The 53,562-nt window shown below is 68.9% G+C and carries 63 protein-coding genes and 1 pseudogene (2 of these 64 cut by a window edge); 45 read left to right on the forward strand and 19 right to left on the reverse strand.

What is annotated here, in order from left to right:
- The 3 genes from AB0M24_RS25540 to AB0M24_RS25550 all read right to left on the reverse strand — a co-directional run.
- A protein-coding gene (locus AB0M24_RS25540) for a hypothetical protein (RefSeq protein WP_363772628.1) crosses the window boundary here: on the reverse strand, nucleotides 1-323 show its 5' portion. Its footprint begins 49 nt before the window's first position; the window shows 323 of its 372 coding nt (coding positions 1-323); its start codon is at nucleotides 321-323; the stop codon falls past the left edge of the window.
- A complete protein-coding gene (locus tag AB0M24_RS25545; RefSeq protein WP_363772631.1) occupies nucleotides 320-850 on the reverse strand; it encodes a sigma-70 family RNA polymerase sigma factor in 531 nt (176 codons plus the stop codon). Before AB0M24_RS25545 ends, AB0M24_RS25540 begins: the two co-directional genes overlap by 4 nt.
- Nucleotides 851-946: 96 nt before the next feature.
- A complete protein-coding gene (locus AB0M24_RS25550; protein WP_363772634.1) occupies nucleotides 947-2,110 on the reverse strand; it encodes a pyridoxal phosphate-dependent aminotransferase in 1,164 nt (387 codons plus the stop codon).
- Nucleotides 2,111-2,190: 80 nt separating this feature from the next.
- Here AB0M24_RS25550 and AB0M24_RS25555 point away from each other — a divergent pair, with 80 nt between their 5' ends.
- Nucleotides 2,191-3,387: a DUF445 domain-containing protein gene (locus AB0M24_RS25555; RefSeq protein WP_363772831.1), complete on the forward strand. Its 1,197-nt coding sequence runs from the start codon at nucleotides 2,191-2,193 to the stop codon at nucleotides 3,385-3,387.
- Here AB0M24_RS25555 and AB0M24_RS25560 read toward each other — a convergent pair.
- Entirely contained in the window at nucleotides 3,360-3,848 is a 489-nt protein-coding gene (locus tag AB0M24_RS25560; protein WP_363772637.1) for a CGNR zinc finger domain-containing protein, read from the reverse strand. The two genes, AB0M24_RS25555 and AB0M24_RS25560, sit on opposite strands and share 28 nt — an antisense overlap.
- Nucleotides 3,849-3,934: 86 nt before the next feature.
- Between AB0M24_RS25560 and AB0M24_RS25565 the strand changes: the two genes are divergently transcribed.
- From AB0M24_RS25565 to AB0M24_RS25575, 3 genes are read left to right on the forward strand one after another with little or no spacing between them, the layout of a single operon-like run.
- Complete coding sequence (locus AB0M24_RS25565; protein WP_363772640.1) at nucleotides 3,935-4,459, forward strand: PadR family transcriptional regulator; 525 nt, start codon at nucleotides 3,935-3,937, stop codon at nucleotides 4,457-4,459.
- Nucleotides 4,456-5,130 carry an ABC transporter ATP-binding protein gene (locus tag AB0M24_RS25570; protein ID WP_363772643.1) on the forward strand — a complete coding sequence of 225 codons (675 nt, stop codon included), beginning with the start codon at nucleotides 4,456-4,458 and terminating at the stop codon, nucleotides 5,128-5,130. The genes AB0M24_RS25565 and AB0M24_RS25570 overlap by 4 nt, the downstream gene beginning before the upstream one ends.
- Nucleotides 5,127-7,364, forward strand: a complete 2,238-nt coding sequence (locus AB0M24_RS25575) for an FtsX-like permease family protein (RefSeq protein WP_363772646.1) — start codon at nucleotides 5,127-5,129, stop codon at nucleotides 7,362-7,364. Before AB0M24_RS25570 ends, AB0M24_RS25575 begins: the two co-directional genes overlap by 4 nt.
- On the opposite strand, the gene AB0M24_RS25580 is transcribed toward AB0M24_RS25575, so the two are convergent.
- Both AB0M24_RS25580 and AB0M24_RS25585 read right to left on the reverse strand, forming a co-directional pair.
- Entirely contained in the window at nucleotides 7,300-9,315 is a 2,016-nt protein-coding gene (locus AB0M24_RS25580; RefSeq protein ID WP_363772649.1) for an NACHT domain-containing protein, read from the reverse strand. The two genes, AB0M24_RS25575 and AB0M24_RS25580, sit on opposite strands and share 65 nt — an antisense overlap.
- A 72-nt stretch (nucleotides 9,316-9,387) precedes the next feature.
- Nucleotides 9,388-10,455 (reverse strand): methyltransferase domain-containing protein, encoded by a 1,068-nt coding sequence (locus AB0M24_RS25585; RefSeq protein ID WP_363772834.1) that lies wholly within the window; start codon nucleotides 10,453-10,455, stop codon nucleotides 9,388-9,390.
- 118 nt (nucleotides 10,456-10,573) lie between these two features.
- Between AB0M24_RS25585 and AB0M24_RS25590 the strand changes: the two genes are divergently transcribed.
- The 5 genes and pseudogenes from AB0M24_RS25590 to AB0M24_RS25610 all read left to right on the forward strand — a co-directional run bounded on the left by AB0M24_RS25590 (nucleotide 10,574) and on the right by AB0M24_RS25610 (nucleotide 13,096).
- On the forward strand, nucleotides 10,574-10,951 hold the full coding sequence (locus AB0M24_RS25590; RefSeq protein ID WP_363772652.1) for a helix-turn-helix transcriptional regulator: 378 nt from the start codon (nucleotides 10,574-10,576) through the stop codon (nucleotides 10,949-10,951).
- Between the two features lie 5 nt (nucleotides 10,952-10,956).
- The gene (locus tag AB0M24_RS25595) at nucleotides 10,957-11,622 is read left to right on the forward strand and encodes a hypothetical protein (protein WP_363772655.1); all 666 of its coding nucleotides are present in this window, start codon (nucleotides 10,957-10,959) and stop codon (nucleotides 11,620-11,622) included.
- A 124-nt stretch (nucleotides 11,623-11,746) separates the two neighbouring features.
- Nucleotides 11,747-12,022, forward strand: a complete 276-nt coding sequence (locus AB0M24_RS25600) for a DUF2516 family protein (RefSeq protein WP_363772837.1) — start codon at nucleotides 11,747-11,749, stop codon at nucleotides 12,020-12,022.
- 29 nt (nucleotides 12,023-12,051) lie between these two features.
- The gene (locus AB0M24_RS25605) at nucleotides 12,052-12,675 is read left to right on the forward strand and encodes an alpha/beta hydrolase (RefSeq protein ID WP_363772658.1); all 624 of its coding nucleotides are present in this window, start codon (nucleotides 12,052-12,054) and stop codon (nucleotides 12,673-12,675) included.
- A 9-nt stretch (nucleotides 12,676-12,684) separates the two neighbouring features.
- Nucleotides 12,685-13,096, forward strand: a pseudogene (locus AB0M24_RS25610) (DJ-1/PfpI family protein).
- Between the two features lie 28 nt (nucleotides 13,097-13,124).
- Here the strand turns inward: AB0M24_RS25610 and AB0M24_RS25615 are convergent.
- Nucleotides 13,125-13,877: a MerR family transcriptional regulator gene (locus AB0M24_RS25615; protein WP_363772661.1), complete on the reverse strand. Its 753-nt coding sequence runs from the start codon at nucleotides 13,875-13,877 to the stop codon at nucleotides 13,125-13,127.
- Nucleotides 13,878-13,952: 75 nt separating this feature from the next.
- Here AB0M24_RS25615 and AB0M24_RS25620 point away from each other — a divergent pair, with 75 nt between their 5' ends.
- Nucleotides 13,953-14,510 carry a YbaK/EbsC family protein gene (locus tag AB0M24_RS25620; protein WP_363772664.1) on the forward strand — a complete coding sequence of 186 codons (558 nt, stop codon included), beginning with the start codon at nucleotides 13,953-13,955 and terminating at the stop codon, nucleotides 14,508-14,510.
- On the opposite strand, the gene AB0M24_RS25625 is transcribed toward AB0M24_RS25620, so the two are convergent.
- Nucleotides 14,487-15,554, reverse strand: coding sequence for a hypothetical protein (locus AB0M24_RS25625; protein WP_363772667.1), 1,068 nt, complete (start codon nucleotides 15,552-15,554; stop codon nucleotides 14,487-14,489). The two genes, AB0M24_RS25620 and AB0M24_RS25625, sit on opposite strands and share 24 nt — an antisense overlap.
- A 126-nt stretch (nucleotides 15,555-15,680) precedes the next feature.
- Here AB0M24_RS25625 and AB0M24_RS25630 point away from each other — a divergent pair, with 126 nt between their 5' ends.
- The 8 genes from AB0M24_RS25630 (at nucleotide 15,681) to AB0M24_RS25665 (ending at nucleotide 21,109) form a co-directional block, all read left to right on the forward strand.
- Nucleotides 15,681-16,655 (forward strand): aminotransferase class III-fold pyridoxal phosphate-dependent enzyme, encoded by a 975-nt coding sequence (locus AB0M24_RS25630; protein WP_363772669.1) that lies wholly within the window; start codon nucleotides 15,681-15,683, stop codon nucleotides 16,653-16,655.
- Nucleotides 16,656-16,711: 56 nt separating this feature from the next.
- The gene (locus tag AB0M24_RS25635) at nucleotides 16,712-17,137 is read left to right on the forward strand and encodes a hypothetical protein (protein WP_363772672.1); all 426 of its coding nucleotides are present in this window, start codon (nucleotides 16,712-16,714) and stop codon (nucleotides 17,135-17,137) included.
- The gene (locus AB0M24_RS25640; protein WP_363772675.1) at nucleotides 17,134-17,526 is read left to right on the forward strand and encodes a hypothetical protein; all 393 of its coding nucleotides are present in this window, start codon (nucleotides 17,134-17,136) and stop codon (nucleotides 17,524-17,526) included. The genes AB0M24_RS25635 and AB0M24_RS25640 overlap by 4 nt, the downstream gene beginning before the upstream one ends.
- An 83-nt stretch (nucleotides 17,527-17,609) precedes the next feature.
- Nucleotides 17,610-18,128 (forward strand): putative T7SS-secreted protein, encoded by a 519-nt coding sequence (locus tag AB0M24_RS25645; protein WP_363772678.1) that lies wholly within the window; start codon nucleotides 17,610-17,612, stop codon nucleotides 18,126-18,128.
- The gene (locus tag AB0M24_RS25650) at nucleotides 18,125-18,925 is read left to right on the forward strand and encodes a hypothetical protein (protein ID WP_363772681.1); all 801 of its coding nucleotides are present in this window, start codon (nucleotides 18,125-18,127) and stop codon (nucleotides 18,923-18,925) included. Before AB0M24_RS25645 ends, AB0M24_RS25650 begins: the two co-directional genes overlap by 4 nt.
- The gene (locus AB0M24_RS25655) at nucleotides 18,922-20,268 is read left to right on the forward strand and encodes an alpha/beta hydrolase (protein WP_363772684.1); all 1,347 of its coding nucleotides are present in this window, start codon (nucleotides 18,922-18,924) and stop codon (nucleotides 20,266-20,268) included. Before AB0M24_RS25650 ends, AB0M24_RS25655 begins: the two co-directional genes overlap by 4 nt.
- Complete coding sequence (locus tag AB0M24_RS25660; protein WP_363772687.1) at nucleotides 20,265-20,705, forward strand: hypothetical protein; 441 nt, start codon at nucleotides 20,265-20,267, stop codon at nucleotides 20,703-20,705. The genes AB0M24_RS25655 and AB0M24_RS25660 overlap by 4 nt, the downstream gene beginning before the upstream one ends.
- Complete coding sequence (locus AB0M24_RS25665) at nucleotides 20,702-21,109, forward strand: hypothetical protein (protein ID WP_363772690.1); 408 nt, start codon at nucleotides 20,702-20,704, stop codon at nucleotides 21,107-21,109. The genes AB0M24_RS25660 and AB0M24_RS25665 overlap by 4 nt, the downstream gene beginning before the upstream one ends.
- A 1-nt stretch (nucleotide 21,110) precedes the next feature.
- Here the strand turns inward: AB0M24_RS25665 and purU are convergent, their stop codons facing one another.
- Genes purU through AB0M24_RS25685 form a run of 4 tightly spaced genes read right to left on the reverse strand, consistent with a single transcriptional unit; the run spans nucleotide 21,111 to nucleotide 24,009 of the window.
- The gene (gene purU / locus AB0M24_RS25670; protein WP_363772693.1) at nucleotides 21,111-21,986 is read right to left on the reverse strand and encodes a formyltetrahydrofolate deformylase; all 876 of its coding nucleotides are present in this window, start codon (nucleotides 21,984-21,986) and stop codon (nucleotides 21,111-21,113) included.
- A gap of 13 nt (nucleotides 21,987-21,999) precedes the next feature.
- Entirely contained in the window at nucleotides 22,000-22,725 is a 726-nt protein-coding gene (locus AB0M24_RS25675) for a maleylpyruvate isomerase N-terminal domain-containing protein (protein ID WP_363772696.1), read from the reverse strand.
- A 10-nt stretch (nucleotides 22,726-22,735) separates the two neighbouring features.
- The gene (locus tag AB0M24_RS25680; protein ID WP_363772699.1) at nucleotides 22,736-23,542 is read right to left on the reverse strand and encodes a class I SAM-dependent methyltransferase; all 807 of its coding nucleotides are present in this window, start codon (nucleotides 23,540-23,542) and stop codon (nucleotides 22,736-22,738) included.
- Entirely contained in the window at nucleotides 23,521-24,009 is a 489-nt protein-coding gene (locus AB0M24_RS25685; protein ID WP_363772702.1) for a DUF2505 domain-containing protein, read from the reverse strand. The genes AB0M24_RS25680 and AB0M24_RS25685 overlap by 22 nt, the downstream gene beginning before the upstream one ends.
- Here AB0M24_RS25685 and AB0M24_RS25690 point away from each other — a divergent pair.
- The gene (locus tag AB0M24_RS25690; RefSeq protein WP_363772705.1) at nucleotides 24,008-25,108 is read left to right on the forward strand and encodes a UDP-N-acetylmuramate dehydrogenase; all 1,101 of its coding nucleotides are present in this window, start codon (nucleotides 24,008-24,010) and stop codon (nucleotides 25,106-25,108) included. The two genes, AB0M24_RS25685 and AB0M24_RS25690, sit on opposite strands and share 2 nt — an antisense overlap.
- Nucleotides 25,109-25,186: 78 nt before the next feature.
- Nucleotides 25,187-26,200: a hypothetical protein gene (locus AB0M24_RS25695; RefSeq protein ID WP_363772708.1), complete on the forward strand. Its 1,014-nt coding sequence runs from the start codon at nucleotides 25,187-25,189 to the stop codon at nucleotides 26,198-26,200.
- Here AB0M24_RS25695 and AB0M24_RS25700 read toward each other — a convergent pair.
- Entirely contained in the window at nucleotides 26,154-26,885 is a 732-nt protein-coding gene (locus AB0M24_RS25700) for an SDR family NAD(P)-dependent oxidoreductase (RefSeq protein WP_363772711.1), read from the reverse strand. The genes AB0M24_RS25695 and AB0M24_RS25700 overlap by 47 nt on opposite strands.
- Nucleotides 26,886-26,978: 93 nt before the next feature.
- Between AB0M24_RS25700 and AB0M24_RS25705 the strand changes: the two genes are divergently transcribed.
- The 8 genes from AB0M24_RS25705 (at nucleotide 26,979) to AB0M24_RS25740 (ending at nucleotide 34,192) form a co-directional block, all read left to right on the forward strand.
- On the forward strand, nucleotides 26,979-28,118 hold the full coding sequence (locus AB0M24_RS25705; RefSeq protein WP_363772714.1) for an Ig-like domain-containing protein: 1,140 nt from the start codon (nucleotides 26,979-26,981) through the stop codon (nucleotides 28,116-28,118).
- A gap of 43 nt (nucleotides 28,119-28,161) precedes the next feature.
- Complete coding sequence (locus AB0M24_RS25710) at nucleotides 28,162-28,926, forward strand: alpha/beta hydrolase (RefSeq protein ID WP_363772717.1); 765 nt, start codon at nucleotides 28,162-28,164, stop codon at nucleotides 28,924-28,926.
- The gene (mshA, locus tag AB0M24_RS25715; RefSeq protein WP_363772720.1) at nucleotides 28,923-30,170 is read left to right on the forward strand and encodes a D-inositol-3-phosphate glycosyltransferase; all 1,248 of its coding nucleotides are present in this window, start codon (nucleotides 28,923-28,925) and stop codon (nucleotides 30,168-30,170) included. The genes AB0M24_RS25710 and mshA overlap by 4 nt, the downstream gene beginning before the upstream one ends.
- On the forward strand, nucleotides 30,167-30,646 hold the full coding sequence (locus AB0M24_RS25720) for a YbjN domain-containing protein (protein WP_363772723.1): 480 nt from the start codon (nucleotides 30,167-30,169) through the stop codon (nucleotides 30,644-30,646). Before mshA ends, AB0M24_RS25720 begins: the two co-directional genes overlap by 4 nt.
- A gap of 49 nt (nucleotides 30,647-30,695) precedes the next feature.
- On the forward strand, nucleotides 30,696-31,556 hold the full coding sequence (locus tag AB0M24_RS25725; protein WP_363772726.1) for a DUF4349 domain-containing protein: 861 nt from the start codon (nucleotides 30,696-30,698) through the stop codon (nucleotides 31,554-31,556).
- Between the two features lie 399 nt (nucleotides 31,557-31,955).
- Nucleotides 31,956-33,521: an AMP-binding protein gene (locus tag AB0M24_RS25730; protein WP_363772729.1), complete on the forward strand. Its 1,566-nt coding sequence runs from the start codon at nucleotides 31,956-31,958 to the stop codon at nucleotides 33,519-33,521.
- A 63-nt stretch (nucleotides 33,522-33,584) separates the two neighbouring features.
- Nucleotides 33,585-33,791 carry a hypothetical protein gene (locus AB0M24_RS25735; RefSeq protein ID WP_363772732.1) on the forward strand — a complete coding sequence of 69 codons (207 nt, stop codon included), beginning with the start codon at nucleotides 33,585-33,587 and terminating at the stop codon, nucleotides 33,789-33,791.
- Nucleotides 33,792-33,946: 155 nt separating this feature from the next.
- Nucleotides 33,947-34,192, forward strand: a complete 246-nt coding sequence (locus AB0M24_RS25740) for a hypothetical protein (RefSeq protein WP_363772735.1) — start codon at nucleotides 33,947-33,949, stop codon at nucleotides 34,190-34,192.
- On the opposite strand, the gene AB0M24_RS25745 is transcribed toward AB0M24_RS25740, so the two are convergent.
- A complete protein-coding gene (locus tag AB0M24_RS25745) occupies nucleotides 34,176-34,814 on the reverse strand; it encodes a helix-turn-helix domain-containing protein (protein WP_363772737.1) in 639 nt (212 codons plus the stop codon). The genes AB0M24_RS25740 and AB0M24_RS25745 overlap by 17 nt on opposite strands.
- Nucleotides 34,815-34,873: 59 nt before the next feature.
- Here AB0M24_RS25745 and AB0M24_RS25750 point away from each other — a divergent pair, with 59 nt between their 5' ends.
- From AB0M24_RS25750 to proC, 10 genes are all read left to right on the forward strand, one after another.
- A complete protein-coding gene (locus AB0M24_RS25750; protein ID WP_363772740.1) occupies nucleotides 34,874-35,317 on the forward strand; it encodes a VOC family protein in 444 nt (147 codons plus the stop codon).
- 5 nt (nucleotides 35,318-35,322) lie between these two features.
- Complete coding sequence (locus tag AB0M24_RS25755; protein WP_363772743.1) at nucleotides 35,323-36,069, forward strand: phosphoglyceromutase; 747 nt, start codon at nucleotides 35,323-35,325, stop codon at nucleotides 36,067-36,069.
- 178 nt (nucleotides 36,070-36,247) lie between these two features.
- Nucleotides 36,248-37,417 carry an ATP-binding protein gene (locus AB0M24_RS25760; RefSeq protein ID WP_363772746.1) on the forward strand — a complete coding sequence of 390 codons (1,170 nt, stop codon included), beginning with the start codon at nucleotides 36,248-36,250 and terminating at the stop codon, nucleotides 37,415-37,417.
- On the forward strand, nucleotides 37,414-38,094 hold the full coding sequence (locus AB0M24_RS25765; RefSeq protein ID WP_053737067.1) for a response regulator transcription factor: 681 nt from the start codon (nucleotides 37,414-37,416) through the stop codon (nucleotides 38,092-38,094). Before AB0M24_RS25760 ends, AB0M24_RS25765 begins: the two co-directional genes overlap by 4 nt.
- Before the next feature lie 27 nt (nucleotides 38,095-38,121).
- Nucleotides 38,122-39,102 carry a Ppx/GppA phosphatase family protein gene (locus AB0M24_RS25770; protein ID WP_363772749.1) on the forward strand — a complete coding sequence of 327 codons (981 nt, stop codon included), beginning with the start codon at nucleotides 38,122-38,124 and terminating at the stop codon, nucleotides 39,100-39,102.
- Nucleotides 39,102-40,445 carry a hypothetical protein gene (locus AB0M24_RS25775; RefSeq protein ID WP_363772752.1) on the forward strand — a complete coding sequence of 448 codons (1,344 nt, stop codon included), beginning with the start codon at nucleotides 39,102-39,104 and terminating at the stop codon, nucleotides 40,443-40,445. The genes AB0M24_RS25770 and AB0M24_RS25775 overlap by 1 nt, the downstream gene beginning before the upstream one ends.
- Nucleotides 40,442-41,287, forward strand: a complete 846-nt coding sequence (locus tag AB0M24_RS25780) for a sugar phosphate isomerase/epimerase family protein (protein WP_363772755.1) — start codon at nucleotides 40,442-40,444, stop codon at nucleotides 41,285-41,287. The genes AB0M24_RS25775 and AB0M24_RS25780 overlap by 4 nt, the downstream gene beginning before the upstream one ends.
- Before the next feature lie 55 nt (nucleotides 41,288-41,342).
- Nucleotides 41,343-42,239 (forward strand): proline dehydrogenase family protein, encoded by an 897-nt coding sequence (locus AB0M24_RS25785; protein WP_363772758.1) that lies wholly within the window; start codon nucleotides 41,343-41,345, stop codon nucleotides 42,237-42,239.
- The gene (locus tag AB0M24_RS25790) at nucleotides 42,236-43,018 is read left to right on the forward strand and encodes a thioesterase family protein (protein ID WP_363772761.1); all 783 of its coding nucleotides are present in this window, start codon (nucleotides 42,236-42,238) and stop codon (nucleotides 43,016-43,018) included. The genes AB0M24_RS25785 and AB0M24_RS25790 overlap by 4 nt, the downstream gene beginning before the upstream one ends.
- Nucleotides 43,019-43,028: 10 nt before the next feature.
- The gene (gene proC, locus AB0M24_RS25795) at nucleotides 43,029-43,838 is read left to right on the forward strand and encodes a pyrroline-5-carboxylate reductase (RefSeq protein WP_363772764.1); all 810 of its coding nucleotides are present in this window, start codon (nucleotides 43,029-43,031) and stop codon (nucleotides 43,836-43,838) included.
- A 63-nt stretch (nucleotides 43,839-43,901) separates the two neighbouring features.
- Here the strand turns inward: proC and AB0M24_RS25800 are convergent, their stop codons facing one another.
- Together AB0M24_RS25800 and AB0M24_RS25805 are read right to left on the reverse strand one after the other, a co-directional pair.
- Nucleotides 43,902-44,669, reverse strand: a complete 768-nt coding sequence (locus AB0M24_RS25800; protein ID WP_363772767.1) for a hypothetical protein — start codon at nucleotides 44,667-44,669, stop codon at nucleotides 43,902-43,904.
- A complete protein-coding gene (locus tag AB0M24_RS25805) occupies nucleotides 44,666-45,163 on the reverse strand; it encodes a SigE family RNA polymerase sigma factor (RefSeq protein WP_363772770.1) in 498 nt (165 codons plus the stop codon). The genes AB0M24_RS25800 and AB0M24_RS25805 overlap by 4 nt, the downstream gene beginning before the upstream one ends.
- Nucleotides 45,164-45,413: 250 nt before the next feature.
- On the opposite strand from AB0M24_RS25805, the gene AB0M24_RS25810 reads away from it, so the two are divergent.
- The 4 genes from AB0M24_RS25810 to AB0M24_RS25825 all read left to right on the forward strand — a co-directional run bounded on the left by AB0M24_RS25810 (nucleotide 45,414) and on the right by AB0M24_RS25825 (nucleotide 48,139).
- On the forward strand, nucleotides 45,414-45,626 hold the full coding sequence (locus AB0M24_RS25810; RefSeq protein WP_030477960.1) for a helix-turn-helix domain-containing protein: 213 nt from the start codon (nucleotides 45,414-45,416) through the stop codon (nucleotides 45,624-45,626).
- 142 nt (nucleotides 45,627-45,768) lie between these two features.
- Complete coding sequence (locus AB0M24_RS25815) at nucleotides 45,769-45,870, forward strand: AURKAIP1/COX24 domain-containing protein (RefSeq protein WP_015105422.1); 102 nt, start codon at nucleotides 45,769-45,771, stop codon at nucleotides 45,868-45,870.
- Between the two features lie 254 nt (nucleotides 45,871-46,124).
- Nucleotides 46,125-47,162 carry an NAD-dependent epimerase/dehydratase family protein gene (locus AB0M24_RS25820; protein ID WP_363772774.1) on the forward strand — a complete coding sequence of 346 codons (1,038 nt, stop codon included), beginning with the start codon at nucleotides 46,125-46,127 and terminating at the stop codon, nucleotides 47,160-47,162.
- A 17-nt stretch (nucleotides 47,163-47,179) separates the two neighbouring features.
- Nucleotides 47,180-48,139 (forward strand): lysophospholipid acyltransferase family protein, encoded by a 960-nt coding sequence (locus AB0M24_RS25825; protein WP_363772777.1) that lies wholly within the window; start codon nucleotides 47,180-47,182, stop codon nucleotides 48,137-48,139.
- On the opposite strand, the gene AB0M24_RS25830 is transcribed toward AB0M24_RS25825, so the two are convergent.
- Complete coding sequence (locus AB0M24_RS25830) at nucleotides 48,136-49,368, reverse strand: isocitrate lyase/phosphoenolpyruvate mutase family protein (protein WP_363772780.1); 1,233 nt, start codon at nucleotides 49,366-49,368, stop codon at nucleotides 48,136-48,138. The two genes, AB0M24_RS25825 and AB0M24_RS25830, sit on opposite strands and share 4 nt — an antisense overlap.
- A 65-nt stretch (nucleotides 49,369-49,433) precedes the next feature.
- On the opposite strand from AB0M24_RS25830, the gene AB0M24_RS25835 reads away from it, so the two are divergent.
- Nucleotides 49,434-50,075 carry a winged helix-turn-helix domain-containing protein gene (locus AB0M24_RS25835; protein ID WP_363772783.1) on the forward strand — a complete coding sequence of 214 codons (642 nt, stop codon included), beginning with the start codon at nucleotides 49,434-49,436 and terminating at the stop codon, nucleotides 50,073-50,075.
- Here the strand turns inward: AB0M24_RS25835 and AB0M24_RS25840 are convergent.
- Nucleotides 50,072-50,308 carry a glutaredoxin family protein gene (locus AB0M24_RS25840; RefSeq protein WP_363772786.1) on the reverse strand — a complete coding sequence of 79 codons (237 nt, stop codon included), beginning with the start codon at nucleotides 50,306-50,308 and terminating at the stop codon, nucleotides 50,072-50,074. The genes AB0M24_RS25835 and AB0M24_RS25840 overlap by 4 nt on opposite strands.
- On the reverse strand, nucleotides 50,308-51,783 hold the full coding sequence (locus AB0M24_RS25845) for an AMP-binding protein (RefSeq protein ID WP_363772789.1): 1,476 nt from the start codon (nucleotides 51,781-51,783) through the stop codon (nucleotides 50,308-50,310). The genes AB0M24_RS25840 and AB0M24_RS25845 overlap by 1 nt, the downstream gene beginning before the upstream one ends.
- Before the next feature lie 211 nt (nucleotides 51,784-51,994).
- Here AB0M24_RS25845 and AB0M24_RS25850 point away from each other — a divergent pair, with 211 nt between their 5' ends.
- Nucleotides 51,995-52,570, forward strand: coding sequence for a sigma-70 family RNA polymerase sigma factor (locus AB0M24_RS25850; protein ID WP_363772792.1), 576 nt, complete (start codon nucleotides 51,995-51,997; stop codon nucleotides 52,568-52,570).
- A 54-nt stretch (nucleotides 52,571-52,624) separates the two neighbouring features.
- Nucleotides 52,625-53,562, forward strand: the 5' portion of a protein-coding gene (locus AB0M24_RS25855) for a DUF5667 domain-containing protein (protein ID WP_363772795.1). It continues 142 nt past the right edge of the window; 938 of the gene's 1,080 nt are visible here — the first part of the coding sequence; its start codon is at nucleotides 52,625-52,627; its stop codon lies beyond the right edge, outside the window.

The raw sequence follows: 53,562 nt of genomic DNA on the forward strand, positions 1-53,562 counted from the left end.
CACACCGGTCCGGGCTGGACGTCGGCCCGGAACCAGCCCTCGGCGTCCGGGCGAAGAGCCTGCACCGACGAAGGTGAGCGGACCTCGACGGACACGCCCTTGTCGTCCAGCACGCCGGTCAGCCGAACGCTGGACGCGCCAGGATCGAGTTGCAGGTACATCCGGCCTACCCCGACGTGGAACATGAGCTGGCGGGACGGTCCGCGCACCGGCTCGTCGACGGGCTCCATCAACGCGAAGCCGGTCGGGCGCGGTGCCAGGGCAGGCGGTGGCACGTCCGAGCTGAACAGCGCGGCGATCTCGGCCAGCAGCGGGTCGCTCATCGGTGGGCCTCCAGCTTCCGGCGCAGCTCAGCCAGGCAGCGGCTGCGCGTCGAGCCAACGCTCCCCACGTTCATCCCCAGGGCGTCGGCGACCTGTGCATAACTCAGCTCCGGGCTGTGGGCAGCTATCCGCAGCAGGCGTTGGCACCGCTCGTTCAGCAACGCCAGGGCTGTCCACAGGCGGCGGTGCCGGTCGTTGGTCACGGCCACCTCGTCGGGCGGAGGAAGCGTCGACTCCGGCTCCCAGAGGTCCAGGGAGACCTCGCGGCCGCGGGTGCGCAGGACGGCGATCGACTGGTGTGTGGCGGTACGGACCAGCCAGGTGCCCAACGACTCGGGTTGGCGGATGCGGGTGAGGTGTTCAGCCAGGCAGAGCCAGGTGCACTGGTAGACGTCAGAGGCGTCGGAGTGGCTCAAGCGGAACGATCTGGGCACCGACCAGACGAGCCGGGAGTAGCGTTCGACCAACGCTTCCCAGCCCGCCAGGCCTGCGCGGGCCGCTGAGACGACTTCGGTGTTCGAGTCCATGCCATTTGGAGTCGAACTCGTGCGTCAAGGCTCCACGTCTCACCCGAAAGTGGGTTGTCCACAGGTGTGGAGGAACTCATCCACACCTGTGGACAACTACAGCTTGTGGAGTCGCTCCACGGCCTCGTCGATCACCGCGTCCTGCTTGCAGAACGCGAACCGGATCAGGTGCTGCCAGTCCGAGGGATGGTCCGTGAACACCTGCACCGGCACGGCCGCGACGCCGATCCTGGCGGGCAGGTCGCGGCACAGCTGCAACCCGTCGGTGTACCCGAGCGGCCGGACGTCGGCGCAGATGAAGTAGGTGCCCTCAGAAGAACGCACCTCGAAACCGGCCGCACGCAGCCCCTCGGCCAGACGCGCGCGCTTCGAGGCCAACGAGTCACGCAGCCCAGTGACCCAGTCCAGCTCGGCGGTCAGCGCGTGCGCGACGGCGGGCTGGAAAGGCGCCCCGCCCACGAACGTCATGAACTGCTTGGCCGCACGAACCGCACCGACCAGCTCGCGAGGCCCGCACACCCAGCCGATCTTCCAGCCCGTGCAGTTGAACGTCTTGCCGGCACCGGAGATCGACAACGTGCGCGAGGCCATCCCGGGCAGCGAAGCCAGCGGAATGTGGGTCAGGCCGTCGAACACCAGGTGCTCGTAGACCTCGTCGGTGATCGCCAGCAGATCGTGCTCGACGCAGAGCGCCGCGATCGCTTGGAGCTCCTCCAAGCGGAACACGGTCCCGGTCGGGTTGTGCGGCGAGTTGACCAGGATCGCCCGAGTCCGCGGCGTGACGGCCGCCCGCAACGCGTCCACGTCGAGTGCCAAGCGGCCAGAAGAGTCCTCGCGCAGACCAACGGTCACCCGAGTAGCCCCGGCCATCGCCACGGAAGCCGCGTAGGAGTCGTAGTACGGCTCGATCAGGATCACTTCGTCGCCGGCCTCGACCAGCGCCAGCAACGAAGCCGCGATCGCCTCGGTGGCCCCGACCGTCACGAGAATCTCGGTGTCCGGGTCGTACGACAGCCCGTACCGCGACCGGTGGGCGGCGACGGCCGCGCGCAACACCGGCATGCCAGGACCCGGCGGGTACTGGTTCACGCCGGAAGCGATCGCCGACTGGGCCGCCGCGAGCATCGACGAGGGACCGTCGGTGTCGGGGAAACCCTGGCCGAGGTTGACGGCGTTGTGCTGCACGGCCAGCGCCGTCATCTCCGCGAAGATGGTCGACGTGAACGGCTGCAAACGAGGGACTAGCGCTGGTACCCGCACAACGCAGGATCTTCACGGACAATGACGGTGTGGAGCAACTGACCGCCGCTGACCAGCAGAAGCGCACCGACCTGCGCAAGATGAAGCTCGTCGCGACGAGCTTCCTGATAGGCGCGACGGTCATCTTCTTCGGCACCCACGCGTTCGAGGGCGCGTGGGTCGGTTACGTCAGGGCGGCAGCCGAAGCGGGCATGGTCGGCGCGCTCGCCGACTGGTTCGCGGTCACGGCACTGTTCAGGAGACCCCTCGGACTGCCGATCCCGCACACCGCGATCATCCCGGAACGCAAGAACATGTTCGGCAAGACGCTGGGCGACTTCGTGGGCGTCAACTTCCTCAGCCCGGAAGTGGTCCAGGACAAGCTCCGCAGAGCGGGCATCGCGGAACGCGCCGGTGCGTGGATCAAGCAGCCCGACAACGCCGAGCGCCTCACCAACGAGCTGGCGAACGTCATCAAGGGCGCCATCACGGTCCTCAAGGACGAAGAGGTCCAGGCCGTCCTGGAGCACGCGATCGTCAAGCGGGTCACGGCGAGACCCTGGGGCCCACCGCTCGGCAAGCTCCTCAACCAGGTGCTCACAGATGGCGCGCACCACAAGCTCGTCGACCTCATGTGCGACCGCGCGTACGAGTGGGTGCGGGACAACTACGACAAGGTCAGCCTGATCGTCACGGACCGCGCGCCCACGTGGTCGCCCAAGTTCGTCGACGCCATGCTCGGCGACAAGGTGTACACCGAGCTGGTCAACTTCGCGTGGGCGGTCAAGACCGACGTCAACCACCCGATGCGGCTCGCGATCGACCAGTTCATGATCGAGTTCTCGGACGACATGCAGACCGACCCGGCCACCATGCAGAAGGCCGAGCAGGTCAAGCAGCAGGTGATCGACCACCCGGACGTCCAGAAGCTGATCAGCAGTGCGTGGGGCACGGCGAAGAAGATGCTCATCGACGCCGCCGAGGACCCGTCCAGCGAACTGAGGAAGCGCGTCACCCAGGGCCTGGTCACCCTCGGCACCAACCTCACGACCGACGAAGATCTGCGCGCCAAGGTCGACGGCTGGCTGGAGCAGGCCGCCGGGTACGTCGTGAGCAACTACCGCGCGGAGATCACCACGCTGATCACGGACACGGTCGAGCGCTGGGACGCCGAGGAGACCTCGCGCAAGATCGAACTGCAGGTCGGCAGGGACCTGCAGTTCATCCGGATCAACGGCACCGTGGTCGGCGCGCTCGCCGGCCTGGTGATCTACACCGTGGCCAACGTGTTGTTCTGAGTAGCTCGGGTTCGTTTTCGGAAAGTGCGGGCCTTCTCCCTGTTGCCGCACACCTGCATCGAGCACCAGGTGCGCGAGCGGTTGCGCGAACGGTCGAAGAACGCACTCATGCAGTCGTCGGCGGGACAGATCTTGAAGCGCTCCCAGGAACCCAGCACCGCGAGCCGAGCGGACGCCGCGAGCACCGCGCCCAGGGCATCGGAGCTGGACAGGACGGGCACGCCGTCGGTCAGCTCGATGTGGACCACACCCGCCGCGGTCTGAGGGCCTGACGAGCCCTCGATCGACGACCGCAATGCCGCCCGCGCGGCGCGCGCCTGTGCGATTTCCCCGCTCCGCCCGAGGCCGCGTTCGGTCACCCAAGCGCGCCAGGAGGCTTCACTGTCCAGTACGTGTCGAGTGTTCAGGAAGTCGAGCAGCAGCTCGACGTCGTGATCCCAGCCGACAGTCAGACCAGTCACCCCACCACTGTAGGCGCCACGGCGGTTGCCCGTCAGGGCATCTGGAGAATGCACCCGGTGTATACATCGTGTGTATAGTGCTTCCCATGTCGATCGGACACGCACTGTTGGGCCTGCTAGAAGGCGGTCCAAGGCATGGTTACGACCTCAAGCGCGCCTATGACGAGCGCTTTGGACAGGACCGGCCGTTGCATTACGGGCAGGTGTACTCGACCCTGTCGCGGCTGCTGAAGAACGGCTTCGTGACCGAGGCCGGCGTCGAGGCGGGTGACGGTCCGGAGCGCAAGCGGTACGCGATCACGGACGCCGGGGTCACTGATGTAGAGCGCTGGCTCAGCACTCCGGAGAAGCCGGAGCCGTACCTGCAGAACACGCTCTACGCGAAGGTGGTGCTGGCCCTGCTGTCGGGCCGCAGCGCAGAGGAGGTGCTCGACACCCAACGTTCGGCGCACCTCACCACGATGCGCGAGCTGACCAGGCGCAAGACCGATGGCGACCTCGCCGACCAGCTCATCTGCGACTTCGCCCTGTTCCACCTCGAAGCCGACCTGCGGTGGCTCGAACTGACGGCCGCACGCATCGACCAGCTGGCAGCGGAGGTCACGCGATGAGCCTGCTCAGGGCCGAAGGCCTGATCAAGTCGTTCGGCAAGACCCACGCGCTCGACGGCGCGGCCATCACGATCCGCGAGGGCGAGGTCGTGGCGGTGATGGGGCCGTCGGGCTCCGGCAAGTCCACCCTGCTGCACTGCCTCGCCGGAATCCTGCCGCCGGACAGCGGCACCGTCCTCTACCGCGACCAGGACCTGACGGCGATGAACGACAGCGCCCGCAGCGAGCTGCGGCGCACCGAGTTCGGGTTCGTCTTCCAGTTCGGCCAGCTCGTGCCGGAGCTGACCTGCCTGGAGAACGTCGCGCTGCCGTTGCGGCTGAGCGGCATGAAGCGCAAGGACGCCGAACGCGCCGCGAAGGACTGGATGGCCAGGCTGGAGGTCGACGGCGTCGCCGACCAGCGTCCCGGCGAGACCTCGGGTGGCCAGGGTCAGCGCGTCGCCGTCGCCCGCGCGCTCGTCACCGGGCCGAAGGTGATCTTCGCCGACGAACCGACCGGCGCGCTCGACTCGCTCAACGGCGAACGAGTCATGCACCTCCTCACGACCGCGGCTCGGGAGACCGGTGCGGCCGTCGTGCTGGTCACGCACGAAGCTCGCGTCGCCGCCTACTCGGACCGCGAGGTCGTGGTGCGCGATGGCCGTTCACGTGACGTGGAGTTCGCCCGGTGAACCGCACCATCAGCGACCTCGCCCTGGGGGTCCGGCTGGCCGTCGGGGGCAGCCGGAAGTCCTGGGTGAGGCTCCTGCTCCAAGGCGTCGGCATCGGCATGTGCGTGGCGTTGCTGCTGCTCGCCGCGTCGATCCCGACCGCGTTCGGCAACCGCGACCAGCGCGCGGACGGCCGGGACGTCGTCACCAAGGGCGCCGGCACCGCGCCGTTGCTGCTGGAGACCTCGTCGGTGGCGTTCCGCTCCGAGTACGTCTCCGGCTCGTACGTCCGCGTCCTCGCGCCCAACGCACCCGTGCCGCCTGGCGTGGAACGGCTGCCGGCGGACGGTGAGGTCGTCGTGTCGCCGAAGCTCGCCGCGTTGCTGGCGAGTCCGGAAGGCGAGCTGCTGCGGCCGAGGTTCCCGCAGAAGATCATCGGCACGTTCGGCCAGGAAGGCCTGACCGGGCCCGCGGACCTGCGGTTCCTCGCGGGCGACGCGAAGATCGAGCCGAACAAGGGCAACCAGGTCTACGCCTTCGGCAGTGCGCGCGCAGGCGGAGGGCTGCCGACGATCCTGTTGATGCTCAGCATCGTCGGCGCGGTGGTGCTGCTGTTCCCCGTGCTGGTGTTCGTCGGCGTCGCGACCAGGCTCGCCGCCGCTCAGCGCGACCGCAGGCTGGCGGCGTTGCGGCTGGTCGGGGCCGGTGCGACGCGGGTGCGGCTGATCGCGTCCGGTGAGGCGCTGGCCGGTGCGCTGGTGGGGCTCGTCATCGGGTTCGGGTTGTTGTTCGCGCTCCGGCCGCTCGCCGACGACATCCCGATCGCCGAGCTCGCCGTGTTCCCGAGCGATCTGACGCCCACGCTGCCGCTGACGCTCGTCGTGGTCGTCAGCGTGCCGGTGCTGGCCGTGCTGACGTCGGTGTTCGCCATGCGTCGGACGATCATCGAACCACTCGGCGTGGTGCGCGAGCAGAAACCGGTGAAGCGCAGGCTGTGGTGGCGGGTCGTGCCCGCGGTGGCCGGCGTGGGGCTGCTGGCGAGCCAGTTCGGCAGGCTCGACGAGACGTCGAAGCCCGCCCAGTGGCCGGTCGTCGGGGGCGTGGTGCTGTTGATGTTCGCCATCCCGGTGCTGTTGCCGTGGCTGGTCGAACGCGTCGTCTACCGGATGCAGGGCGCCACGCCCGCGCTGCAGCTCGCGGTTCGCCGGTTGCAGCTCGACGCGGGCACGGCGGCACGGGTCGTCGGTGGCGTGGCGGTCGTGGTCGCCGGAGTGGTGACGTTGCAGGTGATCCTCGCGGGCGTCGAGAACGAGGTGACGGCCGAGGAGAGGCGGGAGGTGAACTACAACTACCTCTCCATCACCGTGGGCGAACCAGGCATCCTGCCCGACCTGCAGGGCGCGCTGTCCGGGGCCAAGGGCGTGATCGGCGTGAACGAGCTGAAGCGCACGTTCGGGATGTTGCCCTCCAACGAGTACCTCGACATCGGCATCGGGCCGTGCGCCGTGCTTCAGTCGATGGCGCGCATCACGAACTGCGCGGACGGCAAGGCGTACGTCGTGCGGGAAGCCTCCGGCCGGGGCACACCCGCTGCCGGCGACTCGATCAAGGTCGGGGAAGGCAGAACCGCGTGGACGGTTCCCGCGGTGGAGCAGGCGACCGGCGCTCGCCCCGGCCTCTACCTCACGCCCGCCGCGGCCACGGGCTTCACGGTTCCCCAGGGCAGCGGCGAGTTGCAGGCGCAGCTGGACCCGGCTGTTCCGGACGTCGCGGAGCACGTGCGCAACGTCCTCGCGCCGTACTCGTGGCGGCTGTTCACCTACTACGTCGGCCAGGACGACACCGATGAGATCGAGCAGATCTTCTTCGCGGTGCGCCGGGCGTTGTACGCGGCCGCGCTGATCACGTTGCTGCTCGCCGGCGCGTCCTTGCTGGTCGTCGCGCTGGAACAGGTGCGGGAACGCCGCCGGCCGCTCGCGGTGATGGCGGCCAGCGGTGTCCCGCGCGGCACGCTCGCCCGGTCGTTGCTGTGGCAGAACGCGATTCCGCTGGTGATCTCGACCATCGTGTCGGTGGGCACCGGCATCCTGCTCGGCGTGCTCGTCACGCGGGTGTTCGGCAGCGAGGTCGCCTACGACTGGGCGGGCATCGGGATCGTCACCGGCATCTCGGTGGGCCTGGTCGTGCTGGTCACTGCTCTGACGTTGCCTTCGCTGAGAAGGGCGACCGGAGCACTTGGGTTGCGGACCGAGTAGTCACCTCGTGCTCTGCCAGGCGGTCCTGCACCAGTCCGTGCCGGAACTGGTAGCAGGCCCCCGCCCGGCAGAGCACGCCGAGCTTGCGCGAGTCCTCCAGGAACACCATCAGCTCCCACGGCAGCTTTCCGCGCAGTGCCAACCAGATCCGCGCCACCGTGAACCACCACCAGCGCAGGTGCAGCACGGCGAGCGCGAACCCGAGCATCAGCCCGGACGCGAGACCCAGCCCGACCATGCCAGTCTGGCCGGGCCCGAACACCAGTGCCGCGGCACTTCCGAAGACCACTGCCAGCACGAGAGATCCGGTCCACACCGCGATCCGGTCGCGCGCCATCGTCCACTGAGGACTGGAAGCTTGTGAGAGTTCCGAGGCGCTCGACAGCGCGAACCGCAGCGCGACCGCCACGGCGAGTCCGAGACCGACGACGAGTCCGGCGGAAAGTCCGTACAGCGCACCGAAAACGAGTCCCGCGGCCAGGCCGAGCACACCGGGCACGAGCAGCAGACTGCGCCAGATCCCCAGTCGTGGCTTGGCTTTGCGCTCCTGCGACGCGGTGAGTGCGGCCGCACCGACACCGATGCCCGCGACCAGACCGGTGATCGGAGCGAGCGACGGCGTGATCGAGTACGCCATCAGCCACGCGACGCCGAACCCGCCGATCGCGCCCAGCACCAGCGCGCCGAGCACCGCGAGCCACGTGCTGCCGACCGAGCGGCGCAGCTCCCACCACGCCAGCTCGCGGATGTCCCTGTCCCGCATCTCGTGCGCGAGGAACTCCAGCCACCTGCGCGCCCTGTCCCGCGGCCAGACCTGCGTGGTCTTGGCGTGGTGCGCGAACGCCCGGTTGCCGAACGCCCGCGAGACCAGCTCGTCGCAGAGGTGGTCGGAGATGGCGCGTGCATCCGGGAAACGGCCGCGGTCGAGCAGTTCGGTCGGCTCGGCCTCGGTGTCCGCGTAGACCATGCTGGCCAGCCACATCGTCAACGGCGTGGACAACGCGTCGGCGAGGCGGCCGTCCGGTTCCTCGCGCAGCTGGATGAACACCGGCTCCCACCGCGCCGCGCCCACGCTGTCCGCGCTCGCCCGCAGGTAGGCGCAGACCTCCTCCAGGTCGAGCGGCGCCATCTCGACGACGTCCGCGCCGGGCAGCGGGCCCGCGAGGTGCACGGCCTGCTCGTACTCGGCCGTGCGGCAGGTCAGCACCAACGGCCTGTTCCCGAACGCCTTGGCGATCCGGGTGAGGGCGTCCGCGCGTTGGTGGCCGGGGATGTCGTCGAGGCCGTCCAGCACGGGCAGGACCTTGTGCTGCTCCACCAGCAGGTCACCCGCGTAGCTGCCGTACAGCTCGGTGTTGCGCAACGCCGGGTGGTCCTCGTACAGCCTGCGCGTGAGCCACGTGCGGATGTCCTCGACCGCCGGGTTCCACGTCGACAACGGCAGCAGCACCGGAACCATGCCGCCGTCGTAGCGGTCCAGCAACCCGCAGGTCAGCAGCATCGCGACGGTCGTCTTGCCGGTGCCGGCCTCGCCGAGGAGCACCATCCTGCGGTTGATCTGCCGCTCGAACGCGCCCACGACGGCGTCGCTGCGTCCCGGCGGCGCGTCCGGCTCGTCGCTGACGTCCAGCTCAGGGGCGAGCCAGTGCAGGTCGAGCACGTCGGGGTCGGTGAGCCCGCGCGAGCGCACCTCCTCGTTCCACTGCGACTGCAGGCCGATCGCCAGCGCCCGGCACGCCGCGTCGAGGTGCTCGTCGCTGCTCAGCTCGGCGTTGTGCCTGCGGCGGGTCCACGGGTCGAGTAAAGCCAGGAAGCCCAGGAACGCCACCGCGAGGACGATCAGCCACACGTGCGGGTTGATGCCGTGGTCGGTCACGAACAGACCGGCCGCGGTGAGCAACGCGGTCAGCACGCAGCCGGTCAGCAATGCCTGCTGACGGAATCTGGACATGCGTCGCATCATGACGCACCGCATCCGCCTGAGGTCGATTCAGTGACCCGTGTCGTGACGTTCGATTGTTGATCACAGATGCCACCTGAGCTCGCCCAGCGTCAGGAACTGGCCGTCGGCCTCGACCGCGATCCCGAACTCGTGCCGGCGAGGTTTGCCCAGGTCGTGCCACTCGACGACGCCCTGTTCCGCAAGATCCCACAGCCGGCGCGGGCCGCCCTGGTCGACGTGCTCGCCGTGGTGGTGCACCCACGAACCGTCCGGATGGGCGAGCCAGTCGTGGCCCGCGGCGACTCCGGGCAGAGCAATGCCCGCGAAGAACTCGAACGGGCTGGCCGGGTCGACGACGGTGCCCAGCGGCAACGTCGTGGCGCGGCGCTCGAACGCGCCGGCGCCCGCGAGCGACGGTGGGTGGGCGTGCGCGCGCAACGGCATGAAGCGGCCGTCCTCCACGAGCACCGCGCCTTCGCCGGTGCCGTCGCCGTTCGACACGATCCGGACGAGGCCCGCGCCGATCGGGCGGTGCAGCGTGGTGACGACCAGGCCGCCGGGTCGCACCTGCTCCAGCCAGGCGGGTGGGATGGTCGCGACGGAGCAGGTGGCCAGCAAGCGGTCGTACGGTGCGCGCTCCGGATGGCCGAGCGCGCCGTCGCCCGTGACGCAGGTGGGAAAGAAACCGTTGCGACGCAGGCGTTTCCGTGCGCGTTGCGAGATGTTCGGGTCGACGTCGATCGTCGTTGTGCTGCCCGCACCCACGGCGTGGCACAGAAGAGCCGCGTTGTAGCCGGTGCCGGTGCCCACCTCGAGGACCGTCTGTCCGTTGTGGACGTCCAGTGCCTCCAGCATGATCGCCATGATCGTGGGCATGCTCGACGAACAGGTCGGTGTGCCCGCGGTCACCGTGTCGTCGCCGTCGAACTGGGTAACCCACACACGGTCGGCGTAGACGAGTCTCAGCCAGTCCGGGTGCTTTCGGGTGACCCGTTCCCAGTCGCCGCTGTGCAGCTGGCGGTAGAAGCGCGGCAGGAACTCGTGCCGCGGAACTGCCCGGAAAGCCTTGAGCCACTTGGAATCGTGCAGCACGCCGTCGCCGAGCAGGTGGTCCGCCAGCTCGGCGCGCAAGGCCCCGGCGTCGTCCATGTCACCCACAACGGTATCCCTGTGGCGGAGCACACGCACGGATTGCTAGCAGGGTGCTTGCAAGAGTTAGCACCCATCGCTAACGTAGTTGGTGGCACGAGGAACGGGAGCGGGAACAGTGGACAAGTCCATCGACAAAGCAGTCGCGGACCTCGGCCGCAACATCGGTGAGTACATCCGCGAACAACGCAACAGCGCCAAGATCTCCTTGCGGGAACTGGCGAAGCAAGCGGGTGTCTCCAACCCATACCTCAGCCAGATCGAGCGAGGACTGCGCAAGCCATCTGCGGAGATCCTTCAGCAGATCGCCAAAGGGCTGCGCATCTCGGCCGAAGTGCTCTACGTCGAGGCCGGGATCCTCCAGCAGCGCGAAGGCGGTGCGTTGGCGGACGCCATCGTCGCCGCGACCGATCTGACCGAGCGGCAGAAGCAGGTGCTGCTCGATGTTTACGAATCTTTCAGGCGGGAGAACGCCGCCAAACAACAGGAGGAGTGATCTCCATGCCGAAGCTCACCCAGGACGACGTCCGCAAGGCCGCCGAGCAGGGCGCGCACGCCGCGCGTCAGGCCCTTCTCGCTGCCCTCGGCGCCGGTGACCTCGCCGCCAAGGCCGTGGTCGAGGCCCTGAACAAGGCCAAGGAGCGCGCCGAGGAGGCCCGCACCCAGGCTCAGGACCTGCCCACCGAGCTCAAGGACCTGCGCGAGAAGCTGCAGCCGGCCGAGCTGAAGAAGCTCGTCGACGCCTACACCGCCTCCGCGGTGAACCTGTACACGTACCTGGCCGAGACCGGCGAGCAGACGCTGGAGCAGATCAAGGCCCAGCCGCAGGTGAAGCAGGCCGTCGAGCAGGTCGAGCAGGCCGTCGAGGCCGCGCAGAAGCGCGCCGAGTCCGCCGCCGCCGACGCCCGCGAGCTCGCGGACGACGTGCTCGGCAAGGTCACCCGCCGCACCCGTTCGGTCGGCGAGAAGGTCGCCCACGCGGTCGACAAGGGCAGCGAGAAGCTGGCCGAGGAGATCGTCGAGGCCGGTGACGAGGTCGCGCACGAGGTCCGCAGCACCGCCCGCAAGACCGCGAACCGCACCGCGCCCCGCAAGCCGGCGACGACGACCCGCAGCACCACGACCACGGCCGCTGCGAAGAAGACCACGACGAACACCACCAAGTGAGTCGCTGAAGTCTCCTGAGAGGGGAGCACGCCTTCGAGGCGTGCTCCCCTCTCGTCGTGTCGGCACGTAGTCTGGGCGCGTGGTGTTCATCTGGCCGGACTTCAGCTTCTGGAACCTCGACGGCATCGTGTACTTCTTCGCCGACCTGGCGTTCTCGATCGTCGGTCTGTTCGCGTTCTTCCACGCCCTGACCCAGCGCGTCGACGCCTACACGGCGGCCGAGAGAATGACGAAGCCCGCCTGGCTGGGCATCACCGGTGGCGGTGCGGCCGCGATGCTGCTCTTCTTCCCCGCCGGTTTCGGCTCGATCTTCTGGCTGGCTGGCCTGGTCGCGGTGCTCGTGTACATGGTCGACGTGCGCCCGAAGCTGATCGAGGTCCAGCGCGGCCCTCGCTGGTGATCACAACGTCCTACGGCTCCGGTTCGCCGGTGACCCTGGTCGCTCACGGACTCGGCGCCACCGCCGGTGAGGCGCGGATTCCCGCCTCCGGGCTGCCTGGCACGCGAGTCGTCGTGACGCTGCCGTCGCACGGATCCGCGCCGGACGCGCCCGCGGGGTACTGGGACTACGGGCGGATCGCCGCCGATCTCGCGACTGTTCCGGCTGATCACGCCGTTGGTGTCTCGTTGGGCGCCGGCGCGTTGGTGCGGCTGTTGTCACTCGAACCTGATCGTTTTGCACGCGTTGCCCTGCTGCTGCCCGCCGTGCTGGATCAACCACGTCCGGCCTTCACGTTGCAGCAGCTCTCCGACCTGACCGTCGGCCCGCCTGCTTACGTTGCCGAGCGCCGCGCGGCGTTGAGCCGTCTTTCGGACGCCGCTGACCAGTTGCCCGGTCAGGTCGCGGTGGCCGATGCCTCGCTGTTGGCCGCCGTGACGATTCCGGTGCTGGTCATCGGGGCTGTGGGTGATCCGCTGCACCCGGAGGACGTGGCCAAGGCGACGGCGGCGGCGTTCCCCAACGGCTCGTTGTGGCTGGTCGACTCACCCTCGCCGATGATCACGCATCGCGCTGAGGTGCGGCACCGATTGGTCGAGTTCTTCGCCGGGTAGCCGTTGTTCATGGCGGAACAGAAGATCGCATTCCTCGTCAGCGCGGAGGGCATCGAGCAGGTCGAGCTCACCGACCCGTGGACGCACGTCGAGAAGGCCGGCGGAGTGCCGCGCCTGCTCGCACCGAAGCTCGGCGAGGACCCCCGACGCCGTCGAACTGGTGAAAGGTCTGGTGGCGGCCGGCAAACCGATCGCGGCGATCTGCCACGGGCCGTGGTTGCTGGTCGAGGCCAACGTGGTGCGCGGCAAGATGCTGACCTCGTTCCCCAGCCTGCAGACCGACGTCCGCAACGCGGGCGGTGACTGGGCTGACGAGGAGGTCAGGGTGTGCGACCTGAACGGGTGGACGCTCGTGACGTCCCGAAACCCTGATGACCTGCCGGCTTTCAACCGTGAGGCGTTGGAAGCATTTGGTTTGTGAGCGGGGTCTGCAGCCCCCGCTCAGCCTCTTAGAGACGCGTCTGCGCGTAGTGCGTCATCGCGTCGTGCATCCACTGAGCCGTGCCCTCGGCGTGCGCGTCCAGCTGCGGCTTGAACTCGCCCTCCAGGTAGAGGTCGGCCAAGCCCGCGTACGACTCGCTGTTGGGCGTCCAGCTCAGGCAGATCCACGCGTGGTGGCGCTCGATCAGCTCCGTCGCCTCGGGCGCGTCGACCGCGACACCTGCCGTGAACAGCTCCGTCGCCCGCAGCAGCACGTCCTGCCACTCCTGCAGGAACCTGTCCGCGTCGGCCTTGGTGGCACCCTGCCAGCGCTTCTTGCTGCTGGCGATGTGCTCCTTGGCGCCGTCGCCGAAGCGGTCGACCAGCTGCTGCTCGTACTCCTTCTGCTGGGCGGCGTCGAAGCCGTCGAACAGCTCTTCCATCTTCACCTCGTCCCCTCCTTCCAGTTCTTCGATCGTTCGCGCGACGGTGTTGGCGAGCCGGTCCAGCCTGCGTCGTTCGTCCTGCAGCCACCGGTGGTGGTTGCGCAGGACCGTCAGCTGGTCCGTGCCGTTCAACATGTCCGCCACCACGTCGAGGCCCAGGCCCAGGTCGCGCAGCAGCAGGATCTGCTGCAGGCGGTGCACCTGTTCCTTCTCGTAGTAGCGGTAGCCGTTGTCCCCGATCCAGGCCGGCGACAGCAGCCCGATCGAGTCGTAGTGCCGCAGCGTCCTGGACGTCACCTTCGACATCCGGGCCACCTGGGCGATCGACCAGGCCATTTCCGGTTCCCCTTTCGCGCTCTGAGATGAAGGTAAGGGTTGACGTAACGTCAAGGTCAAACCGAGTTTGGCAGGATGGTTCTCGTGTGGACCATCGCTGGATCGTTGGAACCCTTCCCAGTGCTTTCGCGCCTCGACCTGGTGCCTGCACCGGTCGAAGCCGCGCTGAAGAACCTGGACGGTGCTGACCGGGTCGCCGTCGCTGAGATCGACGCGTCGTTGGCGGACACCGCCGAGTTCTGCGCGCACTACGGCTCGCCGCTGGCAGCCTCGGCCAACTGCGTCGTCGTGGCGGGCAAGCGCGGCGGCGAGATCCGTTATGCAGCCTGCATGGTGCTGGCGACCATGCGCGCGGACGTGAACGGTGTGATCCGCAAGCGGCTCGACGCGCGCAAGGCGTCGTTCGCGCCGATGGACGAGGCCGTGGCGTTGACGGGCATGGAGTACGGCGGCATCACGCCCATCGGTGTGCCCGCGGACTGGCCGATCCTGGTGTCGCCGGAGGTGGCCGCCGCCCCCGAACTGGTCGTGGGCAGCGGCATCCGGGGCAGCAAGATCCTCATCCCAGGCGACGTGCTGATGAAGCTGCCTGGAGCTGAAGTGCTGGACCTAGCCCGCGTACTTGACCAGTAGCGCGATCGCCTCGTCGACGTCGTCGGTAACGAGGATCCACTGCTCGGCTTCCCGGCCCGCCGCGAGTTTCTGCACGAGCGGCGCGGCCGGCACCTCGTCGGTCCAGAAGTCCTTGCCCAGGAACACCATGGGCGCGGCCGGGCCGACGCTGCCGTAGTAGTTCTGCGTGAAGTCCTGGAAGACCTCCTGGACCGTGCCCGCCTTGCCCGGCGTGTAGACGATGCCGCCGGTCGCGACGGTGAGCAGGCCCTCTTCGCGCACCGAGTTCGCGAAGTACTTGGCGTGCAGCTCACAGGCCGGGTTGGGCGGCTCGTGGCCGTAGAACCAGGTCGGGATGCCGATCGTGCGCGGCTTGGAGAACCTCGGGATCTCGGGGAACGCCGCGAGCCAGCGGCCGATCGACTCGTCGTCGTGGCCGAACGACGGGGCCTGCGCGAGGGTGGCGAGGACTTCGCGATCCGCCTCGCCGAGCCGGACGCCCAGCGGCACGGCCTCCATCGCACCCGGACCGCCGCCCGTCAGCACGGTGAAGCCCGCCTTGCCCAGCGCGGCGCCGAGCTCCACGGCGTTGCGGTAGCCGTCCGAGCCTCTGGCCAGCGCGTGGCCGCCCATCACTGCGATCGGCCGACCCGTCAGCGTCTCGTCGAGGGCCTCGGTGATCGAGTGGTCGTGCAGGCGTTCGGCCAGCGCGTGCAACGGGTCCGGGTGGTGGCCCTGCTGCTTGCTGTGCTTGTAGATCACCGCGTCCGGGGTGTCGGCGTACGACTTCGGATCCTGGGGGTCGAAGCCCGCGAACAGCTCTTCCGGGGTGTAAAGGGACGACCGGTACACCTCGTACGGCAGGTCCGGGATCACCGGGAAGATCAGTGCTCCCGCGGCCTCTGCCTGGCGTTGCATCCTCTCGCTGAGGGCACATCCGAGCAGCAGTGCGCCGTCCAACGGCACACGCACGTCCTCGCGAGTCAGGTCCAGCCCGATGATGACGGCTTTGCGCAGGTCAGGCTCTGCCCGCAGCTGGTCCAGGTCGGTGATTTCGATCCGCACGAGAAAAAGCCTATGCCTCGGGCGAACCAACGTGCCGTGGAATCCGAATCAGTAGTGGGAACCGAGGTCCGCTCGCCAGTCAGACGAGCGGCCGTGGGCCGCGCTGCCCAGGAAAGGTTCCCCGCAATGGCTACCGAACAGCTGACCGGCTGCGCCGCCCGTGGCGCCCGAGTGGTAGATCCCCACCGCGTCGAGTACCTGGACTGCGGCGGCTACGGAGTCCCGCTGCTAGGCCACGCCCACCCGGCCGTGGTGCAGGCGGTGGTCGGCCAGGTGCGCCGGCCGTCGCTGCTGGACCGCCTGATGCTCGACCTGGTCACCCCAAACGGCCTCGACCACATCCACACCTTCCCGTCGGCCTCCGAAGCCGCGCAGTTCGCCGTGGCCCTCGCCCAAGCCAATGGCCGCCCACGAGTGTTGACGACCGGCGACGTCCCGTACGGCGGCATCGACTCGTTGCGTGCCACTCTGGCCGCCGGACCGCCCGCCTGCGTGCTCGTCGAACCCGTCCGCGGCGTGTCCTTCCCGCCCGACGGCTACCTGCGCGCGATCTCCGAGGTCTGCCGCGAGCAGAACGCGCTGATGATCGTCGACGAGACCCGCACCGGCCTGGGTCGCCTCGGCGTGTGGTGGGGCTCCGACATCGACGGCGTGACCCCGGACATCCTGCTGGTCGGCGAGGGCCTGTCCGGCGGCGTGCTCCCGATCGCCGCCGTCGTCGCCTCCGCGGCCGTCGAGGTCCCGTTGTGGCGCGGCCCGGAAGAGGTCTCGCCCCTCGCCTCCGCCGCCGTCAACGCCTGCCTGCGCGTCACAGCCTCCGAAGGCCTGGTCGAACGAGCCAAGCTGCTCGGCGACGAACTCCTGTACGGCCTGCGAGCAGTCACCGCCGGCAAGGCCCACGCGACCGGCCGCGGCCTGCTGCTCGGCGTCGAACTGCCGGACAAGCGCGCGGCCGACATCTTCACCGGCGAGCTCCTGCGAGCGCGGGTGCTCGCCGACTTCCGCGGCCGGACGGTGAGCTTCACGCCTCCAGCCGTCATGTCGGCCGCGGACGCCGGGTGGCTGGTCGAAGCCGTGGGCAGGGCCGCGGCGAAGATCTAGCCGTTCGCCCGGCACCCACCGCGCATCCCTGCCAAGATCCACGGCGGGGGTGCGCGGTGCTCAGACTTCTACCTGTTCTCTTGCTGCTGACCGGATGCAGCATCTTCGAGAGTTTCAACCCGCAGATCAACGCGATCGGCAAGCAGATCGTCGCGGACTGGAAGCAACGTCCGGACGTGGCCGCGGCGCAGTTCGTGTACCGCCACGGCCTCGACGCGGGCGACAGCCTCGGCCTCGAGGTCATGCTGAAGGCGGAGTCGATCACCGACCCGGTCGTCGACGAGGTCGTGGAGATCGCGCGCAAGGACTGCTGGCTCGGCACCTGGGACTCGTGCAGCGCGACCTACACCGTCTACACGACCGCCGACCCGCCCTACGCCGACAAGCCCGAGTCGGGCAAGCCGGTGCGTTCCGGCAAGGTCGACCTCCCGCCCGAGCTGGAGACCAGCTACGGCCCGCGCCCGACGAGGCCGAGCAAATGAGGCGCCTCGGGTTGGTCCTGCTCGCGTTCCTCCTGGCCGGGTGCGGGACGGGAGACGACACCGTCGAAGACCTGGGCGACCGCATCTCCGCCGACCTCGCGGCCGAGGACGGGGTCAGCGGTGTGGCCGTGGAGTACAAGTCCGATTTGGACTACCGACAACGCCTCACCGTGACCGCCACCGTTCGCGACCAGAGCACTGCCGACAAGGCGCTGGAGATCGTCAAGCGCGACTACTGGACGGGAACCGGTCGCCGGGTCGAGTTCAGCGTGAACTTCGGCGGGTTCGTGCGGAAGAACGAGATCGTGTTCAAGCTCGGCGACGTCGTGGAGATGGAACGCAAGTACGGACCGCGTTCGGAGGCCGGCGAGCTGGATCCCGGCCGCTGAGTAGTTCCGCGCATCTTTCCCGGTCCGCGTGCGAGCTGTCGATCAGTCGTGGTTTGCTCACGCGCGACTGAACGGGGGCTGAGGTGTACGGCAATCCGGACGAGCTGGACCGCATCGCGGGCGAGATCGAGAAGCGCGCCGAGTCGGTCCGCGCACGCGGCACGGAGATGAACGACCGCGCGCGGACCATGCAGTGGAAGTCGGTCGCGGCCGACCGCTGCCGCGACACGGTCGAGGGCGACAAGCGCAAGCTGTTCCAGGCCGCGGAAGGGCTCGACGGCGCGGCCGCCGCACTGCGCCGCCACGCGCAGGAGGTCCGCGAGATGATCGCCGCGATCAAGCGGATCGCGGAGACGGTCACGGGCTGGTTCAACAGCGCGATCGACACGTTCAACCGTGCCGTGGACGCCTTCAACAACGCCGTCAAGGACATCGCGAACGGTGTCGCCGACGCCCTCGGCTTCGGCGGCGGCTCGCCACCGCAGCCGCCTCAGCCGCCGTGGAGTGGCTGGAAGTACGGCCCCGACAACCTGCCGCCGCACGGCGACAAGGCGTGGCTCGAGGTCGGCGACTACATGCGCGGCCAGGGCGTGCCCGCGTGACCCCGGCACCGCACCGGCTGGTGCTCTCCGCTGGCGAGTTCGCTTACCTGGTCGAGAAAACCGGCGTCGACCTGCCACCGGACTGGATGCCCGCCTCCGATGTCCAAATAGGACCCGCCGAAGCCGGTCTCATGAAGAAGCGCGTCGTGACCGGTGTCGGTGACGAGGCCGAGGTCCACCCGTCGGTCGCACGCAACCTCCAAATCCTTGGCGGGCCAACGGTTTTGCTCGACACCATCGCTTCCATCGGCTCCAAGAGCTCGCACAGTGTCCACGCCGTCAACGGCCCGTTGGGCGCCTCGCTGTTCGCTTTGGGCGACGGCGCGGTCGAGCTGTCGATGTTCGCGTCCGTCGACCTCGGCAAGGAACTGATCCGTGCTGTGCCGCAGCCGGAGCCCACCGGCGCGAGCCTCGAATCGCGGTTGGGCGGCACCTCGGACGCTGAGCCGCTCCAAGGCCGTTTGCCGCTGGAGGCCCTGCAAGAGATGGGCGCGGCCAGGCTGTTCCGCGGCGCCGACCCGGACGCACCCGCTGCCGTGGTCGCCGCGCTGAAGCTCTCCGGCGACGAAGCGGCGCTGGCGGAGAACGTCGCCGAGCAGACCGACGGCGCCCTGCGCTGCCTCGTGCTCTGGTCCGGCGGATCGTCCCAGGTCAACTGGGTGCACACAGCGGGAGGCTGGAGCGGCCTCGACCCGGAACCGGACGGCTCCGACCGCCGCATGGTCCGCATCGAACCGGCCGAACGTGAAGACCTGGGCACCTGGGTGGCGCCCGCAGTGGCGGGAGCACTGGCATGACGGTCAAGAACATCCAGGTCGACGGCGGCGCGGGCGGCTTCGAGGCCAAGTACGACGACCTCGCCGCGATGGGCGACCTCACCGCCGACGTCGCCGGCGACACCCTCAAGACCGCGGCCGTCGGCCACAAGTTCCTGGTGGAGCCGGACGTCCTCGCGTCGTCCCTGCTCAACCCCGGCGGCGTGGTGAAGTTCGAGGCCGCGATGGCCGTCGCCCTCGACGGCCCGAACGGGCTCACCGCGACCTCGGCCGGTATCGGGCTGCGTGGCGAGGCGTTGAAGGCCACCCGAATCGCCTACGAGATGGCCGACGAGCTGTCTGCGAAGGGCCTGGACGCCGCCCGCTGGTTCGGTGGACTGGCGGTGGCGGCCAACCCGATCGGTGCCGCGGTGGTCGGAGGCGGCGCGATCGCTGCCGACGTGTACCTGAACTACGACGGCGACTGGCAGAAGTGGCTCGTCGACCACCCCGGCATGGTCGACACGCTGATCGGCATGTCGCCGGGCATGCTCAGCGCCCTCGGCATCCCGGTCGACCTCGCCACGACGCTCGACCTGCTGGCTGCCACCTATGCCGACGGCGAAGCGGTGACCGACCCGGTCGGCGATCCGCACGACTACGGCGCGCCCGACAACCTGAAAGACCTGATGGAAGGTCTTGCTCTGCGCGACGCGGGCAAAGATCCGGGTGACCCCGGGCCGACCAACATCGACGTGAAGATCATCAGGGATGCCGACAACAACATCACGGGCTACATCGTGGACATTCCAGGTACGCAACACTGGAACGCGCCGTGGAAGCCGATGAGCGCCAACGACTCAGGCGTCAACGTGGATGCGATGGCGGGCAACAACACGGTGTTGCAGCAAGGCATCCAAGAGGCGTTGCGCCTGGCGGGCGCGCAAGGCAGCACGGCACCGGTGATGCTCGTCGGCCACAGCCAGGGCGGGATCGTCGCGGCTCAGGCGACCACTGACCTCATCGCCAGTGGGTACAACGTGACGCACGTGGTCACCGCGGGTTCGCCGGTCGGCCGCATCGACGTGCCGTCCAATGTTCAGGTGTTGTCGCTGGAGAACCGCAACGACATCGTTCCGCACCTCGATGCCAGTGACAATCCGGGCAGTCCGAATCGCACCACTGTCACGTTCGAAAACCAGACCGGAACGGTCGGCGGCAACCACTCGATCCCCGGTAACTACACCGAGGCGGCTGGGCAGCTCGACAACGGCTCAGATCCTTCCGTCAACCGGTTCAAGGAAAGCGCCAGCGTTTTCTTTGGCGGCGACGACAGCAAAACGAAGACCCAGAACTACCAGGTCGCGAGGAAGGGCGTCGGGTGATCACTCGAAAGGCGTTGGCTCTGGTCTCTCTCGTTTTCTTGCTGGCCGGGTGCAACATCACCGACCAGTACTACGAGGAGGTCGAAGCGGTCGGCAAGCAGATCGTGGCGGACTCGAAGGAACTGCCTGACGTCAAGGACGCGTTCTACGAGTACGAGCACGGGCTGGACCAGGGGCAACAGCTTCAGGTCTACGTGACTGTGCCGGAGGCGTCCGTTTCCTCTGCTTCCGATCAGCTGGAGGAGATCGCCAGACGTGATTACTGGCGAGGCACCTGGTGGACCGTGTCGTTGAACGTCAACGTCTTTTCCGATGCGAACCCCGCGGTCGAGGGCAAGTGGAACCACGACAAGATCGTGAAGAGCAAGAAGATCGAGTTCGACGATCCGGCCGCGCTGGAGAAGCAGTACGGACCTCGCCCGCAGAAGAAGAAATGAGCAACTCGATGACGCCCGACCAGTGGCTCGCCGACTTCGAGGCCAAGACGGCCGAGCTCCAGCGCAACGCCGCCGCCTTCCGCCGCAACCTCGAATCGTCAGGCACGACCGTGAGCACCGAGGACAAGTCGGTCACCGTGACGGTCGCCCCCAACGGCGCGCTGCTCGACCTCAAGATCGAGGGCAACGCCGAGCTGGCCGGCAAGATCCTCGCGCTCACCAGGTCTGCCAGGGAAGGCGCGGCGACGAACGTGCTGAACGACTTCCGCCAGGTCGTAGGCAGCCATGCGGGCGACCTCGACACCGATGTGTCGGTCCCGGCGCCGCCCGCACCCGAAAAGCCGAAAGCAAAGCCTGAAGAGGACTACAGCGAGAAGACCGTCTACAACAAGGAAAGCTGGTAGCTCAGAAGATCACCGTCTGGTTGCCGTGCACGAGCACCCGGTCCTCCAGGTGCCACCGCAGCCCGCGCGCCAGCACGACCTTCTCGATGTCCCGGCCCTTGCGCACCATGTCCGCCACCGAGTCGCCGTGGTGCACGCGCAGCACGTCCTGCTCGATGATCGGCCCGGCGTCGAGGTCAGCGGTCACGTAGTGGCACGTGGCGCCGACCAGCTTCACTCCGCGCCGGTGCGCCTGGTGGTACGGGCGGGCGCCGATGAACGACGGCAGGAAGCTGTGGTGGATGTTGATCGTGCGGCCGGACCAGGCCGCGCACAGCTCCGGCGGCAGGATCTGCATGAAGCGCGCCAGCACCACGGCGTGCGGGTCGTGCTTCTCGACCAAAACCCGCAGCTGGGCGAAGGCGGCCTGCTTGCCTTCCGGATCATTCGAAGGAAAAGGCACGTGGTGGAACGGGATGCCGTGTGCGCGCGTGATGTCGCCGAGCTCGGGGTGGTTGGCGATGACGGCCGACACCTCGACGTCCAGCTCGCCCGTCGAGACTCGGGCGAGCAGGTCGTAGAGGCAGTGCCCCTCCCGGGAAGCCAGGATCACCACGCGCTTGCGGACGCCCGTGTCGGTCACCGTCCACGTCGACTGCGCGCCCAGCGAGGCGGCCACCTCGGCGAACTGCGCGCGCAGCTCGTCCACGCCGAACGGCAGGGAGTCCGCGCGGACCTCCTGGCGCGTGAAGAACCAGCCCGTCTCGGGGTCGGTGTGGTACGCGGCCTCGACGATCCAGCCGCCGTTGTCCGCGAGGAACGACGAGATCCTCGCGATGATGCCGGTGCGGTCCGGGCAGCCGAAGGTGATCACATAGCGACGCTCAGGCGATGACACCCGTCAAAGGTAGTCACGGTTTGGGCAATGCCGCCAACAGGGACTCATCCCCTGAGACGACCGCGTGGTTCGGGCGGGCGTACAGGGCTCGGTAGATCGCGTCCGCTCCACCGGCCAGAGTGGCGTCGGCGTCCACCGCCGAGTCGTGCAGCGTGGTGACGACGAGCGGCTTGCCCTCGGTCAGTTGGACGTCCCACGTGCGGCCCGCGTCGGCGGCGTGCACGAGCAACCTGCCAGAGGCCGTGACGGAAGCGCCCAGCTCCATCCGGCGGGCGACCAGGACGTTCAGGTACTCGTCGATGCCGTCTGCGGCGAACTCCGGGTCGAACACCAGCGCGGGCAGCTCGTGCCCGGTCGCGACTTCGGCGTCCAGGCGGTGGATCGACGTCTCGTGCGCCTGCCTGCGTGACCAGAAGGCGGCGCGGAAGGACTTGTCGAACGTCCACGCGGGACGGTCGACGGGCGTCGAGCGCAGTCGCTCCAACAACAGCGAAAGCCCGTTGTCCCACCAGGACAACGCCTCGTCGAAGTCTCGCGGCGCACGAGGCCAGTCCGGACGACCGTCCTCAGGCGCGGTGACGACTGCCTGCGCCGCCCACGTGTGCACCTCGGCCATGTGCCGCACCAGCTTCAGCACTGTCCACTCAGGACAAGTCGGAACCGGTGCGTCCGCGCCCGCCTTGAGAGCGGCCGAACGCATCAACGAAGCCTGAGTCTCGATCTGCGCGAGGTAGTCCACAGACCCAACACTAGGGCGCGACGGCCGCCCATTCGAGCGTGATTTCGCCGAGTCGCCAACGACGACGGTCGTCCACGACCGGCCAGCCCCTCGAAGCGAGCAACCGCGCCGACTCCACCCACCGCGCACGCGGCCCGAACGGCGCGAAAGGCGCGGCGGTCGCCCAGCACGCGTCCAGCTCGGCCAGCAGCGCGTGCACCCGCTCGCCCGGCACGTTCTTGTGGATCAACGCCTTGGGCAGCCGCTCGGCGATGTCGCCGGGCGTCTCGATCGCGGACGGCTTGCACGCGAGCGTGAACGTCTGCGGCCCGTCCGCCGACAGCGTCACCCACGTGCAGCGGCGACCGATCTCGTCGCACGTGCCCTCGATCACCAGCCCGCCGGGAGCCATCCGGCCGAGCATCGTGTCCCACGCCTCGAACGACTGCTCCTCGGTGTACTGCCGCAGCACGTTGAACGCGCGCAACAACACCGGCCGCGCCCCGGCCAGCTCGAACCCGCCACGCCGGAAGTCCAGCCAAGGCGGGTCGGCCACGGCCTTGCCCGCGTCCACCCGGTCCTGGTCGATCTCCAGCCCGAGCACGCGCACGTCAGGCCGCACGGCGCGCAGCCGCGAAGCCATCTCGACGGTGGTGATCGGCGACGACCCGTACCCGAGGTCGACCACGAGCGGGTCGGGAACCGAAGCCAGGAAGCCCGACAGCGTCCCCGCCATCCACCGGTCGACCCTGCGCAGGCGGTTCGGGTTGGTGGTGCCGCGCGTCGGCAGGCCGAGCGCGCGGGCCCGGCCGGCCGCTAGCCGCGGTTTGCGAGCCATTCGGACGTGAACTCGCTCTCCTTGTTCAGCAGCACCACGACCTGCTCGGCGATCAGCTTCTCGAGCTTGCCACCCATGAGCGGGATGCTCACCTTGACCTCCCCCACGAGGGTGGTCTTCGAGCCCGCGCCGTTGTCCGTGATGGTGAACGAGCCGTCCAGCCGGCCCGGCACGCCGCCGATCGTCACCTCGACCGTGCCCGCGCCCGCCGCCCAGTTCTCGACGCGCTGGATCACGAGGTCGCCGCCCAGCAGCGACTTGGCCATCGACGGCAGGTGCTCCGCGGGCACACCCTGCTTGAGCTGGTACGACGTGCGATCACCCGAAACCGAGAAGGTCACGAGCTCGGCGTCGTTGCCCCCGATCGACGCCAGCCGGTCCCGCAGATAGGTCTCGTCGACCATCGCGCCGAAGACCTTCTCCGCCGAATGGGGTGACGTGGTGTGGTGCTCGATGCGGCGTGCCATGTCGCGGAGGCTACCGTTGACGCCTGTGACCACCACGCAGTCCGTACCTCTGGCCGAGCGCACCACGCTCCGACTCGGTGGCCCGGCCGCGCGGTTCGTCCACGCCACGACCGCCGCTGAGCTGGTCGAAGCCGTGCGAACAGCCGACGCCGCCTCCGACGAGAAGGTCCTCGTGCTCGGCGGTGGATCGAACCTCGTCATCTCCGACGGCGGCTTCGACGGCACCGTGGTGCACGTCGCCACCAAGGGTTTCCGGCTCGACCCGCTGGGCGGCGGGATCGTCCAGTTCACCGTCGAGGCGGGCGAGGAGTGGGACGCGGTCGTCGCGGAGGCGGTCGCGCAGGGCCTCGGCGGGCTCGAGTGCCTGTCCGGCATCCCCGGCCTCAACGGCGCCACGCCCGTGCAGAACGTCGGCGCGTACGGCGTCGAGATCTCCCAGGTGCTGCAGTCGGTGGATCTTCTCGACCGCCGCAGCGGCAAGGTGCACCAGGTGCCCGCGGCCAAGCTGGGCCTCGACTACCGCACCAGCGTGCTCAAGGGCACGGACAACGCCGTCGTGCTGCGCACCAGGTTCTCGCTGACCGCGGGCGGCATGTCCGCGCCGATCCGCTACGCCGAGCTCGCCCGCGTTCTCGGTGTGCAGCAAGGTGATCGCGTTCCGGCCGACGAGGCGCGCAAGGCCGTGCTGGAGCTGCGCCGCGGCAAGGGCATGGTGCTCGACGCCGCGGACCACGACACGTGGAGCGCCGGCTCGTTCTTCACCAACCCGATCATCGACGACGCGACGTTCACCGGCGTGCTGATCCGCATCGCCGAACGCCTCGGCCACGACGTGAACGTGCCGACCTACCCGGCGGGGCACGGGCAGAAGAAGCTCTCGGCCGCCTGGTTGATCGAACGGGCGGGCTTCCGCAAGGGCCACCAGGGCCCCGGCGGCCGGGTGTCGTTGTCCGGCAAGCACACGCTCGCGCTGACGAACCGCGGCGGCGCCTCGACCGAGGACTTGCTGGACCTGGCGCGCGAGGTGCGCGACGGCGTGCGGGCCGCGTTCGGCGTGGAACTGCACCCGGAACCCGTCTTCGTGGGCGTTGAGCTCTGAGTCTGTTCGGGTGACTCCGTGTGACGTTTCGCTACGCGGCGTGTTTCATTGACACATAGGGGCGGAACGGAGGTCGCCATGAGCTACCTCGACGAAGCCGCGCTGGCGGTCATCAGGCCGGTCAAGCGCATGGTCGAAGACGAGTTCCTCACCCGGCCGGGCGTGATCGGCGTGGACATCGGCGAGAAGATCACCGCCGGACGCCCGACGGGCAAAGCCGCGATCGTGGTCTACGTGTGCGCGAAGGGGCCGCAGCACCCGCAGCAGATCCCCGCGCAGGTCGGCGGTGTCCTGACGGACGTGGTCGCGGAGTCGATCGTGCTGCACCGCGCGCGGATCACGCGCACGAGCGACGAGCAACCCGTTGCGGTGGAACGACATCCGGTGCTGCGCGGCGGCATCAGCATCGGCCCGGCCCGGTCGTTCCGGGTCGTGCCGCCGGAGGTCGAGAAGGCGGGCGAGTTCGTGATCGCGGGCACGCTCGGCGCGTTCGTGATCACGAAGACCGAACCGGGCAAAGTGCTGGGGCTCACCACGTTCCACGTCGGCTGCGTCGACGACTCGTGGGCGGTGGGCGACGAGTTCGTCCATCCGTCCAGAGTGGACGGAGGAGTTCCCGGCGCCGACCAGGTGGCCGTGCTGGATCGGGCAGCGCTGGCGGGATCGGTGAGTGCGGCAGGCCTGAGGATGGGCGCCAGGCCGTTCCGTGCGGAGATCATCGACATCGGCGCGATCACGGGCACGGCGCGAGCTCAGGTCGGTTCGACAGTGCGCAAACGCGGCCGCACGACCGAGCTCACGTACGGCGTGATCGTCTCAACGGACGCGACGCTGCGGCTCGACTTCGGCGACGGCATCGGCATCCGGACGCTGCGCGACCAGATCCGCGTGCACTCGGCGGACCGCTTCGGCGACCACGGCGACTCGGGCGCGGTGCTCGTCGACGCCGACAACCGCGTGGTGGGCCTGTACGTCGCCGGATCGGGCTCGACGGGGTTCGCGAACCCCATCGAGCCCGTCCTGCGTCAGCTGGACGTGGACCTGCTCACCCGCGGTGTGCCCGAGTCGCGGAGGCCTGAGCCCGCGGCTTGAGCACGATCGTGTCGAGGTTCACGTGCGACGGCCGGGTGACCGCGAACGCGATGACGTCCGCCACGTCGTCCGCGACCAGCGGCGTGATGTTCTCGTAGACCTTGGCCGCGCGCTCGGTGTCGCCGCCGAACCGGTTGGCGGAGAAGTCCGTCTCGACCATGCCCGGCTGGATCTCCGTGACCCGCACCGGCTGCCCCAGCAGTTCGCCCCTCAACGTCCTGTGGAGGGCCGACTGGGCGTGCTTGGCGCTCGTGTACCCGGAGCCGTTGTCGTAGGCCTCGTACGCGGCGATAGACGTCACGGAGACGATGTGCCCGTCGCCGGACGCGATCAGCTTCGGGATGAAGGCCTTGGTCACGAGCAGGGTGCCGAGGACGTTCGCCTCCCACATCCAGCGCCACTCCGACGGGTCACCCTCGGCCACGGTCGACAGCCCGCGCGCACCACCCGCGTTGTTCACCAGGACGTGCGCTTCGGGTACCCCGTCCGCGAACGCCGCGACGGAGGCCTCGTCGGTGACGTCCAGCTCCAGGGCCGTCCCGTCGATCTCCTTCGCGATAACGTGGAGACGGTCCAGGCGACGTGCGCCGAGCACGACGTGGAACCCCTCGGCGGCGAGTCTCCGGGCGGTGGCCTCGCCGATGCCCGCGCTGGCTCCGGTCACTACTGCGACAGGTCGATTCACGACTTCGATCGTAGGCGGCCACAGGGTGTGTGACCGACGTCACTCACACCCAGGGGTCCTGCTGCACGTCCACCATGGTGGGAGGTCGAAACCGTGAAGAGAACACTTGTCGCGCTGGTCGCCGGACTGACGCTGCTGACCGGCTGCTCGAGTGTCGAGGCAGGCTCGCCCAAGGCGGACACTTCGCAACCATCCGCGAAGGTCACCCTGTCGCCGGTCGACGGAACCAAGGACGTGCAGGTCACGACCCCGGTCCAGGTCACCGTGGTGGACGGCACGCTCGAGTCCGTCTCGGTGAAGTCGCCCGAGGGCAAGGACGTCAAGGGCACCCTCACCGAGGACAAGTCGGGCTGGACCACCGCCGAGCCGCTGGGCTACGGCAAGACGTACAGCTACTCCGGCAAGGCCGTCGGCAAGGACGGCAGGCCGGTCGAGCTCAAGGGCTCGTTCACGACCGTCGCGCCCGGTTCGCAGACCCGCGCGACGCTCTGGCCGGGTGACGGCCAGACGGTCGGCGTCGCGGCGCCGATCATGGTCAAGTTCGAGGCGCCGGTCCAGGACAAGGCGACCGTCGAGAAGGCCCTCAAGGTCACCAACTCGGCGAACATCACCGGCACCTGGGCCTGGCTGAACGACCAGGAAGTGCACTACCGGCCGGAGAAGTACTGGCCCGCCAACACGACCATCAAGGTCGAGGCCAAGCTCTACGGCGTCAACTACGGCGGCGGCGCGTTCGGCAAGGCCGACGTGACCAGCGACTTCCAGATCGGTCGCAACCAGGTCGTAGTGATCAACAACCCGACGCACCAGCTCGTGGTCATGCGCGACGGCCAGCAGGTCGCCTCGTACCCGGCGTCGTTCGGCAAGGACGCCGACCCAGAGCTGACCACGCCCAACGGCACGTTCGTGGTCATGTCGAAGAACGACACGTTCTCGTTCGACAACCCGCGCTACGGCTACACCAACGTCGTCAAGAAGTGGGCCGTCCGGTTCTCGAACCACGGCGAGTTCATCCACGAGAACAACGACAACGCGGGCAACATCGGCAAGAACAACACCTCGCACGGCTGCGCGAACCTGCTGGAAGCCGACGCCAAGGCGTACTACGACTCGGCGATGATCGGCGACCCGGTCGAGGTCACCGGCTCCATCACGACGCTGCCGGCGCAGTTCGACTGGTACGACTGGCAGATCCCGTGGGAGCAGTGGAAGAGCAAGTCCGCTGTGAAGTAGGACCACCGGGAATGCGTCCCCCGACCTGGTCGTTTGTACATGTGTGCACTTGACACACGTGACGGCGGCCGGCGGGGGACGACTGGCCGTCCGTGAGGCAGGACCGTCAGACGCGCCGCCGGTGGTGCTGATCCACGGCTGGGCGCAGACAGGGGCGGTCTGGGACCTGCCCGACTTCCGGACCTACGCCGTCGACCTGCGAGGACACGGCGAGTCCGACGACTTCGGCGACTACCGCGACTCTTCTCAGTGGGCCGCGGACCTCCACGCCGTTCTGGAATACACCGGGCCCGCGACCGTCGTCGGATGGTCCTACGGCGGGCTCGTCATCACCGACTACCTCCGCCTCCACGGCACCGCGAACATCACCGCGCTGGTGTTCGTGAGCGCTATCACCGAGATCGGCCGAGGACGCCCCGGCGGCGAGACCGGCCCCGTGATGCGTGCCGCACTGCCCGCGGCCATCACGGACGACGAGGTGCTGGCGGAGTTCTGCCGGGCCATGGCACCCGCGCTACCTGCTGAGACGGTCGCCGAACTCACAGCCTCCGCGACCTCGGTGAGCCATAAAGTGCGAGGTGAGCTGTTCCGCAGGGATGTGGGCAGCGCTGACGTGTTGACCGCCGTCGACGTGCCGACCCTCGTGGTGCACGGAACTCAAGACGAGGTGGTCGCCCCTGCCGCCGCCGAGTACTCCGCCGCCCTGATCCCCGGAGCCGAGTTGAGCCTGTACCCCGACACCGCGCACGCGCCCTTCCTGGAGCAGCCCGCCCAGTTCGCCCAAGACCTGAAGCGGGTGGCCCGGTGAAGCGGGTCGCCGTGCTCTCCGTCCACACGTCGCCGCTGGAGCAGCCGGGGACGGGTGACGCGGGCGGCATGAACGTCTACATCGTGCAAACGGCCACGCGGATGGCTCAGCGCGGCGTCGAGGTGGAGATCTTCACCCGCGCCACGTCGTCGGAGCTGCCGCCCGTCGCGGAGCTCGCGCCGGGCGTGCACGTCCGGCACATCGCTGCCGGGCCGTTCGAGGGCCTGGGTAAGGAGGAGCTGCCGGGCCAGCTCTGCGCGTTCTCGGCCGGCGTCCTGCGCGCCGAGGCCCGCCACGAGCCCGGCTACTACGACGCCATCCACTCGCACTACTGGCTGTCCGGGCAGGTCGGCTGGATCGCGCGCGAACGCTGGGGCGTGCCGCTCGTGCACACCGCCCACACGCTGGCCAAGGTCAAGAACCTGGCGCTGGCCGAGGGGGACGCGCCGGAGCCGCGGATGCGCGTGATCGGCGAGGAGCAGGTCGTCACCGAGTCGGATCGGCTCGTCGCCAACACCGACATCGAGGCCAGCGAGCTGATCAAGCTCTACGACGCGGACGCCTCGAAGGTCGCCGTGGTGCCGCCAGGTGTGGACCTCGACCGCTTCACGCCGGGTGATCAGCGCCACGCGCGGCAGCGGTTCGGGATCCCGCAGGACGCGATCGTGCTGGCGTTCGTGGGCCGGATCCAGCCGTTGAAGGCGCCCGACGTGCTGCTGCGCGCGGCCGCCGAGATGCTGGTCCGCGATCCGGGACTGCGGTCGAAGCTGGTCGTGCTGATCGTCGGCGGACCGTCGGGCAGCGGCACGGAACGCCCGAAGGCGCTGGAAGAGCTGGCCGTGCAGCTGGGGATCACGGACGTGGTGCGGTTCCTGCCGCCGCAGCCGGGACCGACGCTGGCCGAGGTCTACCGCGCTGCCGACCTGGTGGCGGTGCCGAGCTACAACGAGTCGTTCGGGCTGGTGGCGCTGGAAGCCCAGGCCTGCGGGACGCCCGTGGTCGCGGCGGCGGTCGGCGGGTTGCCGGTGGCGGTCAACCACGGGGTGTCCGGAGTGCTCGTGCACGGCCACGAGCCGGGCGAGTGGGCAGCGGCGATCGGCGGGCTCGCGTTGCCGCAGAGGGAGCACCTGGCGAGCAACGCCGTGGGGCATGCGCGACGCTTTTCCTGGGACCGCACGACCGACGCCCTGCTGGCGGGGTATCAAGAGGCGGCAGAAGTGTTCCGCCGGGAGGTTTTCGCTTGAGTCTGGACAGCGTGATCAAGTCCTTCTTGGACGAGCGCGAGCTGAAGTACGACCGTCGGGAGCCCGGCAAGTTCTTCGTGACGCTGCCGGGCACCAAGAAGCTGCAGACCAACGTCTGGCTGATGGAGACGGCGCACGCGCTGGTCGTCGAGGCGTTCGTGTGCCGGCGTCCGGACCAGTCGTTCGAGGACGTCTACCGGTTCCTGCTGCGCCGCAACGCCCGGCTCTACGGCGTGCACTACACGATCGACGCCGAGGGTGACATCTACCTGGTCGGACGGGTCGGCAAGCACGCGGTGACCGCGGACGAGCTGGACCGCGTGCTCGGGCAGGTGCTGGAGGCCGCGGACGGCGACTTCAACCCGTTGCTGGAGATCGGGTTCGCCGACGCGATCCGGCGCGAGTGGGCCTGGCGGCTGTCTCGCGGCGAGTCGCTCGCGAACCTGCAGGCCTTCCAACATCTCGTTTCGGACTAGTTCGGATATACACGGCAACTCCCGGTCCGCCCGGCACCGTCAGACCGGCATGGGTAAGCCAGTGCTTTGGGTGGGAGTCGCGTTGCTGGCCCTGGTTTCCACGGGGTGTGGCGCGGCGAACGAGTCGGGCGGGTCGGCGGCGATGGACAACGCCGCCCCGCAGGTGGCGCAGGAGAAGGTGGCGCCGCAGCAGAAGCCGGGGCAGGAGAACGCGCCGGCGGCCGTGCAGCCGGTGCAGCAGCAGGAACGTCAGCTGGTGCGCACGGCGACCGTCGACCTGCGCAGCGACGACGTGCTGAAGGCCATCGGCGATGTGAAGGACAGGGCTCAGGGCGCCGGCGGGTTCGCGGGGCAGGAGAACTCGACGAAGGAACGCGGGTCGGTGACCGTGCGCGTGCCGTCGGCTGAGTTGGACAAGGTCGTGGACGGCCTGAAGCAGGTCGGTGAGGTCACCCGCAGCGAGATTCGCAGCGAGGACGTCACGGACCAGCTGGTCGACACCGAGGCGCGGATCGCGACGCAGAAGGCCAGCGTGGACCGGATGCGGGTGCTGTTCGAGCGGGCCGCGACGACGGCGGAGATCGCGCAGATCGAGGGCGAGCTGACGAAGCGGCAGTCCGAGCTGGAGTCGATGCAGCGACGCGCGGAGTCGTTGAAGGGCAAGGTGGCTCTGGCGACGTTGACCGTGCAGGTCAGCACTGTTCCGATCGCACCGCCGGCGCCGGTCGAGGCCGGGTTCGGTTCGGCGTTCGTCGCCGGGTGGAACGCGGTGGTCGAGGTGCTCAGGGGAATCACCGTGGTGATCGGCGCGGTGCTGCCGTTCGTGCTGGTGCTCGCGCTGCCCGCGGCGGGCGTGATCTACGTGCTGCGGCGCCGGAAGCGTGTCACCCGATCGACGGAAGCCGCGTGATCAAGTTCTACTGAGAGTGGTCCTTTGTGATGCGCGGAACGGCTCGGGAGAGAGGGGGAGTCGCATCGAGCCGTCCCGCGTCAAAGGTCCCCGCTGCAGTGGATCCGTGGACGGGGGGAGCCTCCGGATCCCAAGCGGGCCACGCGATTCGACGGGGGATGACGAACCGCGTTCGGTGCCTCGCGCTCGTCGAGTAAGCGTGGGAGCCGACTCGCGGAGGCGGTATCAACTTCTCAGATACATCATTGCGTTCACAAGTGCTTGTATTACTCCATTCGAGTGTATTTAGACGCGCTAAGTAACGTATCTGTAGCGATCGAGCGGTCCTTGACCTGTTCAGTGGGCTGGATCACGATGAGCCCACAGGCTGGGTGTACAGCGAGTGAATGAGGTCGCCGCATGGTCTTTCGCAGTCCGTTCCCCGATGTCGAGATCCCTGACGTGTCGCTGCACCAGCTGTTGTTCGGCGACATCGCCGACCGTGCGGACCGGGTTGCGCTGATCGACGGCATGTCCGGCGCCGAGCTCACGTACGGGCAGCTCGCCGGGGCCATCGACCGCCTGGCCGCCGCACTGGCCGCGCGCGGCATCGGCAAGGGCGACGTGGTCGGCATTCTCAGCCCGAACACGCCGTACTACGCCGTCGTGTTCCACGGCATCCTGCGCGCGGGAGCCACCGCGACCACGATCAACGCGCTCTACACGCCGGACGAGGTCGCGCACCAGCTGCACGACGCGGGCGCGAAGATGCTGTTCACGGTGTCCGTGCTGCTGCCGAACGCCGCTCCGGGCGCCGCGAAGGCCGGCGTCACGGACGTCGTCGTGCTGGACAAGGCGGAGGGCTACCCGTCGTTGGGTGAGCTGCTCGCGAACGACCACCCGGTGCCGTCGGTCGAGATCAACCCGGCCGAGGACATCGCGGTGCTGCCGTACTCGTCGGGCACGACCGCGCTGCCCAAGGGTGTGATGCTGACCCACCGCAATCTGGTGGCGAATCTCGTGCAATGCGGCCCAATTCTTTCGGACGTGGGCCCGCACACACGAATTCTTGCGGTTCTGCCGTTCTTCCACATTTATGGCATGCAGGTGTTGATGAACAACGGCCTCTACATCGGCGGTGTCGTCGTGACGCTGCCGAAGTTCGAGCTGCCGGAGTTCCTGCGCGTCATCGCCGAGCACAAGACCGACCGCGTCTACATCGCGCCGCCGGTCGCCGTCGCCCTGGCCAAGCACCCGATCGTCGACCAGTACGACCTGTCCGCGATGAAGATGCTCTTCTCCGGCGCCGCCCCGCTGGACGAGGACCTCGCCGACGCGGTGAAGAAGCGCATCGGCTGCAAGATCGCGCAGGGCTACGGCATGACCGAGATGTCGCCGGTCAGCCACGCCATCCCGGACGGCCGCGAGGACATCTCGATCGGCACCGTCGGCGTGATCATCCCCAACCTGGAGTGCCGCCTGGTCGACCCGGCCACCGGAGAGGACGTCGGCGTCGGCGAGCGCGGCGAGCTCTGGTGCAAGGGCCCGAACATCATGAAGGGCTACCTGAACAACGCCGACGCCACCGCCGCCACCATCGACGACGAGGGCTGGCTGCACACCGGCGACGTGGCCGTGATCGACGCCGACGGCATCGTCTCGATCGTCGACCGCGTCAAGGAACTCATCAAGTACAAGGGCTACCAGGTCCCGCCGGCCGAGCTCGAAGCCGTTCTCCTCACCCACGAGGAGATCGCCGACGCGGCGGTCATCGGCGTGAAGGACGCGGACGGCGAGGAGGTCCCGAAGGCCTTCGTCGTGCTGCAGGCCGGATCGTCCCTGGCCGCCGACGCGGTGATGGAGTTCGTCGCCGCGCACGTGGCGCCGCACAAGAAGGTGCGCGTGGTGGAGTTCATCGAGGCGATCCCGAAGTCGGCCGCGGGCAAGATCCTGCGCAAGGACCTGAGGGCCCGCGAACAGGCCTGAGATGCAGCGTTCGAGAGGCCTCGGCAGGATGCCGCCGGGGCCTCTCGGCGTGAGGAGCGGAACGTGGAAGACGTGGATCAGCTGGTCGAAGATGCCGCGGCGAGCGGTGACCTCGACACGCTGCGCAGGCTTGCCGCCGCCGGTTCGTCCGACGCGGAGGACGTCCTCGTGGAACTGGCCGGGGAGCGCGGTGATCTGGACGAGCTGCGCCGCCTGGCCGACGCGGGCAACAGCGACGCCGCGGACGTTCTGGAGGAGCTGGAGTCCTGATTCCTGCAGGCTGGAAGGGTTTGCCGAGGGGAGGTCAGGCGTCAGCGGCACGCCTGGGCCACGTTCGATGCCCTTCTCGCCACTGAGCGCCCGCGGCTGGTGATCGCGTCCCTACGGTCGATCTCACGCAAGATCAACCGGTTGAAGGGGTTTCGATGAGTCGGGGATTCGCACGTGTCGCAACAACTGTCGCCGTCGCGGCCGGACTGGTGCTGGGGCTGAGCGCGACCGCTTTCGCCTCGGATGTCGTCGGGGTGTACCCGAACCAGAAGGCGTGCAACACGGAGGCGGCTCGCCGGATGGTGCAGGGCGTCGGTTCCGGCCATCCGGTGAAGCTCCGCTGCGAGTACAACCCGTCGCCGTTGGGCGGGGCCGGCGTCTGGTTCATGTACCAGGACTGAGCAGCGTCTTCCGCAAGGTGGCGGCCAGCCAGTCGCGGTAGCGATCGGCTGGCCAGCCCAGCACCTGGTGCACGTGCGGCGACAGCATCGTCACCAGCACGTCCGCCACGGCCTCGACGTCGAACGACGGCAGCACCTCGCCCGTGCCGACCAACGCCTCCGCGAGCGCCAGGCAGTTCGCGCGCATCGCCGCCTCGCCCTCGTCCGAGATCCGCCGCATGTCCGCGTCGGCACCGGACGACTCGATCCCGGCCATGATCAGAGCGCCGGCCCGCTCCAGCACGACCCCGTTGCGCCGCACCATCTCCACGATCATCTGGCCTGCCGCGGAGGCCGAGAGCACCGCCGCGAACTCCGGCCGATCCCGCATCGCCACGGGCTGCTCGTCGCCCGCGATCGCCACGTTCAGCGCGTCCTGGAAGATCTCGACCTTGTTCCGGTAGTGCGTGTACACGGTCCGCTCGGACACGCCTGCCTCGGCGGCGATCTTGCGCATCGACGTCGCCACGAACCCGTCCCGCGTGAACAGCCGGTGGCCCGCGTCCCGCACCAGCAGGCGCGTCGAGGCCGCCGCCTGCTCCCGCAGCGGTGAGCTGTACGAACGCTTGACTTCCTCACTCATCGAGCGCAGTCTAGCCGCATTCGTTGCATGGTGTCTGCACCCAAAATGAGGAGTCCACAATGCCGCAGCTCAGAGGCATCAGAGGCGTGAAGATCCCGGTGACCGACCTCGCCAGGAGCGTCGACTGGTACGGCCAGGTCTTCGGCTTCCGGGTCGAGTGGGAGTTCGCCGACGCCGACGAGGTCGTCCGCGGCGTGTCGGGCTACGTGAGCGACGGGGCCGCGGGCCTCAGCCTCCGGCTCAACCCGGAAACGGCGAAGGCGATCGCGGGCTTCGACCCGGTCAACTGGGCCGTCGAGTCCAGAAAAGACCTGAGCGAGTGGATCGAGCACCTCGACGCGCTCGGCATCGAGCACTCGCCCGAGATCGAGGCGAGCATCGGCTGGCTGCTCGTCTTCAACGACCCGGACGGCCTGGAGATCCACGTCTACACCGACGAGTCCCATGGCGTGGATCACGGTGACCGCCCCGGGTACGGCAGGAGGGTCGGCATGGCAGGCTAGCTGCCATGTCTGTCGGAACCTTGGTGCTGCTCCGCCACGGCGAGAGCACGTGGAACGCGGAGAACCTGTTCACCGGATGGGTGGACGTTCCCCTGTCGGAGAAGGGCGAGAAGGAGGCCCGTCGCGGCGGAATCCTTCTCAAGGAAGCCGGTGTGCTGCCGGAGATCCTGCACACCAGCCTCATGCGCCGGGCGATCATGACGGCCAACCTGGCGCTCGACGCCGCCGACCGGCACTGGATCCCGGTCCGCCGCGACTGGCGCCTCAACGAACGCCACTACGGCGCGTTGCAGGGCAAGAACAAGAAGCAGACGCTGGAGGAGTTCGGCGAGGAGCAGTTCATGCTCTGGCGCCGCTCCTACGACACCCCGCCGCCGCCCATCGAGCCTGGCAGCGAGTACTCCCAGGACACCGACCCGCGCTACGCGGACCTCGGCCCCGACCTGCCGCTGACCGAGTGCCTGCTGGACGTCGTGAAGCGGATGATCCCGTACTGGGAGTCGTCGATCGTGCCGGACCTGCGCACCGGCAAGACCGTTCTCGTGGCCGCGCACGGCAACTCGCTGCGGGCGTTGGTCAAGCACCTCGACGGCATCTCGGACGAGGCCATCGCGGGCTTGAACATCCCCACGGGCATCCCGCTGCGCTACGACCTCGACGAGGACCTGAACCCCCTCAAGCCGGGCGGCGAATACCTGGACCCGGACGCCGCGAAGGACGCCATCGCGGCGGTGGCGAACCAGGGTCGCTGACCGCATTGTGAGAAAGGCGCACCTGGTGTTCAGGTGCGCCTTTTCGCGTCTCAGGACACGGTTAGGTGAACACGGTCTGACCAGGGCGGGAACAACCGTCCACTGAGGTGTCGCGGGTATCACGGTTCACGCTTCCGCACTAGGCCAGGACACCTCTGAGCTGCTTACCATTCGCCTTGTGACCACAACGGGTTACCTCGCTGTGTCGATCGGCCTCGCGCTCATCGGCGTGATTGCCGCTTTCCTCATCGGCCGGTTCACCGCTCCCAGGCAACCCCGCAAGCCGGAAGGCCTGACGGTCGCCGACCTGATGCAGCGGATCGTCCAGGACTCCCACGACGGCATCGTGGTGCTGAACCACTTCGGCGACGTCGTGCTGCACAACCCGAGAGCCGAAGAGCTCGGGGTCGTCCGCAACAACCGCGTCGACGACCGCGCGCGCAAGGCCGCCGAGGCCGTCCGCAACAGCAACGAGATCGTCTACGTCGACCTCTCGCCCGCCGAGGGGACCAAGGGCCGGCAGCCCGCCGCCGTGCACGCCGAGGTCCGGCTGCTCACCGAGGGCTTCACGGTCGTCGACGCGAGCGACGAGTCCGAGGCCGTGCGGCTGGAGAAGACCCGTCGCGACTTCGTGGCCAACGTGAGCCACGAGCTCAAGACCCCGGTCGGTGCTCTCGCGCTGCTCGCCGAGGCCGTGCTGGACGCGAGCGACGACCAGGACGAGGTCCGCCGGTTCAGCGCGAAGATCATGCAGGAGGCCACCCGCCTCGGCACGCTCGTCACCGAGCTGATCGCGCTGTCCCGCCTGCAGGGCGCGGAGAAGCTGCCGGAGCTGTCCGACACCGAGATCGACGTCGTGATCAACGAGGCGCTGTCGCGGTCCAAGCTCGCCGCCGAGTCGGTCAACATCTCGATCAACGTCGACGAGCCGAGCGGGTTCGTCGTGCCGGGCGACCGGTCGTTGCTGGTCACGGCGCTGACGAACCTGCTGGACAACGCCGTCGCGTACTCGCCGCCCGGCAGCCCCGTGTCGGTGAGCCGGCGGCTGGTGGACGGCCACGTCGAGATCGCCGTGACCGACCGCGGCATCGGCATCGCCGAGGACCAGCAGACACGGGTTTTCGAGCGGTTCTACCGCGTGGACAAGGCTCGATCGCGCGCGACCGGAGGCACCGGTCTCGGGCTCGCGATCGTCAAGCACGTCGCCGCCAACCACGGCGGCGAGGTGAAGCTGTGGAGCCTGCCAGGAACGGGATCCACCTTCACGCTGCGGCTCCCGGCCGCGGCGACCGAACCCAACCCGACCCTCGTCCCCACCGGCGCGGGTGACACTGGAGGAGAGCTGTGACCAGGGTGCTCATCGTGGAGGACGAGGAGTCCTTCGCCGATCCGCTCGCCTTCCTGCTGCGCAAGGAAGGGTTCACCGCGGCGCTCGCGGCCACCGGCCAGGAGGCGCTGGAGGAGTTCGACCGCAACGGTGCCGACATCGTCCTGCTCGACCTGATGCTTCCGGGCATGAGCGGCACGGACGTCTGCAAGCAGCTGCGGCAGCGCTCCGCCGTGCCCGTGATCATGGTGACGGCGCGCGACAGCGAGATCGACAAGGTCGTGGGCCTCGAACTGGGCGCCGACGACTACGTCACCAAGCCGTACTCGGCCCGTGAGCTCATCGCCCGCATCCGCGCGGTGCTGCGCCGCGGCGGCGAGTCGGAGGACCTGCTCCCGCAGATCCTCGAGGCCGGCCCGGTCCGCATGGACGTGGAGCGGCACGTCGTCACCGTCGGCGGTCAGGACATCAGCCTGCCGCTCAAGGAGTTCGACCTCCTCGAGTACCTGCTGCGCAACGTCGGCCGCGTGCTGACCCGCGGTCAGCTGATCGACCGGGTGTGGGGTGCGGACTACGTCGGTGACACGAAGACGCTGGACGTGCACGTCAAGCGGCTGCGGTCGAAGATCGAACCGGACCCGTCGGCCCCGCGGCACCTGGTGACCGTGAGGGGTCTCGGTTACAAGTTCGAGTCCTGACGGACACGACCAGGTACCGTTTCCGGCGTGCGCCTGGGCGTTCTAGACGTGGGGTCCAACACCGTCCACCTTCTCGTGGTGGACGCGCATCGTGGTGCCCACCCGATTCCGATGACGTCCGAGAAGACGATCCTGCGCCTGGCCGAGCAGCTCGACCCCAAGGGAATGCTCACCAAGGCAGGCGCTGACCAGCTCGTTCGCGCGGTGGCCGGCGCCAAGGCGTCGGCCAAGAAGTCCGGCTGCGAAGACCTCATGGCGTTCGCCACCTCGGCGGTGCGTGAGGCGGGCAACTCGTCCGACGTGCTCGACCGGGTGCGCACAGAGACCGGGGTCGACCTCAAGGTCCTCTCCGGCGAGGACGAGGCGCGGTACACGTTCCTCGCGGTCCGCCGCTGGTACGGCTGGTCCGCGGGCAAGCTGCTGTGCCTCGACATCGGCGGTGGCTCCCTGGAGCTCGCCGTCGGTCGTGACGAGAACCCCGACATGGCCTTCTCCGTGCCGCTGGGCGCGGGCCGGTTGACGAGAACCCGGTTCAAGAAGGACCCGCCGCGGCGTTCGGAGGTCCGCGAGACCACCGAATGGCTCGCCGAGCAGCTCGCGCCCGTCGCGCGGAAGCTGAAACGCGCGGGTGAACCCGATCGGGTGGTTGCGACCTCAAAAACCTTCCGAACACTGGCGCGGCTCACCGGGGCCGCGCCATCGTCTGCCGGGCCCAGGGCACGACGCGTGCTCACCGACGCGGGCTTGCGGCAGCTGATCGCGTTCATTTCCCGGATGTCGGCCCACGACCTGGCCGAGCTGGAAGGCGTGAGCACCTCTCGCGCGCATCAGCTCGTCGCGGGTGCGTTGGTCGCGGAGGCGACGATGCGAGCCCTGTCACTCACGCAGCTGGAGATTTGCCCCTGGGCACTCCGGGAGGGTGTCATCCTTCGGAGGCTGGACCACACTGACGGAACGGACCAGAGCGATACTGGACGTCACGGCCAGACCGGGGCACGGTGGAGTTGATGAGTCGAGAGAGCGGATCGGACCAGACGCAGCGCACAGTCGCTGAGCTGCTCGCCCAGTACGGGGGCAGCTCGGAGAGTGCGCCACGTCGGCGACGCCGCCGGGCCGCGGACGACGAGGACGACGTCCAGCAGCCGGAGACCGCGCCTCAGACGATCATCGAGCGGGTGCTGTCCGACAGCGGCCGGTTGATGGCGATTCGCGACGACGACCAGCCACAGGCCGGCCGTCGCGCGGCTCCCGAGCCTCCCGCGCCGCCCGTCGCGAAGCCTCCCGCCGGGCCGCCTCCTGCCGCCGAGCGCACGGCCTACCAGCCGAAACCGCCGGTGGCGCCGCCCGCCGGGCCGCCGCAGGTGCGCAGACCTGGGCCTCCCGCGACACCGCCGCCTCCCGCTGCCGCCGAGCAGACCAGGCAGGTGCCGCAGGTCCGCGACCAGCCGTCGCGCTCCGACCTGCCCCGTCCCGAGGCCGCACGTCCCGAGGCGCCCTCGCGCAAGGACATGCCTCGCCCCGAGGCCCCGTCGCGCGCGGACCTGCCGCGCCCCGACGCCAACTCGCGCACGGACATCCAGCGTCCCGACGTGAGCTCGCGCCTCGACGCCGGCGCTCCGCCCGCCCCGTCGCGCACGAACATCGCCCGGCCGAAGCCGGTGCCGCCGTCGGTGCAGATGCCGACGCCCGCCGTGAAGCCGGGCATGCCTCCCCGTGAGGCGATGACCGAGCAGCTTCCGCGCATCCCGGCCAAGGCGCCGGTGGACAAGATCGCCGCACTCGAGACCGAGTCCGTGCTGATCGTGCCGCCCGCTCCGCCGAAGATGCCGGAGCCGTTGCCGGGCAACCAGCCCGACGCGTGGTTCTCCGACGAGGAGATGGCCGCCCAGACGGACCTGGCCATGCCGCCGATGGAGTCGACCGCGGCCCACCCCGGCCCGTACGTGGACGACGACTCGCAGGAGTACGCCGCCTACCGCGCCGAGGACGACTACCTCGCCGATGAGGACGAGGACGAAGACGAGGGCCCCGCCGGTCTCGACGACGCCGACGAGGCGACCGAGGAGCCGGAGGAGCAGCCCGAGCGCTCGCCGGGCAAGGAATGGCTGATCATGATCGGCCAGCTCGCCGTCGGCGTGCTCGGTGGCGCGGCGCTGTGGCTCGCGTTCAACTTCCTGTGGCGCTCGGCACCCGCCGCCGCACTCGTGGTGGCGCTTGCGGTTACCGTGGGTCTGGTGTTGCTAGTTCGCAAGATCCGCCGAGCGGACGACCTGCAGACCACCGTCCTGGCCGTGCTCGTGGGCCTCATCGTCACCGTCTCACCAGCGGCGATGCTGCTGGTGAAGAGTTGACCGCCCGCATCCCGGTCGGGCTTTCCACGGCATCGGTCTACCCGCAGCCCGCCGGAGCGGCGTTCGAGATCGCGTCCGAGCTGGGCTACGACGGTGTCGAGCTGATGGTGTGGGCCGACCCGGTGTCCCAGGACATCCGGGCCGTCGACCGCCTGTCGTCCCGAACGGGCATGCCGGTGCTCGCCGTGCACGCGCCCTGCCTGCTGATCTCGCAGCGGGTGTGGTCACCGGACCCGGCCGAGCGCCTGCGCAAGTCGGTGCAGGCGGCCGCTGACCTCGGTGCGCCGACCGTCGTGCTGCACCCGCCGTTCCGGTGGCAGCGCAAGTACGCGGACGGGTTCGCCGAGCTCGTGTCGTCGCTGGAGGACGAGAGCGGGATCGCGATCGCGGTCGAGAACATGTTTCCCGTGCGCCGGCCGTTGGGCCGTGGGCGTTCGGTGGAGATGACGGCGTTCAAACCGTCCGTCGACCCGACCGACGTGGGCCACGCCAACTACACGCTGGACCTCTCGCACTCCGCCGCCGCGCACATGGACGCGCTGGAGCTGGCCAAACGCATGGGCGACGGGCTGCGGCACATCCATCTCGCGGACGGGTCCGGGGCGCCGAAGGACGAGCACATGGTTCCCGGCCGCGGGACCCAGCCTTGCGCGGAGCTGTGCGAGATGCTGGCGCGCGGCGGGTTCGACGGGCAGGTCGTGCTGGAGGTCAACACCCGGCGGGCCGCGACGCCGGCCGCGCGCAGGGAAATGCTCGCGGAGTCGTTGCTGTTCGCGCGGCTGCACTTGGACTGGCCGACCGAGGGTGGCTCCGGCCAGGGACGTTCGTCGCTGCCGAGGTAAGCCCGGTCGCGAGTCCGGGCACCGGTGAGTCGAGTGGCGAGTTAGGGTTCGTGGTGTGAACCCGCTGCGAGCGTTGATCATGGCCGCGTCTCGCAACGAGACTGTCCGCCACCTCGTCGCCAACGCGCCCATCAGCCGAGATGTGGTCAAAAGATTCGTCGCGGGCGAGACCACCGCGGACGCCGTTGAGGTAGTGCGCGGGCTCGGTCTGCCGGTCACGCTCGACTACCTCGGCGAGGACACCACCGACAAGGCGCAGGCGGAGAAGACGGTCCAGGCGTACCTGGAGCTGCTCGACGCGCTGCACGCCGCTGGGCTGTCCAACAACGCCGAGGTCAGCGTCAAATTGTCCGCAGTTGGACAGGCTCTCGACGAGTCGCTCGCCCTGACGAATGCCAGTCGCATCTGCGCCGCGGCCGAGCAGTGCGGGACGACCGTGACGCTCGACATGGAAGACCACACGACCACCGACTCGACCCTGCAGATCCTGCACGAGTTGCGGCGCAGCTGGCCGTGGGTGGGCGCGGTGCTGCAGACGTACCTGCACCGCACGCTCGACGACTGCAAGCAGCTCGCGGGGCCCGGGAGCAGGGTTCGGCTGGTCAAGGGCGCGTACGCGGAGCCCGCGGACGTGGCGATCCAGGAACCGCACGAGGTCGACCTGAACTACGTGCGGTGCCTCAACGTTCTCCTCGCCGGCGAGGGGTACCCGATGTTCGCCACCCACGATCCGCGGTTGATCGAAATCATTGGCGAACGGGCCCGCTGGTATGACAAAACTGACTTCGAGTACCAGATGCTCTACGGCATCAGGCCCGAGGAACAGCGGCGTCTGGGCACACGGGTTTATGTCCCCTACGGCGAGCAGTGGTACGGATATCTCATGCGGCGACTAGCAGAACGGCCTGCCAACGTGACTTTCTTCTTGCGGTCGCTGGCCAGCCGCTCATGACCTTCACCAAGTCCAGTGCGGTCCGGTCGCTCGGTGACGGAACCTTCACCGCGTCCCTGCCCGCCGAGTGGACGGTCGGCCCCAAACCCCACGGCGGCTTCCTGCTGGCGGTGATGACGCGCGCGGCCGCGCAGGTCGCGGACGGCGATCCGCTCGCGGTCTCCGCACAGTTCCTGCGCGCGCCCGAAGTCGGTCCGGTGCTGGTCAGGACCGACATCCGCAAGGCGGGGCGGACGGCAACGGTCGTCGCGGTGTCGCTCGAACAGCGCGGTCAGGTGTGCGTCGAGGCGAGTGTCACCACGGGCCGGATCCCCGAGCACCGCGCCGACTACGTGAACCTGCCGTCGATGCCCGCCGCGCCGCCGCCCGGTGCGGTGGAGCTGGCGACGTTCCCGACCGGTGGCATCTACAAGGTCGGCAGTCTGTGCGACCTGCGGGTGGACCGGGAGAGCGCGACCTTCCTCGACCGGCGCACGGACGGTCCGCTGACGCTGAAGCTGTGGGCGCGGCCGACCGACGAGCAGCCGGACCCGTACTTCGCGCTGCTGGCGGGCGACCTGTCGATGCCGGTGACGTTCAACCTCGGTCGTTTCGGCTGGTCGCCGACGGTGCAGCTGACGGCGTTGCTGCGCGCGCGGCCGGCGCCGGGGTGGCTGCGCATCCACGTGACCTGCCAGGCGGTGCACGGGCAGTGGTTCGACGAGGACGCCACGGTGATCGACGCGGCCGGTCGGCTGGTGTGTCAGGCACGGCAGTTGGCACTCACGCCTGCTGTGTGAGACTTGACCGATGACGAAGATCGCGGTGCTCGGCGCGGGCAAGATCGGTGAGGCGCTGCTGTCCGGGCTTCTGCAGGGTGGCCGGTCGGCCGCCGATCTGATGTTCACCGAGAAGCACGAGGCCCGTGCGCGCTCGCTCACCGAGCAGTACGGGTTCGAGGCGGTCACGGTCGCCGGTGCGGCCGAGAAGGCCGACGTGCTGGTCGTCGCGGTCAAGCCGCAGGACATCGAGCCGTTGCTGACCGAGCTGAAGCCGGTGTTGCGCGAGGGCACGCTCATCGTCTCGTTGTGCGCGGGTCTGCCGACCGCGCTGTACGAGCGCAGGCTGCCTTCCGGTACCCCGGTCGTGCGGGTCATGCCGAACACGCCGATGGTCGTCGGCGAGGCCATGAGCGCGGTGTCCGGCGGCTCCAACGCCACGCCCGAGCACCTCAAGGTCGTCGAGGAACTGCTCTCGACCGTGGGCAAGGTCGCGGTCGTGCCGGAGTCGCAGCAGGACGCGGTGACGGCCCTGTCCGGCTCGGGTCCTGCCTACTTCTTCTTCCTGGTCGAGGCGATGATCGACGCGGGCATCCTGCTCGGGATCCCGCGCGACCTGGCGTCTCAGCTGATCATCCAGTCGGCGGTGGGTGCCGCGACGATGCTCAACGAGGGCTCGTCGCACCCGGTCATCCTGCGCGAGGCGGTCACCTCACCTGCGGGAACGACGATCATGGCGATCCGCGAGCTGGAGAAGCACGGCGTCCGCGCGGCCCTGCTGGCCGCCATCGAGTCGGCCCGCGACCGCTCCGTCGAACTCGGTCGCCAGCACGAGGACTGAGCAGTACACGCGTTGTGAAGGCTGATGGCCGGCCACCGAGGCAGCCGGCCATCACGAACCTCGTCACCACTTGTCGGAGGTGACGATCGCCTTCAGCTGGTCGAGGGTCAACGGCGGCCGAGGCCCGAGGAACCGGCCGCCCGGTGTGTTGGGCACAGCGCCGCCGGGGTCCTCCTGGTTGCCCATGCGAATGATGACCATCATTCCGTCGGGCCGCACGAGGCACGCCAGGTGCCACACCGCGCCGGAAGCCTCCTGCCCGGTCCCGGTCACCAGCCGGGAGCCGCCGGGCAGCGTGCTGACATCACAGCCGTTCGTGCGGGCAAGGCGGCACCACTCCGTGGGCTTGGAATCGCTGAAGTGGACCGCGAGGTTGAAGCTCCCGGTCACGTCCGCAGAGGTCAGCGTCCCGCCGGCGAACGGGTAGCCGTCCGGGCCGTCCAGCCTGATCACGCCCGGTTCTGACCCCGGTTGCCCGGACGGGGAAGCCTTGGGCACGGTGCCTTTGTCGGTCACCTCGAACGTCGCGGTGTCGCCGAGCACCACCCTGAACCGGGCGATCAGGTCGTCCGGCGAGGTGGGGAGCGAGACGCGCCCCGTGGTCGTCGACGGTGCGGTGGTCGGCGGGCCGGCGACTTGCGTGCCGGGGTCGCGCGGCACCAGCCACACCGCACCCGCGACCAGGCAGGCCACCGCGGCGACGGTGGCCGCGACGGGTACCAGCCGCATGACCCGTCGCGGCCGCACGACCGGGGCCGTACCCGTGGTCGCGGCGTCGGCGCGCCGGTCCAGCTCGGCGAAGGCGTCGCGGAGGGTGCGCAGGTCACTCATGAGGTCTCCTGGAAGGTGGGGGCGGTGGCGGTGAGGTCGATGCGCAGGGCGTTGAGCGCTCGATGGATCTGACTCCGCACGGTCGGTTCCCGGCACCCCAGTTGCGTGGCGATCTCCCTGTCGGACAGGCCCGCGTAGTAGCGCAGGACCACAGCCGCCCGCTGCTTCCTGGGCAGGTCGGCGAGGCGGCGGATCATCGCGTCCCGCTCGGCCCGCTCGTCCGTGCCGTCGGAGATCGCCATCGGCTCGACCTCGGCGCGCGGGGACGTGCGGGTCAGCCTTCTGCGCCAGGACAGGTAGTCGTTGACGACCATCCGCCGCACATAGGCGTGCGGCTCGTCCAGTCCCGAGATCCGGTCCCAGCGCTCGAACGCCCGGCCCAGCACGTCGCTCACCAGCTCCTCTGCCAGCCACGTCCGGCAGGTCAGGACAGTGGCGAACCGCATCAGCGCGGGACGCTGCCTTGCCACGTACTCGGTGAACTCCATCGGCAACTCCCGATCATCAACTCGACCTCGACTTCGCACCCCCAACAAAGAAGTGACCCCCAACGTTGCATCCGGTCTCAGAACAGCCGCGGAGAGCCTCCGCTCCCGCACCGGGACCCCGCGTCCCCTGAAGACTGACTGGTTGGACGTCGCAGGAGTCACACCAGTCCCGCTACTCTCAAAGGCAGCACGTGCGTGTCGAACCGTCGGTGGGGAAGACCGACGGCACGACACGTGTCGAAGGATGCGGTGATACATGCCTGCGAAGGAGAACGAACGAACAGGTCTCGCTCAGGTCCAGTTCCTGACCGTGGCCGAAGTGGCCTCGATGATGCGGGTCTCGAAGATGACCGTGTACCGCCTGGTGCACTCCGGTGAGCTGCCCGCTGTGCGGGTCGGCAAGTCGTTCCGGGTGCCCGAGAAGGCTGTCCACGCCTACCTCGAGAACGCGTACTTCGACGCCGGCTGACGGCGCCGGAAGACGTGGCTGAAGACTGGCGAACCCCAGCGGGTAGACTGGTAGGCCGATCGTGCTTACCGGCGCGCCGTGCTTGACACGGCCAAGGCTGGGGCGCGCCAGTCAAAGCAACGTCTAGAGCTAAGGATCCCGCATGGGCTCGGTCATCAAGAAGCGCCGCAAGCGCATGTCGAAGAAGAAGCACCGCAAGCTGCTGCGCAAGACCAGGGTTCAGCGTAGGAAGCGCGGCAAGTAAGCCCGCTTGCGCTCTTACCGCCGCTGGTTCCCGTCTTGGGGACCGGCGGCGGTTGCGTTTTCCGGGTGGTTGCAGTCGCACGGAATATCACCCAGTGAGACGACGGGCGGGAAACACGGGAACGGTCGCCGCCGATCGGGTGATTAGCCGGTAAAGCCTGCGTGACCTGCGTCAAGACGGCGTTCCGGCCCCCTCCGGTTTCAGATCTGGCTTGTAGCATCGACCAATCGCAACGCCCTTCTGCTTGGAGTCGCATGACGCCCAAGGTCGTCCTCGTCACCGGAGTCAGCCGCTTCCTCGGCGGTCATCTCGCCGCGCGGTTCGCCGCGAACCCGGACATCGAGCGCGTGCTCGGTGTGGACACCGAACCGCCGCCACGTGACCTCCTGCGCAGGATGGGCAGGGCGGAGTTCGTCCGGGCGGACATTCGCAACCCGCTGATCAGCAAGGTCATCTCCACCGCGAACGTGGACACGGTCGTCCACGCCTCGGTCACCGCCAACCCGGCCGGGCCCACCGGTCGCACGGCGATGAAGGAGATGAACGTCATCGGCACCATGCAGCTGCTGGCCGCGTGCCAGAAGTCGCCCAAGGTGCAGAAGCTCGTCGTGAAGTCCACGAGCGCCGTCTACGGGTCTTCCTCGCGTGACCCGGCGGTGTTCACCGAGGACATGGGCCCGAAGGACCTGCCGTCGTCCGGCTACGCCAAGGACGCCGTCGAGGTCGAGGGTTACGTGCGCGGGTTCGGTCGCCGCAGGCCGGACGTGAACGTCACCACGCTGCGCTTCACGAACTTCATCGGGCCGCGCATCGACACGGTCCTCACGCGCTACTTCGCGCTCCCGGTCGTGCCCACCGTCCTGGGCTACGACGCTCGCGTGCAGCTGCTGCACTCCGAGGACGCCCTCGCTGTCCTCGAACGCGCGACGCTGCACGACCTGCCCGGTGTGTTCAACGTGGGAGGCGACGGCGTGCTGCTGCTGTCGCAGGCCATCCGGCGGGCGGGCAGGCTGAACCTGCCGGTGCCCAGCATGGCCGTGCCCACGGTCGGCGGCTTCTTCCGGAGCGCCCGGCTCGTCGACTTCTCGCCGGACCAGATGAGGTTCCTCAACTGGGGGCGCGTGGTCGACACCACCCTGCTGAAGAAGGACTTCGGGTTCACGCCGCGGTGGACCACCCAGCAGGCGTTCGACGACTACGTGAGCGGCCGAGGTCTCAAGCCGTTCATCGACCCAGAGACGATTGAGGCTGCCGAACGGGGAATCCTCGACGCAGCCGCTCGTTTCCGCTGATCTTTGCCTTTGAGGAGATGAACGCAGTGGCAGGAGCACGCGTTATCCCGCTGCACGACCCGGAGCGCGACGCCGCGCGCAGATCGCGCCACGTCGAGGTGGTTCCCGAGCCGGCGCAGCAGCAGTCCGAGACACCGGACTGGGAACGCAGGCTGGCCGACCTGCTGTCGTTCGCGCGCAGGCGGATCGCGGGCGACTACCAGATCGACGAGTTCGGTTTCGACCGCGACCTCACCGAGAACGTCTTGATGCCCCCGCTCAAGCCGCTCTACGAGAAGTGGTTCCGGGTCGAGACGATCGGGCTGTCCAACATCCCGACGGCCGGTGGCGCGCTCATCGTGGCGAACCACTCCGGCACGTTGCCGCTCGACGCCCTGATGACCTCCTACGGCATCGCGTCCGAGCACCCGGCGCAGCGCCACATGCGCATGCTGGGCGCGGACCTCGTGTTCAAGACGCCGTTGCTGGGCGCGCTCGCCCGCAAGTCCGGCCAGACGCTCGCGTGCAACCCGGACGCCGAGCGACTGCTGTCGAACGGCGAGCTCGTCGGTGTGTGGCCGGAGGGCTTCAAGGGCATCGGCAAGCCGTTCAAGGACCGCTACAAGCTGCAGCGCTTCGGCCGCGGCGGCTTCGTCTCGGCGGCGTTGAAGACCGGCGTGCCGATCATCCCGTGCTCGATCGTCGGGGCCGAGGAAATCTACCCGATGATCGGCGACATCAAATCGCTGGCGCGCCTCCTGGGCTTCCCGTACTTCCCGGTGACGCCGTTCTTCCCGCTGCTCGGGCCGCTGGGCGCCATCCCGTTGCCGTCGAAGTGGTACATCGAGTTCGGCGAGCCGATCCGCACCGACGTGTTCGGGGAGAACCCGGCAGAGGACCCGATGCTGGTCTTCAACCTCACCGACCAGATCCGCGAGACGATCCAGCAGACGCTCTACCGGTTGCTCACGCAGCGGCGGAACGTCTTTCTCGGCTAGATCAACGCCTGCACCTCTTCGTAGCTGAAGGCTTCCGGCACGCCACCGTCGCGAACGGCCCTCGCGGTCGCGACGGTGTGCTGGAGGGCGGCCCTGAACAGCAACGACCCGGTGCTGATGCGCTTCACGCCGAGGTTGCCGAGCTCCTTCGGAGAGCGCTGTTGGGCGAGCACGTTCAGCGGCGCCAGGTGCGCGAGCTTCTCGATGTCGCGCGGCTCGGTCAGGCCTGGCACGAAGATCCCGTCCGCGCCGGCGTCGACATAGCGTTTGGCGCGCTCCTCGGTCTCCTCGACGGCGGTGCCGTGCCAGTGGGTGTCGATGCGGGCGTTCAGGAACACGCCTGGCGCGCGCTCCTTGACCTTGCTGATGAGGCGCGCCTGCTCTTCCGCTGACGCCAGGCCGTGCGGACGGCCGTCTTCGAGGTTGACGCCCGCCGCGTCGAGGTTCGCGACCAGCTCGGCCACGTCCAGGCCGAACCCTGACTCGAAGTCGACGGTGATCGGGCAGGGCAGGTCCCTCAGCAGCTTGGCCAGCGCGATGGCCTGCTCGCCGGCCAGTCCCATCCCGTCCGGGATGCCGTGCGCGGCCGCGACCCCGAGGCTCGTCGTGCCGATCGCCTTGAAGCCCGCAGCGTGCAGGGCGGCCGCCGACGTGTAGTCCCAGGCGTTGGGCAGGACCAGCGGCTCGTCCTGGTGGTGCATCGCGCGGAACGCCATGTTCTTGGCCAGTCGGATGCCGAGATCCCGTCCGGGGCAGGCGTGGGCGCCGTGCCCGAACGGGTGGTTCTCCAGGCTGACCTCGATCACGCCGTCCTGCGCGGCCCTGCGCGTGATCGGCACCGGGGCCGCCGAACTTCCGGCTTCGAGGTTCTTCGCCAGCGCGTGAGTGGCCGCCCAGGCCTGCACGAGCAGCCCGATCCGCGCCGCTGTCTCCTCGTCGTGGCTGCTCGCGAGCCGTTCGACCGCCGCGTCCGCTTCGTCGGTGATCGGCTCGTGCGGTTGGTAGCAGGGCGCGATCACGGCGATGTCGCCGAGCGAGCCGGGGAGTTTCAGCGCCCTCGCCAGCTCGTCGAGCGAGGTGACGTTCTCGACGAGCTCGGCCGTGAGCGCGCGCCTGCGTGCGTGCTCGGCGCCGTTGCTGAAGCGGACGACGTTGGCACGAAGCCACGCCACGCCCTTCTGGCCGTCGGGTACGGACGGGACGGGCAGGCTCAGCAGCTCTTCGGTCATGCGCTCGAACGTAGGCTCGGAACGTTTCGGCGCGGGCCGAAGTGTTCCGGCCGCAGAATGGCCGCATGGAGGCATTGGCCGCACTGCTCGCCGACCGGACACGGGCCGCGTTCTGCCAGGCCCTGATGGACGGCAGGGCGTGGACGGCCACCGAGCTGGCCACTCACGCCCGTGTGGCCCCTTCGACCGCCAGCGAGCATCTGACGCGGTTGATCGAGGGCGGCCTGCTGGTGGAGCACCGCCAGGGACGGCACCGGTACGTGTCGCTGGCGGGTCCGCACGTGGCCGAGCTGCTGGAGGCCATGACCGCGTTCGCCGGGCCGAAGCCTGCACGGGGACTGCGCGCGGCTTCGGCGTCGGAGGCGATGGCGCGCGGCCGGACCTGCTACGACCACCTGGCCGGGCGGCTCGGCATCGCGCTGAAGTCCGGCCTGCTGGAGCTCGGCGTGGTGACCGCCGATCTCGCGATCACCTCGTCCGGCTTGGTCTGGCTGAAGGAGCTGGGCTTCGAGCCGTCGAAACGCCAGGTCAGCAGGGCCTGCCTGGACTGGACGGAACGCGTCCCGCACCTCGCGGGGGCCGCCGGGGCGCACCTCTGCCAGGTGTTCTTCGAGCGTGGATGGGTTCGGCGGATCGGGACGACTCGCGCGGTGGTGCTGACTCCGGCCGGTGAGCTGGGGTGGCGCGAGCTGGGCCTGGCCGACTAGCTGAGGGCCGCGCGCAGGCGGTCCTCCTCCACCTTCCAGTACCCGTGCTCGACCCCGTCGACCAGGAACACCGGCACCTGATCCCCGTACTCGGCACGCCACTCCGGATCCGAGTCGACGTCCTCCACCGACCAGGTGGCACCGACCTCACCGCAGATCCGCTCGACCTCGACCTTCGCGACGTCGCAAAGGTGGCAGTTCACGCGGCTCATGACAGTCACGTGGTGAGTCATCACGCCCCCAACGGCTTCCGCAGCACAGCGCGCGCCAGCTTGCCGGTGGGCGAGTGCGGCAGCGCGGGCGCGAACTCCACCGACGTGGGCACCTTGAACTTCGCCAACCGGGCCGCGCAGTGCGCCACGACGTCCTCGGACGTGGCCTGTTGCCCGTCCCGCAGCACGATCACGACCTTCACCGACTCGCCGGTCTTCTCGTCCGGAACGCCGACGGCCGCGGCCTCCAGCACAGCGGGCATCTCGCCGATGACCTGCTCGACCTCGTGCGGGTAGACGTTGAACCCGTTGACGATGATCAGGTCACCGGCCCGGTCGACCAGGTGCAGGTCGCCGTCCGAGTCGATGAAACCGACGTCGCCGGTGCGGAACCACCCGGAAGAATCAGGCCCGTGCGCACCGTCGGGCCAGTAGCCGCTGAAGAGGTTGTCGCCCTTCGCGGACACCAGGCCGGTGCCGGGCTCGTCCTCGTCGATGTCGAGCACCGAACCGTCCGTGTCGACCAGCCGGATCTCGACGCCGGGCAGCGCCTGCCCGACCGAACCGGGCTTCGGCACGCCTCCCACCAGCGTGGACGTCAGCACAGGCCCGGTCTCGGTCAGGCCGTAGCCCTCGAACACCGGGATGCCGATGGCGGTGCGCATCTCGTTGATGACCCCCGCCGGAAGCGGCGCGGCACCGGACGTGAAGAGTCGGACCGTGGCCAGCTTCTCGCGCAGCACCTCGATCGGGTTCGCCAGCAGCGCCCGGTACATGGGCGGCACGCCGACCATCGTGGTGACCCGGTGCTGCTCGATGACGTCCAGCGCGTTGCCCGGCTCGAAGCGCTCCAGCAGCACCGCCGTGGCGCCCGCGCCCGCGACCTGCAGCAACCCCGGACCGAGGCCGTAGACGTGGAACAGCGGCAGCGCGAGCAGCACGCGGTCCCCTGCCGTCACCGGCGCGGGCCGCAGCGAGGCGCACTGGGAGACGTTCGCGAGCAGCGCGCGGTGGGACAGCATCGCCCCGCGCGGCACGCCGGACGTGCCCGAGGTGTAGCCGAGCACCGCCAGGTCCTCGCCGCCGCGCACAGCCTCGAACGGCTCCGCGGTGGCGTTGACGTCCGGAACGTCGAGCACGGTGGCGTCGGAGCCCTCGCCGTCGCCGATCAGCAGCGCGGCGCCGGAGTCGGCCAGGATCCGCTGAAGCTCTCGCGGCGGGTTGCCGGGGCCGGTGGGCACCACGACGCCGCCCGCGCGCAGGATTCCGAAGACCGCGACCACGAACTCGGGCGAGGTGGGGAGCCGTACCGCCACTCGGTCGCCCGGTTCGAGACCGGAATCGGCCAAACGGCGGGCGAAAGCATCGATCGCACCGTCGATGGTTTCCCACGTGAGGCTCACACCGCTCGCGACGTCGACTACTGCGACGTGGCTCGGCCCCCGCTGTGCCGAAGCACGGACGAGATCTGCGACATTGCGAGCGGAAGTCAACATGGCCTCCTCATGAACAACTGGACGCTCCGAGCAGTCTTCCACGCGTGGCCAGCGTCACGAAGCCGTGGTTCGCGCGTCTCCACATCGCAACCCCGTCCGCTACCTACTACGGAGTAACAACACGTATGCTGCCGCCACGGCGACTCTGTGGAGGTGCCGCCAGCCGATGACTGCAAGGGCACGACCGACCACGATCAGGACCACCCGAACCATGACGGGAGGTCAGCACGACGACGCAGGCGACGAGCCGTGGCAGCTCGTCAAGGCCGCCCAGGAGGGTGACACCGAGGCGTTCGGCGTGCTCTACGACAAGTACGTCGACATGGTCTTTCGCTATGTCCTCTTCCGGGTGGGCGGCGACCGCGCGTTCGCCGAGGACGTGACCAGTGAGACGTTCTTGCGCGCGCTGCGCAGCATCGGTTCGGTCAGCTACCAGGGGCGGGACGTGGGCGCCTGGTTCGTCACGATCGCCCGCAACATCGTGTTCGACCACGTGAAGTCGAGCCGCTACCGGCTCGAGGTCACGACGGCGGAGCTCCAGGACAACCGCGAGGAGACCGGCGGTCCCGAACAGGAAGTGATGACCGAGGCGACCAACGCGGAGCTGCTCCGCTGCGTTTCCCAGTTGGGGGACGACCAGCGGGAGTGCATCGTGCTGAGGTTCATCGAAGGCAAGTCGGTGTCCGAGGTCGCGGCGCTCATGGACCGCAACGAGGGCGCCGTGAAGGCACTTCAACACCGGGCCGTGCGCAGGCTCGCGCAGATCCTTCCGTCGTGGTTGCGGTGATCACGACGACACGGGCGTAACCCAAACTAGATCAACTTCGTTACTCGGGCTGAGATGGACGGTAAGGGAAGCACACCGCGGTGGCGGCACACGGAGCACGAGCGATTCGCCCGTGCGGTGGAAGGCGGTCCGCAGCCGGTCGGCCGCGACTCGGATCTGGCCGACGACCTGGCGATCGTCGAGATGTTGAGGGCCATGGACGTGGGCCCGGACGCCGAGACTCGCGCGCGCATGAAACAGCGCATCCTCACCGCGCCCCCGCCCGAGAAGCCCCTGGTGCTCCCGTCGGTAAGACGCGTGGGAGCGCGCGCACGATTAGCAGTCGCGGCGGCCGCGGTCCTGTGCCTGCTCATGTCGCTCGCCGGTATGAGTGTGCTGCTCAGCCGTGACGCGCTCCCGGGAGACCCGCTCTACGGCATCAAGCGCACCACCGAAAGCGCCTCGCTCGGCCTGACCTTCGACGACGAGTCGCGCGCGTTGAAGCACCTGGAGTTCGCCGCGTCCCGCGTCACCGAGATGGAGACCCTGGCCGAACGAGCCTCGGACGAGTCCGCTCAGCTCACCGCACTCTCCGACCTGAACGCCGACGCCGTCGAAGGCGCCCGCCAGCTCACCACCTACGCCGCCTCGTCCGACGAGAAGGCGCTCCCGGCCCTGCGCGACTGGGCGCTGGCCCAGTACGTGAAGCTCGGCACCCTGCGCCCCCGCCTCCCCGGCGAAGCGGGCGCCCACGCCGACACCACCATGTGGCTCCTGGCGAGCATCGCCCAACGCGCCCACGACCTGGCCGCCCGCTCCGGCTGCTCCTCGATCGTCAGCGGCTCGTCCGACACCCTCGGCCCGCTCCCGTCCAAGGACGAGTGCGCCAACGTCGCGACGGACCCGAACACCTCACCGAACCGAGAGTCCTCGGCGCAACCGACGCCGTCGGGCCTGCCCGGCCAGTCGGGCTCCGCAACGCCGTCGACGCAGCCGTCCCAATCGCTGGTCCC

Source organism: Lentzea sp. NPDC051838 (genome assembly GCF_040681245.1).
In the GTDB taxonomy this organism is placed as follows: Bacteria; Actinomycetota; Actinomycetes; order Mycobacteriales; family Pseudonocardiaceae; genus Lentzea.

Excerpts from the sequence above, each read along its gene's own strand:
- AB0M24_RS25545 (WP_363772631.1), bottom strand. The coding sequence starts at position 850 with ATGGACTCGAACACCGAAGTCGTCTCAGCGGCCCGCGCAGGCCTGGCG.
- AB0M24_RS25555 (WP_363772831.1), top strand. The coding sequence starts at position 2,191 with ATGAAGCTCGTCGCGACGAGCTTCCTGATAGGCGCGACGGTCATCTTC.
- AB0M24_RS25565 (WP_363772640.1), top strand. The coding sequence starts at position 3,935 with ATGTCGATCGGACACGCACTGTTGGGCCTGCTAGAAGGCGGTCCAAGG.
- AB0M24_RS25570 (WP_363772643.1), top strand. The coding sequence starts at position 4,456 with ATGAGCCTGCTCAGGGCCGAAGGCCTGATCAAGTCGTTCGGCAAGACC.
- AB0M24_RS25580 (WP_363772649.1), bottom strand. The coding sequence starts at position 9,315 with ATGTCCAGATTCCGTCAGCAGGCATTGCTGACCGGCTGCGTGCTGACC.
- AB0M24_RS25585 (WP_363772834.1), bottom strand. The coding sequence starts at position 10,455 with ATGGACGACGCCGGGGCCTTGCGCGCCGAGCTGGCGGACCACCTGCTC.
- AB0M24_RS25595 (WP_363772655.1), top strand. The coding sequence starts at position 10,957 with ATGCCGAAGCTCACCCAGGACGACGTCCGCAAGGCCGCCGAGCAGGGC.
- AB0M24_RS25615 (WP_363772661.1), bottom strand. The coding sequence starts at position 13,877 with ATGGCCTGGTCGATCGCCCAGGTGGCCCGGATGTCGAAGGTGACGTCC.
- AB0M24_RS25620 (WP_363772664.1), top strand. The coding sequence starts at position 13,953 with ATGGTTCTCGTGTGGACCATCGCTGGATCGTTGGAACCCTTCCCAGTG.
- AB0M24_RS25630 (WP_363772669.1), top strand. The coding sequence starts at position 15,681 with ATGGCTACCGAACAGCTGACCGGCTGCGCCGCCCGTGGCGCCCGAGTG.
- AB0M24_RS25640 (WP_363772675.1), top strand. The coding sequence starts at position 17,134 with ATGAGGCGCCTCGGGTTGGTCCTGCTCGCGTTCCTCCTGGCCGGGTGC.
- AB0M24_RS25655 (WP_363772684.1), top strand. The coding sequence starts at position 18,922 with ATGACGGTCAAGAACATCCAGGTCGACGGCGGCGCGGGCGGCTTCGAG.
- AB0M24_RS25665 (WP_363772690.1), top strand. The coding sequence starts at position 20,702 with ATGAGCAACTCGATGACGCCCGACCAGTGGCTCGCCGACTTCGAGGCC.
- AB0M24_RS25680 (WP_363772699.1), bottom strand. The coding sequence starts at position 23,542 with ATGGCTCGCAAACCGCGGCTAGCGGCCGGCCGGGCCCGCGCGCTCGGC.
- AB0M24_RS25690 (WP_363772705.1), top strand. The coding sequence starts at position 24,008 with ATGTCGCGGAGGCTACCGTTGACGCCTGTGACCACCACGCAGTCCGTA.
- AB0M24_RS25685 (WP_363772702.1), bottom strand. The coding sequence starts at position 24,009 with ATGGCACGCCGCATCGAGCACCACACCACGTCACCCCATTCGGCGGAG.
- AB0M24_RS25695 (WP_363772708.1), top strand. The coding sequence starts at position 25,187 with ATGAGCTACCTCGACGAAGCCGCGCTGGCGGTCATCAGGCCGGTCAAG.
- AB0M24_RS25725 (WP_363772726.1), top strand. The coding sequence starts at position 30,696 with ATGGGTAAGCCAGTGCTTTGGGTGGGAGTCGCGTTGCTGGCCCTGGTT.
- AB0M24_RS25730 (WP_363772729.1), top strand. The coding sequence starts at position 31,956 with ATGGTCTTTCGCAGTCCGTTCCCCGATGTCGAGATCCCTGACGTGTCG.
- AB0M24_RS25740 (WP_363772735.1), top strand. The coding sequence starts at position 33,947 with ATGAGTCGGGGATTCGCACGTGTCGCAACAACTGTCGCCGTCGCGGCC.
- AB0M24_RS25745 (WP_363772737.1), bottom strand. The coding sequence starts at position 34,814 with ATGAGTGAGGAAGTCAAGCGTTCGTACAGCTCACCGCTGCGGGAGCAG.
- AB0M24_RS25750 (WP_363772740.1), top strand. The coding sequence starts at position 34,874 with ATGCCGCAGCTCAGAGGCATCAGAGGCGTGAAGATCCCGGTGACCGAC.
- AB0M24_RS25755 (WP_363772743.1), top strand. The coding sequence starts at position 35,323 with ATGTCTGTCGGAACCTTGGTGCTGCTCCGCCACGGCGAGAGCACGTGG.
- AB0M24_RS25775 (WP_363772752.1), top strand. The coding sequence starts at position 39,102 with ATGAGTCGAGAGAGCGGATCGGACCAGACGCAGCGCACAGTCGCTGAG.
- AB0M24_RS25790 (WP_363772761.1), top strand. The coding sequence starts at position 42,236 with ATGACCTTCACCAAGTCCAGTGCGGTCCGGTCGCTCGGTGACGGAACC.
- proC (WP_363772764.1), top strand. The coding sequence starts at position 43,029 with ATGACGAAGATCGCGGTGCTCGGCGCGGGCAAGATCGGTGAGGCGCTG.
- AB0M24_RS25800 (WP_363772767.1), bottom strand. The coding sequence starts at position 44,669 with ATGAGTGACCTGCGCACCCTCCGCGACGCCTTCGCCGAGCTGGACCGG.
- AB0M24_RS25810 (WP_030477960.1), top strand. The coding sequence starts at position 45,414 with ATGCCTGCGAAGGAGAACGAACGAACAGGTCTCGCTCAGGTCCAGTTC.
- AB0M24_RS25815 (WP_015105422.1), top strand. The coding sequence starts at position 45,769 with ATGGGCTCGGTCATCAAGAAGCGCCGCAAGCGCATGTCGAAGAAGAAG.
- AB0M24_RS25820 (WP_363772774.1), top strand. The coding sequence starts at position 46,125 with ATGACGCCCAAGGTCGTCCTCGTCACCGGAGTCAGCCGCTTCCTCGGC.
- AB0M24_RS25825 (WP_363772777.1), top strand. The coding sequence starts at position 47,180 with ATGAACGCAGTGGCAGGAGCACGCGTTATCCCGCTGCACGACCCGGAG.
- AB0M24_RS25830 (WP_363772780.1), bottom strand. The coding sequence starts at position 49,368 with ATGACCGAAGAGCTGCTGAGCCTGCCCGTCCCGTCCGTACCCGACGGC.
- AB0M24_RS25835 (WP_363772783.1), top strand. The coding sequence starts at position 49,434 with ATGGAGGCATTGGCCGCACTGCTCGCCGACCGGACACGGGCCGCGTTC.
- AB0M24_RS25840 (WP_363772786.1), bottom strand. The coding sequence starts at position 50,308 with ATGACTCACCACGTGACTGTCATGAGCCGCGTGAACTGCCACCTTTGC.
- AB0M24_RS25845 (WP_363772789.1), bottom strand. The coding sequence starts at position 51,783 with ATGTTGACTTCCGCTCGCAATGTCGCAGATCTCGTCCGTGCTTCGGCA.
- AB0M24_RS25850 (WP_363772792.1), top strand. The coding sequence starts at position 51,995 with ATGACGGGAGGTCAGCACGACGACGCAGGCGACGAGCCGTGGCAGCTC.